Raw genomic sequence first — 40619 nt, 5'->3', positions numbered from 1 at the left:
GGGCAGCCGGCCGGCCAGCCCGGCCCCCACCCCGGCATGACGCCGGGTCCGCGCCCGGGTCCGGCGCCGAAGCCCGGCGTCCGCACCCCGCGCGTCGGCAACAACCCGTTCTCTTCCGCGCAGCCCGTCGACCGGCCGATCCCGCGCCCGGTGCCCCGCCCCGGGGCGCCCCGGCCCGGGGGCACGCGCCCCGGCGCCTCGCCCGGCAACATGCCGCCCCGTCCCGGCGGTGCCGCAGGTCAGGGCCGCCCGGCCCGGCCCGGTGCCCCGCGACCCGGCGGTGGCCGGCCCGGCGGTCCCGGCGGCCGTGACGGCGGCGGCGGCAACTACCGCGGCGGCGGCGGCGGAGTCGGCGCCCCGCCCGGGGGTGGCGGCGCGGGAGGTTTCCGCGGCCGTCCCGGTGGCGGTGGCGGCGGCGGTCGTCCCGGTCAGCGCGGCGGCGCCGCCGGCGCTTTCGGCCGTCCCGGCGGTGCGCCCCGGCGCGGCCGCAAGTCCAAGCGGGCGAAACGCGCCGAGTACGAGAACATGCAGGCGCCGGTCGTCGGCGGCGTGCGGTTGCCGCACGGCAACGGCGAGACCATCCGGCTGGCCCGCGGCGCGTCGCTCTCCGACTTCGCCGACAAGATCAACGCCAACCCGGCCTCGCTGGTGCAGGCGCTGTTCAACCTCGGCGAGATGGTGACCGCCACCCAATCCGTCGGTGACGAGACGCTCGAGCTGCTGGGCAGCGAGATGAACTATGTCGTCCAGGTGGTCAGCCCGGAGGACGAGGACCGCGAGCTGCTGGAATCCTTCGACCTGACCTATGGCGAGGACGAGGGCACCGAGGAAGACCTGCAGACCCGGCCGCCGGTGGTGACCGTGATGGGTCACGTCGACCACGGTAAAACCCGGCTGCTGGACACCATCCGGAACGCCAGTGTGCGCGAGGCCGAGGCCGGGGGCATCACCCAGCACATCGGCGCGTACCAGGTGTCCGTCGACCTCGACGGCACCGAGCGGCCGATCACCTTCATCGACACCCCGGGTCACGAGGCGTTCACCGCCATGCGTGCCCGCGGCGCGAAGGCCACCGACATCGCGATCCTGGTGGTCGCCGCCGACGACGGCGTGATGCCGCAGACGGTGGAGGCCATCAACCACGCGCAGGCGGCCGACGTGCCGATCGTCGTGGCGGTCAACAAGATCGACAAGGAGGGCGCCGACCCGGCGAAGATCCGCGGCCAGCTCACCGAATACGGCTTGGTGGCAGAAGATTTCGGCGGCGACACCATGTTCGTCGACATCTCCGCCAAGGAAGGCACCAACATCAAGGCGCTCGAAGAGGCGGTGCTGCTGACCGCCGACGCCGCCTTGGACCTGCGGGCCAACCCCGACATGGAGGCCCAGGGTGTGGCGATCGAGGCGCACCTGGACCGCGGCCGCGGCCCCGTCGCCACGGTGCTGGTGCAGCGGGGGACGCTGCGCGTCGGCGACTCGGTGGTGGCCGGCGACGCATACGGTCGCGTCCGCCGCATGGTCGACGAGCACGGCGACGACGTCGAGGAGGCGCTGCCGTCGCGGCCGGTGCAGGTCATCGGCTTCACGTCGGTGCCCGGCGCCGGTGACAACTTCCTGGTCGTCGACGAGGACCGCATCGCCCGCCAGATCGCCGACCGGCGCAGCGCGCGCAAGCGCAACGCGCTGGCGGCGCGGTCGCGCAAGCGGATCAGCCTGGAGGACCTGGACTCGGCGCTGAAGGAAACCAGCCAGCTGAACCTGATCCTCAAGGGCGACAACGCCGGTACGGTCGAGGCGCTCGAGGAGGCCCTGATGGGCATCCAGGTCGACGACGAGGTGGAGCTGCGCGTCATCGACCGCGGCGTCGGTGGCATCACCGAAACCAACGTCAACCTGGCGTCGGCGTCGGACGCGGTGATCATCGGCTTCAACGTGCGCGCCGAAGGCAAGGCGACGGAGCTGGCCAACCGCGAGGGCGTCGAGATCCGGTACTACTCGGTCATCTACCAGGCGATCGACGACATCGAGAAGGCCCTGCGCGGCATGCTCAAGCCGATCTACGAGGAGAAGGAGCTGGGTCGCGCCGAGATCCGTGCGATCTTCCGGTCCTCGAAGGTGGGCATCATCGCAGGCTGCATGATCAGCTCCGGGGTGGTGCGGCGCAACGCGAAGGCCCGCCTGTTGCGGGACAACGTCGTGGTCACCGAGAACCTCACGATCAACTCGCTGCGACGGGAGAAGGACGACGTGACCGAGGTCCGCGAGGGCTTCGAGTGCGGTATGACCCTGGGCTACTCCGACATCAAGGAAGGCGACATCATCGAGTCTTACGAGCTCGTCGAGAAGGAGCGCGCCTGATGGCCGACCCGGCCCGGGCGCGCCGATTGGCCAAACGCATCAACACGATTGTCGCCTCGGCGATCGAGTTCGAGATCAAGGATCCGGGCCTGGACGGGGTGACCATCGTCGACACGAAGGTCACCGCCGACCTGCACGACGCGACGGTGTTCTATACCGTGATGGGCCGCACCCTGGACGACGAGCCGGACTACGCCGCCGCGGCGGCCGCACTGGAACGGGCCAAAGGCGCGCTGCGCACTCTGGTGGGGGCGGGCACCGGCGTGCGCTTCACGCCCACGCTGACCTTCACCCGCGACACCACGTTGGACACCGTGGCGCGGATGGACGAGTTGCTGGCGCAGGCCCGCGCCGCGGACGCCGATCTGGCGCGGGTTCGCTCCGGGGCCAAGCCGGCCGGGGAGGCCGATCCCTACCGGGGGTCTAGTGACGAGGACGCCGGTGACGACGACCGACGCGAAGACTGAGCTGGCCCGCGCCGCGGGAGCCGGGGTGCGCATCGACGCCCGCGGCGCGGTCGAATTGCTTTCCGGCGCCGCGACTATCGCGGTGGTCGCCCATGTCCACCCCGACGCCGACACCATCGGCGCGGGCCTGGCGCTGGCTCTGGTGCTGGACAAGTGCGGCAAAAGCGTCGAGGTCGGTTTCGCCGAGCCGGCGATGCTGCCGGAGTCGCTGTCGTCGTTGCCCGGTTGTCACCTGCTGGTCGGTGCTGACGCGATGCGGCGCGACGTCGATCTGGTTGTCACCGTTGATGTTCCGAGCGTCAAGCGGCTGGGCGCGCTGAGCGACCTGGCAGGTCCCGGCCGCGAGTCGCTGGTGATCGACCACCACGCCTCCAACGAGCTGTTCGGGACCGCGAACTTCGTTGACGTGTCGGCGGATTCGACCACGATGATGATCGCCGACATCCTCGACGCGTGGGACAAGCCGATCGAACCGGACGTCGCGCACTGCATCTACGCCGGGCTGACGACCGACACCGGGTCGTTCCGCTGGGCGACCCCCCGCGCGCTCCGGCTGGCGGCCCGGCTGGTGGAGACCGGAGTCGACAACGCCGCCGTCAGCCGAACGCTGATGGACAGCCATCCCTTCACCTGGCTGCCACTGCTGTCACGCGTGCTGGGCTCGGCGCACCTGCTGCCCGAGGCGGCCGGTGGTCGTGGTCTGGTGTATGCCATTGTCGGACACCAGGATTGGGTCACTTCACGCCCCGAGGAAGTCGAAAGCATCGTCGACATCGTGCGCACCACGCAGCAGGCCGAAGTGGCCGCGGTGTTCAAGGAGGTCGACCCGCAGCAGTGGTCGGTGTCGATGCGCGCCAAAGCCGACGTGGACCTGGCGGCGGTCGCGTCCGCGTTCGGCGGCGGCGGCCACCGGCTGGCCGCCGGCTATTCGACGAGCGGGCCGATCGACGACGCGGTCGCGTCGCTGCGTGCGGCCCTGGGCTAGAACGCCCAGCTGCCCGCCCGCTGCAGCACGAACCCGTGGTCTCCACTGGTGGTGTCCAGGCAGGCGACGAGGTTGTCGGCTCCGACGGCGCACGTGACGTTCAGGTAGGTCAGCTTCTGTCCCGCTCCCAGCAACTTGCCGCCCGGCGGCAGGGCGGCCGGGTTGCCGTCGCATCCGCCGTAGGACATGCGGCTCAACTGGTAGCCCGGTCCCTTGAACTCGGCGGAACCCACCAGGCAATCGCCCGGGTGCGGGCGCCCGCCGAGAACGGGAACGTCGTCGATGCCGGGCATGTCGCCCTTGCACTTGATGTCCTGTGACGGCTGCGGCGCAGGCGCCGGGCCGCCATAGAAGTCACACACCAGGCTGTATGGGGTGGAGAAGCTGATCCGCGGCGGGGTGCTCGGGCCACTGCTGATGACGTAGCCGTCCGCCGGGACGGGCGTGAAACCGTCCAGGTTGGGAAATCCCGCCGGCGGCTGCGCGGCCGCGCGCGGCGCTATGCCCGCCACCGTGATCGCCATTGTGACCGCCGCGAGCGCCACGGCGCACGCGAGCAACCTCCCGAGGACGTCCACGACCAAACGCATCAGCTGATCGTATTGGTTGCCGTCAGTTCACCCACAAGCCAGCGGCGATGAGAAGTGAAACAACGCCGATGACCAGGCCCAACGCCGGCCATTTCCACATTCCGGCCCGACGGCGCGTGCCGGCGACCAGTGCCCCGACGCATGACACCAGCAGTGCCAGTGCAATCCCGCCCACGATGACGACGGTCCCGGCGAAGGTGCGATGGACGAAGTGCGTGACGGCTGGGCTGTCACAGTTGTCACTGCAGATCGGCAGCATCAGCCACACAGAGGACAACAACGCCAGGGCGACTGAGACGGCGCTGACCGCCAGCTCCGCGACGAAGAGCAACACCGTCGCGACGATGTCCGCGGTCGGTCGTCGCCACGGTGCGGGCGGCGGAAATTGGATCATCGACGAGGCCGCCGCGACTAGCGGACCTGCGCCCGCCCCCGCTGCAGCACCGCCTCGCGGTTCGCGGCGATGTCGTCGCCGCTGGTCCGGAACTGGCGGGCCGCCATCGCTTCCAGCCACAGCCCCGCGCTTGTCTGCGAGTCGTCGATCCGGTGATAGGACGCCAGCAGCGCGCGCACCGCGTCCTGGTTGTTGCCGACGATCGACGCCGCCACTCCGCGGGCGGCGGGCAGCAGCTGGTCGTGCGGCACCACCTCGGTCACCAGCCCGGCGCGCAGCGCGTCGGTGGCCGACAGGTAGTCCCCGGTCATGCTCATCCGGCGGGCCAGGCCGACCCCGACCTTCTGCGGCAGCCGCACGCTCAGCCCCCAGGTGGGCAGCAGGCCGACCCGGGCGTGAGTGTCGGCGAAACGGGCGTTCTCCGACGCGATCAGGATGTCGCAGTACAGGGCCAGCTCCAGCCCGCCGGTCACCGCGGCGCCGTTGACCGCACCGATGACCGGCTTGCTCAGCGGTGGCCACCGAGGCGAGATGTCCGGCAACGCCGAGGAACCGCCCAACTCCTTGAGATCCAGGCCCGCGCAGAACACCGGGTCGGCGCCGGTGACGATGACGACGTCGACGGCGTCGTCGGTTTCCGCCTCGGCCAGCGCCCCGAAGAACCGATCCCGCAGCGCCGAAGACAGCGCGTTGCGGGAGTGCGGCCGGTTGAGGGTCAGGGTGCGCACCCGCTCGTCGGTTTCGATCAGCAGGATGTCGTCGCTCATGAGATCACCGTAATAGGGTCGCCGGCCGCGCCTATCGTTGAGGCATGTGCCGGAACATCACCGAGTTGCGCGGGCTGCAGCCGTCGGCCACCGCCGAGGAAATCGCGGCGGCGGCCCGCCAGTATGTCCGCAAGGTCAGCGGGATCACCCGACCGTCGGCCTCGAACGCCGACGCCTTCGAGGCGGCGGTTACCGAGGTCACCGAGACAACGACGCGGTTGTTGGCGGCACTGCCCCCGCGGCGTCAGCCGCCCAAGACCGTCCCGCCGTTGCGCCGGCCCGACGTCGTCGCCCGGCTGGCCGGGGCGCAGTGACGCTCACCGCGACCACGCCCGCCCTCAAGGAGTGGAGCGCCGCCGTGCACGCCCTGCTGGACGGTCGCCAGCGGGTGCTGCTGCGCAAGGGCGGCATCGGGGAGAAGCGGTTCGAGCTGGCCGCTTCCGAGTTCCTGCTGTTCCCGACGATCGCGCACAGCCACGCGGAGCGCGTGCGGCCCGAGCATCGCGACCTGCTCGAGGCGGCCGCCGCCGACAGCGCCGACGATCGCCTGGTGATCCGGTCGGCAGCGAAAGTCGTTGCCGCCGTGTCGGTTAACCAACCCGACCGGCTAGGGGAAATCGAGGACCTGCACATCTGGACCGCCGAGTCGGTGCGCGCCGACCGGCTCGACTTCCGCCCCAAGCACAAGCTCGCCGTGCTGGTGGTGTCGGTGCACCCGTTGGCCGAGCCGGTGGAGATCACCCGCACGCCCGACTACGGCGGCTGCAAAAGCTGGGTGGAGCTGCCGATGCGGGCGCCGCTGGCCCCGCCGGTGCACGACGAGGCCGCGCTAGCCGAGGTCGGCGCCCGCGTCCGCCGCGCCGTTGGCTGACAGGTCGAGCGGGCCGACGGGCAGCAACAGCCGGGAGCGTCCGTAGCGCACGGTGTGGGTGGCAGGCTCGGACTGTCGGCCCGTCAGAATCGGCTCGTCGGTGCCCAGGTTGCGCGCGTAGCGGGGAAACCAGCTCCCGGCGATCAGCAGACGGATGCGGGAGCCGGCTCGGAAGCGATGGGCGATGCCGTCGAGTTCCACGCGGACGGTCCCCTTCGACGACTTCTTGGCGGTCCGCAACCGCCGGTAGCCGTCGCTGACGTTCTTCGACCGGCCTTTGGCGTCGACCTCGCTCACCCGGACGAAGAGGTCGACGTGGGGAGTGTCGGCGCCGTGCGCCAGCTCGACGGCCGGGCTCCCGTAGACGCACAGGTCGTGAGTGAGGGTGAGGCTGGTGAAGGCCAGCACGTCGTCGCGCGACGCGAGCCGGCTGTCGTCGCGGTAGCCGCCGTTCGGCGACAGCAACGGGCCGCCCGTGGTGGGTGTCGGGTCGGTGGGGTCGTAGCGGAATGACGCCGGCGCCTGCCGCGCCAGGTCCGTCGGCGCGGTCTCACCGAGGTGGCCGCCGGGCCGAAGATACAGCTCGCGCTCGGTGGTGGCGGGCGGCCAGTCGGCCACGTTGCGCCAACCCTGGCCGGTGACGTACGCGTGGACCCGGCTGGGGCGTCGCGGGGCGGGCGCGCCGCCGAGGTGGGCGCCCAGCCAGTCCAGCGACTCCCGGGTGCAGGTACTCAACCCGGTGGTGAGCAGCTGGGTGTGCGTCCAGGGGCCCATGGTCAGCGCGACGTCGACGCCCCGGCCGTGCAGCTGCTCGTACTGCTGCAGCGTCTGCCTGACGAAGATGTCCTGCCAACCGCCGATCAGCAGCACGGGCACGTCGACCCGGTCCAGCGCGTCGCCGCAGCGCAGGGCGTCCCAGAACGGATCGTTCGGGTCGGTGTGCTCGACCCACGACTCGAACCACGGCGCGCCCGCACCGAGCAGCGCCCGGGCCGTGTCGCCCACCGGCAACCCGAGGGCCGCCTGTGTCACCCTGCTGCGGTTGCGCAGCTGGCGCAGCGCCGACCGGGCGCGCACCGGGTCTTCCTGGTGCGCGACCATGTCGCTCCAGCCCAGGAAATCGTTGATCGCGAACGAGCCGGTGCCCCACACCGAGGCGTTGAAATCGTGCGGCCCCACGGTGACGACCGCCGCGGCCAGTTCCGGCGGGGGATCGGTCATCAGCGCCCACTGGGTGAACCCGAGGTAGGACAGCCCGATGGTGGCGAAGCGGCCGGTGAACCAGGGCTGCTCGCGCAGCCAGGCCACCGTGTCGGCGCCGTCGGCGGCCTCGTTGGCCATCGGTTCGAAATCCCCGCCCGACCCGAACGTTCCGCGGACGCTCTGCAGCACGACGTGGTAGCCACGGGCCGCGTACAGCGCGCCGAACACCAGGGAGAACGGGAAGGAGCGCCCATAGGGCCCCCGGGCCAGCAGGGTGCCGGCCGGGGAGTCGGTGTTCGGCGTGTAGTGATCGGCCACCAGGTCGACCCCATCACGCATGGGCACCCGGACGCGTTCGACGGTGTACTCGGTGGTCGCCGGCGGCAGGCCCAGCAGCCGGCCCACGGCCTTCCCGCCGAGGTGTCGCAGGGCGTGCAGCGGGGGCTTGGCGGGTCGCGTCGAGGTGATACTCACGGTGCCCAGGTTAAGGCCCGCGTGGACTCTAGAACTTGTAGTAAGGCGCGAGGTCGTTGGCCCGCTGCAGATTGGTGGACATGCAGTCGACCTCGGGATTGGAGTAAACGGTCGAGTAGTAGAGCGCCTGCTGCAGCACGCCGTAACTGGTCTTGAACGCGACCATGCAGGAGTAATACCAGTAGCTGTTGTGATACGTCGGCTTGAGCACCCAGTACTGCGCGGCGCGGTGGCCGGCGATGGTGGTCTCGACGGCGTCGGGAGGCAGCGTCTCCTCGTAGGTGCGCCAGATAATGGGCTCGACCGCCACCTGGTAGTTGCCCGCGTCGAAGTGGCAGCGCAGGCCGTCTTCGTGCTCGGGCGGTGTGAACGCCAGCCCGAGCCGCTGGATGACGTCGAACGGGATGTCCTCGCACGCGTCGAACGGGCGCGGGTCGGTGGTCGCCACGATCGGGCTCTTCATCGTGGTCTCCATCGGCGCCGCCGTCGAGCGCAGCTCGACGCGCCCGCCCCCGGTAGGCGCCGGCGCGGCACCCTGCCACCCGGCCGTTCCGGCGATGGCCGCCGCGACCACGGCACCGATCGCCCCGATCAGACGCACCTTGGCGAACACGACACCCCCTGACGGCTCCCTGGCTCTTGCCGGGAGTGTACAAGTCGCCTCCCGCGCGGTCACCGTTAAACGAGAACACGTTCCATTGCCGGCGAGCAAGGCGCGGCCCCAACCGGGCCCGCACCGCGGGTCATTAGGCTGGTTAATCGTGGCTGGGCAAAATGCGGGGCAGGAATCGACCAACGGGGGGCAACCCACGCTGTGGGCCGTCTCCGACCTGCACACCGGTCACCTCGGCAACAAGCCGGTCACCGAGTCGCTGCACCCGTCCTCGCCAGACGATTGGCTGATCGTCGCCGGCGACGTCGCCGAACGCACCGACGAGATTCGCTGGGCCCTCGACCTGCTGCGCCGGCGCTTCGCCAAGGTGATCTGGGTGCCCGGCAACCACGAGTTGTGGACCACGACGCGGGATCCGGTGCAGATCTTCGGGCGGGCCCGCTACGAGTACCTGGTCCACATGTGCGACGAGATGGGCATCGTGACGCCCGAGCATCCCTTCCCGGTGTGGACCGAGCGCGGCGGCCCGGCCACGATCGTGCCGATGTTCCTGCTCTACGACTACAGCTTCTTGCCCGAGGGGGCGGCGAGCAAAGCCGAGGGCCTGACCATCGCGCGGGAGCGCAACGTGGTCGCCACCGACGAATTCCTGCTGTCGTCGGAGCCGTACCCCACCCGCGAAGCGTGGTGCCAGGAGCGGCTCGCCACCACGCGGACCCGCCTCGAGCAACTCGACTGGATGACGCCGACCGTCCTGGTGAACCATTTCCCGCTGGTCCGCGAGCCCTGCGACGCGCTGTTCTACCCGGAGTTCTCGCTGTGGTGTGGGACGACCAAGACCGCCGACTGGCACACCCGCTACAACGCGGTCTGTTCGGTCTACGGTCACCTGCACATTCCGCGCACCACCTGGTACGACGACGTGCGCTTCGAGGAAGTGTCGGTGGGATATCCGCGGGAGTGGCGGCGCCGCAAGCCGCACAGCTGGCTGCGCCAGGTGTTGCCCGACCCGCAATACGCGCCGGGCTACCTCAACGACTTCGGCGGCCATTTCGAGATCACTCCCGAGATGCGGCAGCAGGCCGCGCAGTTCCGGGAACGGTTGCGGCAGCGGCAATCACGATGACGGACAAGCTGGTTTCCTCGGTACTGCCCGACATGGGCGAGCTCGCTTATTCGGAGCTGTATTCCGACCCGCCCGACCTCGTTCCCCTGCCCGAAGAGGAGCCGCTGATCGCCAAGTCGGTGGCCAAGCGGCGCAACGAGTTCGTCACCGTCCGGCACTGCGCCCGGGTCGCGCTGGGCGAGCTCGGCCTGCCGCCGGTGCCGATCCTCAAGGGCGAGAAGGGCGAACCGTGCTGGCCCGACGGCGTGGTGGGCAGCCTCACCCACTGCACCGGCTATCGCGGCGCGGTCGTGGGTCGCACCGAGGCGGTGCGCTCGGTGGGTATCGACGCCGAGCCGCACGACGTGCTGCCGGACGGCGTGCTGAACGCGATCAGCCTGCCCGAGGAGCGACACGAGATGACGACGTTGCCCGCAGGCCTGCATTGGGACCGAATCCTGTTCTGCGCCAAGGAAGCAACGTACAAGGCCTGGTTCCCGTTGACCAAGCGCTGGCTAGGTTTCGAGGACGCCCACATCGTGTTCGACCTCGACCCGCCGGACGGGGAGACCACCGGGGTGTTCGTGTCCAAGATCCTGATCGACGGGCAGACCCTCGACGGCCCACCGCTGACCGCGCTGAGGGGCCGGTGGTCGGTCGAGCGGGGACTGGTGCTGACCGCCATCGTGCTATGAGTGCGGGGCCCGGCCCGGGATTGGTCGTCGTCGACAAGCCGGCCGGGATGACCAGTCACGACGTGGTGGGGCGCTGCCGCCGTATCTTCGCCACCCGCCGGGTGGGACACGCCGGGACGCTGGACCCGATGGCCACCGGGGTGCTGGTGATCGGCGTCGACCGCGCCACCAAGATCCTCGGCCTGTTGACGGCGGCCGCCAAGTCGTACACCGCCACCATCCGGCTGGGCCAGACCACCTCCACCGAGGACGCCGAAGGGGAAGTGCTGCACAGCGTCTCGGCCGCGCACCTGACGCGCGAGGCGATCGCGGCCGCGGTCGCCGGCCTGCGCGGGGACATCCAGCAGGTGCCGTCGGCGGTCAGTGCGATCAAGGTGGACGGGCGGCGCGCCTATCGGCTGGTTCGCGAGGGCCAGACCGTCGAACTCGAGGCCCGGCCGGTGCGCATCGACCGGTTCGAGGTGCTCGATGTTCGGCCCGGATCTGACGTCGACGGCGTCATCGATGTTGATGTGGAGGTCGACTGCTCGTCGGGAACCTACGTTCGCGCGCTGGCCCGCGACGTCGGCGCCGCGCTCGGCGTGGGCGGGCACCTGACGGCGCTGCGGCGCACCCGGGTCGGCCGCTTCACCCTGCAGCAGGCCCGCTCGCTCGACGACCTGGCCGAGCGGCCCGGCCTGTCGTTGACCCTGGACGAGGCGTGCCTGCTGATCTTCCCGCGCCGCGACCTGACCGCCGGGGAGGCCGAGGCGGCGGCCAACGGGCGAGCGCTCGCGCCCGCCGGCATCGACGGGGTTTACGCCGCCTGCGACGCCGCCGGCGGGGTGATCGCGCTGCTGCGCGACGAGGGCGCACGCACCAAGTCGGTGGTCGTGATCCGCCCGGCGACGCTGTAACGGGCTTGGAGGGTCCCCACCGAGGGGCCGGCGGGGTTAAGTTGCACACTGGGGGTCTGGCCGTTGGAAAGGGACAAAGATGTCTAACAACGTGTACGTCGTCGGCGTCGGCATGACGAAATTCGAGAAACCGGGCCGCCGCGAAGGCTGGGACTACCCGGACATGGCGCGCGAGTCCGGGACCAACGCGCTGGCCGACGCGGGGGTCGACTACCGCGAGGTGCAGCAGGGCTACGTCGGCTACGTCGCCGGTGATTCGACGTCCGGGCAGCGGGCGCTCTACGAGCTGGGCATGACCGGGATCCCGATCGTCAACGTCAACAACAACTGCTCGACCGGCTCGACCGCGCTGTTCCTGGCGGCCCAGGCCATCCGCGGCGGGATCGTCGACTGCGCAATTGCGCTCGGATTCGAGAAGATGCAACCCGGCTCGCTGAGCGGCGGCGCCGAGGACCGCGAATCGCCGATGGGCAAGCACGTCAAGGCGATGGCCGCTATCGACGAGTTCGCGATGCCCGTCGCGCCCTGGATGTTCGGTGCCGCCGGTCGCGAGCACATGCGCCAATACGGCAGCACCGCAGAGCATTTCGCCAAGATCGGCTACAAGAACCACAAGCACTCAGTTAACAACCCATTCGCGCAGTTCCAGGAGTCCTACACGCTCGAGGACATCCTGGCGGCGCGGATGATCTCCGACCCGCTCACCAAGCTGCAGTGCTCGCCCACATCCGACGGCTCCGGCGCGGCGATCCTGGCCTCGGAGAGCTTCGTCGACAGCCACGGGCTGGCCGGCCAGGCCGTGGAGATCGTCGGCCAGGCCATGACGACGGACTTCGCGTCGACTTTCGACGGGAGCGCCAAGAACCTGATCGGCTATGACATGAATGTGCAAGCGGCGCAACAGGTGTACGACCAGTCCGGGCTGGGCCCGGAGGACTTCCAGGTGATCGAGCTGCACGACTGCTTCTCGGCCAACGAGCTGCTGCTCTACGAGGCGCTCGGCCTGTGCGGCCCGGGCGAGGCGCCGAAGCTGATCGACAACGGCGACACCACCTACGGCGGACGCTGGGTGGTCAACCCGTCGGGCGGCCTGATCTCGAAGGGGCATCCGCTGGGCGCGACCGGGCTGGCGCAATGCGCCGAGCTGACCTGGCAGCTGCGCGGCACCGCCGACAAGCGTCAGGTCGACAACGTCAGCGCCGCACTGCAACACAACATCGGGCTGGGCGGCGCGGCCGTCGTCACCGCGTACCAGCGCGCCGAACGCTGACCGCGCGGCGGGGCCAGCCCGCCGCTAGCCCACCACCCAGACCGCCCGGGCGGCCGGGCTGCCCAGGTCGACCGTCGTCTCCGCGCCGTCGCCGCCTTCGATCGCCACCGAGATCATGCCGGCGAATTCCCGGCGGGTCAGGACCCGCAGCCGCGAATCGAGGTTGATGCCGACGTCGGCGAAATAGCGCAGCATCTCCGGGTCGGCGTCGGAGATGCGGGCCACCGTTCCGGTGTCCCCGTCGCCGCACGCCCACAGCTGGCGGGCCGGCGGCGTGGGCACCTGCCCGTCGGAGGCCGGGATCGGGTCCCCGTGCGGGTCGCGTTGCGGGAACCCGAGCTTGGCGTCGATGCGGGCCACCAGCCGATCCGACACCGCGTGTTCGAGCACCTCGGCCTCGTCGTGCACCTCGTCCCAGCCGTAGCCGAGCTCGTTGACCAGGAAGGTCTCCAGCAGCCGATGCCGGCGCACCATCGCCAGCGCCGCCCGCCGGCCCGCCTCGGTCAGGGTCACGGCCCCGTATTTCTCGTGGTCGACCAGGCCCTGCTCGGCGAGTTTGCGGATCGACTCCGAGGCCGTGCTGGCGGAGACCCCGATCTTCTCGGCCAGCATCTTGGTGCTGACCTTCTCCCGGGACCACTCCTGGGCATTCCAGATGACCTTGAGATAGTCCTGGCCGACCGCGGTGAGACCGCCACGCTCTTCGTCAGCCCTCACACCGAGAAAGTTTAGGCAACCCAAGCCTGATCGTGTGCTCCTCGACACCCCCGCGCCGGCGGATCTCCCGGCGGACCGCGGCGGGCCGTAGGCTTGCGGTCGTGCAGCGGTGGCGCGGCCAAGACGAGATTCCCACGGACTGGGGCAGATGCGTGCTCACCATCGGGGTGTTCGATGGCGTGCACCGGGGCCACGCGGAGATAATCGCGCATGCCGTCAAGGCCGGGCGCGCCCGCAACGTGCCGACCGTGCTGATGACGTTCGATCCGCACCCGATGGAAGTCGTGTACCCGGGCAGTCATCCCGCGCAGCTGACGACGCTGACGCGCCGCGCCGAACTCGTCGAGGAGCTGGGCATCGACGTCTTCCTGGTGATGCCGTTCACCAGCGACTTCATGAAGCTCACGCCGGAGCGCTACGTCCATGAGCTCCTGGTGGAACACCTGCACGTGGTCGAGGTCGTGGTGGGGGAGAACTTCACCTTCGGCAAGAAGGCGGCCGGCAACGTCGAGACCCTGCGGCGCGCTGGCGAGCGATTCGGCTTCGCGGTCGAGTCGATGTCGCTGCTCAGCGAGCATCTGAGCAACGAGACCGTGACGTATTCGTCGACGTATATCCGGTCCTGCGTGGACGCCGGTGACGTGCTGGCGGCCATGGAGGCGCTGGGCCGTCCGCACCGCGTGGAGGGCGTCGTCGTCCGGGGCGAGGGGCGGGGCATGGAGCTGGGTTTCCCGACCGCCAACGTGGCGCCGCCGATGTATTCGGCGATCCCGGCCGACGGCGTGTATGCCGCCTGGTTCACCCTGCTCGGGCACGGACCGGTGACCGGCACCGTCGTCCCGGGCGAGCGCTACCAGGCCGCGGTGTCGGTGGGCACCAACCCGACCTTCTCCGGACGCACACGCACCGTCGAGGCCTTCGTCCTGGACACCACCGCCGACCTCTACGGCCAGTACGTGGCGCTGGACTTCGTCGCCCGCATCCGCGGTCAGCGCAGGTTCGACTCGGTGAAGGAGCTGATCGACGAGATGGGCAACGACACCGACCGGGCGCGCACGATGCTCTCGGCGCAGGACTGAACCGCCGCAGCTTCAGGAAGCAACCAGGTCGTCGATCTGGTTGATCGCCGACGTGGAGCCCTCGACGACGCCCATGTCCAGCACTCGCTGAAGATCCTCGGCGGAACCGAAGGTGCACACGTAGATCGCGCGCGTGCCGCCGCCGTGCTCGGTGAAGGTGTAGGTGTTCTCCGCGACCGGCATGTCGGGGTTCGGGTTGAAGTCCAGGTCGGCAAACCCGTCGAGAAAAGAGAAGCTGTTCGGCTCGTCGACGGCGGTGATCTCCCAGTAGCCGGCGTACTTCTCGCCGTCCGGACCCGTCATGAAGTAGGTCGTGCGGCTTCCCGGCGTGAGGCTGTGGCTCACCACGGTCGCCGGATGCGACGGTGGTCCCCACACCTTCTCCAGCTGACGCGGATCGGCGTAGATCTGCCAGATGCGCCGCACCGGGGCGGCGAAGTCGGCGGTGATGGTCAGGGTCAGGGCGTCCGGGTCATGCTTGACGTCGGTCACGGGCATGGGTCAGTCCTCCTTGGTTGGGTCGGTCGAGATGAGTTCGTCGATGCGGCCGATGCGGCCCCGCCAGAGGAGCTCCAGCTCGGTGAGCATGCCGGCGACCGACCGCACCGCCGCCACGTCACCGCTGGCCAACTGCTCGCGACCGCGTCGGCGTTTGGTGATCAGGCCGGCCTTCTCCAGCACGACCACGTGCTTCTGCACAGCCGCAAAGCTCATGTCGTATTTCAGGGCGAGCGAGGAAACCGAGTGTTCCCCGGCCAGCGTCCGGCGCATGATGTCGCGCCGGGTCCGGTCGGCGAGCGCGTGAAAGAGGGCGTCCACCCGATCCTCTTCGTCTACGGCCACCCGCCAAACCTACAACCAAATGGTTGTAGGTTGTCAAGGGCTGGGTGCTGGCCTGCGATTTCGGCGGACATCGCAGCCGCTGATAGACTCGCCCCCCACGGCGTGTGCTGCAGTCCGCGGCGGCCACGTACGAGATTTTTCGCGGTACCGATTGATGGAGATGTTTCGTGGCGCTGACCGCCGAGCAGAAAAAAGAAATCCTGGGCACCTACGGCCTGCATGACACCGACACGGGTTCCCCCGAGGCGCAGGTCGCGCTGCTGACCAAGCGGATCGCCGACCTGACCGAGCACCTGAAGGTCCACAAGCACGATCACCACTCCCGGCGGGGCCTGCTCCTGCTGGTCGGGCGGCGTCGCAGGCTGCTCAAGTACGTCGCCCAGATCGACGTCGCGCGGTACCGCTCGCTGGTCGAGCGCCTCGGTCTGCGCCGCTGACCCGGGCCTGCTTTCGGGCCAAGTCCGCCCGTGTAGAGTGGGAGCGTTCTGGGCCGGGTTCGGCCCGAGCGAACGGTGCGGCCACGCAGATCCGCGTGCGCCGTTCCAGCGCGTCATGACGGGAGCAGCCCAGTCTGTATCGGGCGGTCTTCGGTAGTGGCTGCCGGGCTTCTCTGGATCTGGGGCAGGTCGGCCGCTTCGATCGATGGCCGTAGCCGTATTCAGACTTTTCCTCTCGTAGGAAGCTCTCGGGTTACTCGCGCGTGACGACGCGAAATAGCTAAATACCCAGAGAGGCCGTACGGACACCTATGTCTGTCGCTGAAATTGAAGAAGGCGTGTTCGAGTCGACCGCCGTTATCGACAACGGGAGCTTCGGCACCCGCACCATCCGTTTTGAGACCGGCCGGCTGGCCCAGCAGGCCGCCGGCGCCGTCGTCGCCTACCTCGACGACGAGAACATGCTGTTGTCGGCGACCACCGCCAGCAAGAGCCCGAAGGAGCACTTCGACTTCTTCCCGCTGACCATCGACGTCGAGGAGCGGATGTATGCCGCCGGGCGGATCCCCGGCTCGTTCTTCCGCCGCGAGGGCCGGCCCTCCACCGACGCGATCCTGACCTGCCGCCTCATCGACCGGCCGCTGCGCCCGTCGTTCGTCTCCGGGCTGCGCAACGAGATCCAGGTCGTCGTGACGATCATGAGCCTGGACCCCAACGACCTGTACGACGTGGTGGCGATCAACGCCGCCTCGGCCTCCACCCAGATCTCCGGCCTGCCGTTCTCCGGTCCGGTCGGCGGTGTGCGCGTCGCCCTGATCGACGGCACCTGGGTCGCCTTCCCCACCGTCGAGCAGCTCGAGCGTGCGGTGTTCGACATGGTGGTGGCGGGCCGCAAGGTCGACGGTGACGTCGCCATCATGATGGTCGAGGCCGAGGCCACCGAGAAGGTCATCGAGCTCGTCGAGGGCGGCGCCCAGGCGCCGACGGAAACCGTGGTGGCCGAAGGCCTGGAGGCGGCCAAGCCGTTCATCGCCGTGCTGTGCACCGCGCAGGAGGAGCTGGCCGGAGCGGCGGCCAAGCCGACCGCCGAGTACCCGGTCTTCCCCGAGTACGGCGAGGACGTCTACTACTCGGTCGCCTCGGTGGCGACCGACGAGCTGGCCAAGGCGCTGACCATCGGCGGCAAGGCCGAGCGCGACCAGCGCACCGACGAGCTGAAGGCCGAGGTGCTGACGCGGCTCACGGGGGACTCGGGGACGTACGAGGGCCGGGAGAAGGAGGTCGGCGCCGCGTTCCGCTCGCTGACCAAGAAGCTGGTCCGGCAGCGCATCCTGACCGACCACTTCCGCATCGACGGCCGGGGCATCACCGACATCCGCGCGCTGTCGGCCGAGGTCGCCGTGGTGCCGCGGGCGCACGGCAGTGCGCTGTTCGAGCGCGGCGAAACCCAGATCCTGGGTGTGACCACGCTGGACATGGTCAAGATGGCCCAGCAGATCGACTCGCTGGGACCGGAAACCTCCAAGCGCTACATGCATCACTACAACTTCCCGCCGTTCTCCACCGGAGAGACCGGCCGGGTCGGTTCGCCCAAGCGGCGTGAGATCGGGCACGGCGCGCTCGCCGAGCGGGCCTTGATGCCGGTGCTGCCCAGTGTCGAGGAATTCCCGTACGCGATCCGTCAGGTCTCCGAGGCGCTGAGCTCCAACGGCTCGACCTCGATGGGATCGGTGTGTGCGTCCACGCTGTCGTTGCTGAACGCCGGCGTGCCGCTCAAGGCTCCGGTCGCGGGCATCGCGATGGGCCTGGTCTCCGACGACGTCGAGGTCGACGGCAAGACCGAGCGCCGATTCGTGACCCTGACCGACATCCTGGGCGCCGAGGACGCGTTCGGCGACATGGACTTCAAGTGCGCCGGCACCAAGGACATCGTCACCGCGCTGCAGCTGGACACCAAGCTCGACGGCATCCCGTCGCAGGTGCTCGCGGGGGCTCTCGCCCAGGCCAAGGACGCCCGGCTGACCATCCTCGAGGTCATGGCCGAGGCCATCGACGCGCCCGACGAGATGAGCCCCTACGCGCCGCGGGTCACCACCATCAAGGTCCCGGTGGACAAGATCGGCGAGGTCATCGGGCCCAAGGGCAAGGTCATCAACGCCATCACCGAGGAGACCGGCGCGCAGATCTCCATCGAGGACGACGGCACGGTGTTCGTCGGCGCCACCGACGGGCCCTCGGCGCAGGCCGCGATCGACCGGATCAACGCCATCGCCAACCCGCAGCTGCCGACCGTGGGCGAGCGGTTCCTCGGAACCGTGGTCAAGACAACCGATTTCGGCGCGTTCGTGTCGCTGCTGCCGGGACGCGACGGCCTGGTCCACATCTCCAAGCTGGGCCGGGGCAAGCGCATCGCCAAGGTCGAGGACGTGGTGAACGTCGGCGACAAGCTGCGGGTCGAGATCGCCGACATCGACAAGCGCGGCAAGATCTCCCTCGTCTTGGTCGAGGAGGACAGCGCTGCCCCAGCCGATGCTCCGGTGGCCGCGCCTGCCGATGCCGCGACCGCCAGCAACTGACCTACCCCGGCCGCGCCCGACTCGTGCGGGCGCCCTGCGCCGGGGTAAGCAGATCGCCGAGGCGGAGCCGGACCGCCAATCCGCACTGCGCCGCAGCACGCTTCCGGGCGGTCTGCGGGTAGTCACCGAGTACCTGCCGTCGGTGCGTTCGGCTTCGGTCGGGGTCTGGGTCGGCGTCGGATCGCGCGACGAGGGCGCCACCGTGGCGGGGGCGGCGCACTTCCTCGAGCATCTGTTGTTCAAATCGACCCCCACCCGGAGCGCCGTGGACATCGCGCAGGCGATGGACGCGGTCGGCGGGGAGCTGAACGCATTCACCGCCAAGGAGCACACCTGCTACTACGCGCACGTGCTGGACAGCGACCTGGAGCTGGCCGTCGACCTGGTGGCCGATGTGGTGCTCAACGGCCGCTGCGCGACCGAAGACGTCGAGCTGGAACGCGACGTGGTGCTCGAAGAGATCGCGATGCGCGACGACGATCCCGAGGACGCGCTGGGGGACATGTTCCTGGGCGCGATGTTCGGTGACCACCCGGTCGGCCGGCCGGTGATCGGCACCGCGCAGTCGGTGTCGTCGATGACCCGGACCCAGCTGCACTCCTTTCATGTCCGGCGCTACACCCCGGAACGCATGGTGGTCGCCGTGGCCGGCAATGTCGACCACGACGAGGTGGTGGCGCTGGTGCGTGAGCACTTCGGGCCGCACCTGGTGCGCGGGCGCCGGCCCATCGCCCCGCGCAAGGGCGCCGGACGGGTGACCGGCCGGCCCGGCTTGATGCTGGGCAATCGGGACGCCGAGCAGACCCACGTCTCGCTGGGCGTACGCACCCCGGGACGTAGCTGGCCCCATCGCTGGGCGCTGTCGGTGCTGCATACCGCGCTTGGTGGGGGGCTGAGTTCCCGCCTGTTTCAAGAGGTTCGCGAGTTGCGCGGGCTGGCCTACTCGGTCTACTCGACGGTGGACATCTTTGCCGACAGCGGCGCGCTGTCCGTCTATGCCGCCTGCCAGCCCGAGCGGTTCGCCGAGGTGATGCAGGTGACCAACGAGGTCCTCGAGTCGGTGGCCCACGACGGCATCACCGAGGCCGAGTGCCGCATCGCCAAGGGGTCGTTGCGCGGCGGCCTCGTCCTCGGCCTGGAGGATTCCAGCTCCCGGATGAGCCGGCTGGGCCGCAACGAGCTGAACTATGGCCACCACCGCAGCATCGAGCACACCCTGCGCAAGATCGACCAAGTGAGCGTCGAGGAGGTCAACGCGGTTGCCCACCGGCTGCTGAGCCAGCCCTACGGGGCCGCCGTCCTGGGTCCGTATGCCTCCAAACGGTCACTGCCCCAACAACTTCGGGCGATGGTAAATTAGCCCCGTGGTACTGGGCTTTTGGGACATCATGGTGCCCATCGTGGGTGCGCCGATGGCCGGCGGACCGGGCACGCCCGAGCTGGCCGCGGCGGTGTCCAACGCGGGTGGGCTCGGCTTCGTCCCCGGCGGCCACCGGAGTGCGGAGCGCTTCGCCGAGGACATCGCGGCCGCGCGCAAGGCCACCACCGGGCCGCTGGGCGTCAACCTGTTCGTTCCGCAACCCAGCGTCGCCGACTGGATGGCGCTGGACTACTACGCCGAAGAACTCGAGGAGATCGCCGACTACTACCAGGTCGAGGTCGGCCACCCGCATTACGGTGACGACGACGACTGGGAGCGCAAGCTCGAGGTGGTCGCCGACGTGCGGCCCGAGCTCGTGTCGTTCACCTTCGGAGTCCCGCCGCCCGACGTCATCCGGCGGCTGGGGGCGCTGGGCCTGCTGGTGATGGTCACGGTGACGTCGGCGTACGAGGCCGGGATTGCCGTCGCCGCGGGCGCGGACAGTCTCATCGTGCAGGGGCCCGACGCGGGCGGGCACCGGGGCACCTTCGCGCCCGACATGGAGCCCGGTAACGAATCGCTGCACCACCTGATCGATCGCATCCGGCACGCGCATGAGGTGCCCGTCGTCGCCGCGGGCGGACTGGGCACCGCTCGGGACGTCGCCGCCGTGTTGCACCGCGGCGCGGTGGCCGCCCAGATCGGCACCGCGCTGCTGCTCAGCGACGAAGCGGGCACCAGCACCGCGCACCGCACCGCCCTGAAGAATCCGGTCTTCGGCACCACCGTTGTCACCCGCGCCTTCTCGGGCCGGTACGCGCGCGGCCTGGAGAACAACTTCACCCGCCTGCTCGACAACGTCGCGCCGCTGGGCTACCCGGAGGTCAACCAGATGACCTCCCCGATCCGCGAGGCGGCGGCCGCCATGGAGGACCCGAACGGGATACCGCTTTGGGCCGGAACGTCGTTCAAGGAGGCCCAGCCGGGGCCGGCGGCCGACATCATCGCCGGCCTGGTGGAAGCCGACTAGGCCAGGACGCTCGCCGGATCGGTGAACGGCAGCCCCAAGTCGGTGGCCACCCGTTCGGACAGCAGCCCGCCGTCGTGCGTCGAAAGTCCCTTCGCGAGAGCGGGATCCGACCGACACGCCGCCTGCCAACCGCGGTCGGCCAGTTCGAGCACGTACGGCATCGTCGCGTTGGTCAGCGCCACGGTCGACGTCTTGGGCACCGCGCTGGGCATGTTCGCCACGCAGTAGAACTGCGTGTCGTGAACGGCGAACGTCGGGTCGTCGTGCGTGGTCGGCCGGGAATCCGCGAAGCATCCGCCCTGGTCAATGGAGATGTCCACCAGCACTGCACCCGGCTTCATCTGCGCGACAAGCGAATTCGAAACCAGTTCCGGGGCCTTGGCGCCCGGCAGCAGGACCGCCCCGATCAGCAGGTCGGCCCGCGTGATCGTGCCCTCCAGCTCGTACGTCGACGAGTAACGCGTGCGGACCTGTCCACCGAACTCCGCGTCAAGCAGTCGGAGCTTGCCGATGTTGAGGTCGAGCACCGTCACGCTCGCGCCCATGCCGTTGGCGACCCGGGCGGCGTTGTAACCGGCCGTGCCGGCACCGATCACCACGACGTCGGCGGGTTTGACGCCCGGGACCCCACCCATCAGCACACCGCGCCCGCCGTGGGACCGCATCAGGTGATAGGAGCCGACCTGCGCCGAGAGCCGACCGGCGACCTCGCTCATCGGGGCCAACAACGGAAGGCTGCCGTCGGCGGCCTGCACAGTTTCATAGGCGATTGACGTTGTGCGGGAAGCCAATAACGCATCGGTGCAGGAGCGGGAGGCGGCCAAGTGCAGATAGGTGAACAGCACCTGATGCTGCCGCAACAGGCCGTATTCGGCCGGAATCGGCTCCTTCACCTTGAGCAGCAGGGCGGCGTCGGCCCACACCTGTTCGGCCGAATCGGCCAGTTGGGCCCCCGCCGCCTTGAACTCCTCGTCGGGAATCGACGACCCCTCCCCGGCGCCGGCCTGGACGAGCACCTCGTGGCCGCGGCGGGTCAGTTCGGCGACGCCCGCGGGCGTGATTGCCACCCTGAACTCGTTGGCCTTGGTCTCGGTCGGTACGCCGACTCGCATGGTTGCCCCTTGCTTTAAAAGGTTCGCCCTTCAGTGTGGAGAAAGTTCGGATGGGCCGCAATCGAGGTGAAACCGCGCGAGCGCTGGCTATGATCGGCCCATGACTGACCCCTGCGTGTCGGATACCGTGCAGGTCGACGCCCGCCCGGACGTGGTGTACCGGCTCATCACCGACCTGCCCACGCTGGCCTCGTTCGCAGAGGAGGCGGTGGCGATGGAGTGGTGCAAGGGCGATGCGGCGCGTCCCGGCGCGGTCTTCACCGGGCACAACGAAAGCAGCAAACGGCGCTGGAGCACAAAGTGCACGGTCACCGACGCGGAACCGGGCCGCCTCTTCGCGTTCGATGTGCGGCACTCCGTGCTTCCGATCGCGCGCTGGCAATACGACATCGTCGCGGCCGATGGTGGTTGCCGGGTCACCGAAAGCACCTGGGATCGCCGGCCCGGCTGGTTTCGCAAGATCGCCGGCAAGGCCACCGGTGTGCCAGATCGCGTGGCCGCCAACACCGAACACATCCGGCTCACCTTGCAGCGCCTCAAGCAGCGCGCCGAGTCCGAGTAGCCGGCGACGATGCGACGCGATCCCGCCGTAGCCGTCGTCGGAGCGGGCATGTCGGGCATGTGCATCGCAATCGCGTTGCTGCGCAGCGGGATAACGAATGTCATCATTTATGAGAAAGCCGACGAGGTCGGCGGGACCTGGCGCGAGAACACCTACCCGGGTCTGGTGTGTGACATCCCTTCGCGGGTCTACCAGTACACGTTCGCCCGAAATCCCAACTGGTCGCACCTGTTCTCGCCCGGCCGCGAAATCCAGGCCTATTTCCGCGACGTCGCCGACCGCTTCGGGTTGCGCGACCGCATCCGGTTCGGCACCGAGATCTCCAATGCGCGCTTCGAGGGCGGCCGCTGGCGGCTGCGCACGGACGCCGGGGAGGAATCGAGCGTCGACTTCCTGATCTGCGCCACCGGCGTGCTCCATCACCCCCGCCTACCCTCGATCCCCGGCCTACAGGACTTCGGCGGGCGGGCTTTTCACTCGGCGCGGTGGGATCATTCCGTCGAGTTGCGCGGTCGCCGGATCGCGATCATCGGCAACGGGTCGACGGGCGTGCAGCTCGTCTGCGGCCTGACCGGCGTGGCGGGCCGGGTCATGCTGTTCCAGCGCACCCCGCAGTGGGTGCTTCGGCTGCCCAACCCCCGGTACAGCCGGCTCACCAACATCACCCACAACAGGTTCGGCTGGCTCGACCGGATGGCCTACCGCTGCTACAGCTTCGGCTTCGACCTGTTCGCCGCCGGTCTCACCAAGCCGGGCCTGCGCCGAAAGATCATGGGGGCGCTGTGCCGCGCCAGCCTGCGCGAGGTCCGCGACCCCGAGCTGCGCCGCGCCCTGACCCCCGACTACACGCCGATGTGCAAACGGCTGGTGATGTCCAATGGCTTCTACCGCGCCATCCAGCGCGACGACGTCGAACTGGTCACCGCCGCTATCGATCACGTGGAACCGCGCGGCATCGTGACCGGCGACGGCGTCCTGCACGAGGCGGACATCATCGTGCTCGCCACCGGATTCGACACCCACGCGTTCTTCCGGCCGATGCGGCTGATCGGCCGAGACGGCATCGCCGCCGACGACGTGTGGCGTGACGGCCCGCGGGCCTACCAGACCGTGGCGCTGCCGGGCTTCCCCAACTTCTTCATGATGCTGGGTCCGCACAGCCCGGTCGGCAACCTCGCGCTCACCACCGTCGCCGAATCGCAGGCCGACCACATCCTGCGGTGGATTCAGCGCTGGCGGCGCGGCGAATTCGACACCGTCGAGCCGACCGGGCCGGCGACCGACAACTTCAACGCCAAGCTGCGCGCCGCGATGCCGAACACCGTGTGGACCACCGGTTGCCAGAGTTGGTATCTGAACAAGGACGGGGTGCCCGAGGTGTGGCCCTTCACGCCGGGCGCACACCGCGCCATGCTGGCGAACACCGATCTCGAACAGTACGACTTGCGCCGTCACGTCACCGCCGGCTGAGCCGGTAGCCCAGATGGGCGACCTTGATGCCGGGCAAAGGCTCCCAGTCCATTGTGCGTCCGTCGGCGTGAAAGTCGTTCTTCTCGTAAAAGGTTCGCGCTTGGGTGTTGCGCTCCGCGCACCGCAGGACGACGTCAACCGACGGGCTTTCGGCCAGAGCGGTGGCGAGCAGGCGCTCGCCGACACCGCGCCGTTGGCATTCCGCCGCGATGTACAGCGAGTTGAGTTCGACCTGCTCGGGATTGGCAGGGTCCGGTCCGAAGATGGTCATTCCGATTGTCGCCGAACCTGATTCGGCGACCCACATGCTCCAGTTGCGGCGCTGCAGGATTCGCGGGTACGCCAGCACCGCCCAGCGCCGCGGCGATCCGAGGACGTCGAGGGTGGCGTCCGGCAGGATGCCGGCCCAGGACTGCCGCCAGACCGGATAGTGCATCTCGGCGACGTTCGCGAGATCGGCCGGTCCGGCTTGGCGGATCGTGATGTCGCCCACCGTCACCGGCGGGATTGCTCCAGATAGGCGGCCAGCGCGCTGGTCAGGCCCCGCCGCGCCATGTCCAGGTCGGCGTACGAGCCGAGTTGGCGCTCGGACACCAGCCCGCGCATCGCGCCGGGGATCAGGGCGGCCACCTCGCGCACCCGGTCCGGGTCGACGTCGAGACCGGCGAAGGCATTCTGGCAGGTCTCCAGCCAGCTCTTGCCCCAGGAGAACAACTCGGCGGCGGTGCGCGGGAAGAGCCGCTCGAGCTCGTCGGGGTCGCGGGGGAGCGCCGCACGGAGGTTCTCGATCGCGCGGGAATCCGGCGACGCCAACCCCGTGTAAAGGGTGTCGATGATGGCGCCGACCCGCTCGCGCAGGGGCGCGTCCGGTGAGATCGGCGTTGACAGGGTCGAGAAGGTTGCGGCGCGACGCTCGGCGGTGCGGTGCAGTACCGCCGCCCAGAACCCGTCGGTGTCGCCGAACTGGTACTGCACGGCGCCCCAGGTCGCGCCGATCTCCTTGGCGATGCGATTGGCCGACACCGAGCCCGGGTCGCCGGAGGCCAACGACTTGAGTGCGGCTTCGAGCATGCTCTCGCGCGTGGCGTTGCCACGCCGGTTGGGGCGCCGGTTCGCGGTTCCGGCCCCGCTCACCTGCCGCGTCATCTGCCGAGCGTATCGCACCACCGTAGTTTCATAGAGGGTACTTTGATTTCGTGGGGGCGCGGCCTATCATTCGTTCTCAAGGAGGGATCCCCCATGGCTAAGCCGCCGTTGTCGATGGAACCAACCGGCTGGTTCCAGGTCGCCTGGTCCGACGAGATCGGTATGGGCGACGTGCACAAGATGAAGTACTTCGGCCAGGAGATGGTCGCGTGGCGGGCCGAATCCGGGCAGCTCACCGTGATGAACGCCTACTGCGAACACCTCGGCGCGCATCTCGGTTACGGCGGCACGGTCGTCGGCGAGGTGCTGCAGTGCCCGTTCCACGGGTGGCAGTGGAGCCAGGAGGGCCGCAACGTCCGCATTCCGTACCAGGATCGCCCCAACCGCGGTCGGCGTATTCGCACCTACCCCGTGGTGGAACGCAACGAGTCGGTCTACATCTGGCACGACGTCGAGCGTCGCGAGCCGTACTTTGACGCGCCGGACGTGTTCGGCGCGTTCAGCGACGGCAGCAACCCGGACGACTACTACCCCCAGCGGCGGTTGTACCGGCCGGCCCTGGAGCTCCATCCCCAGTACGTGCTCGAAAACGGTGTCGACTTCGCACATTTCAAGTTCGTGCACAACACGCCGATCGTGCCGGTGTTCACCCGCCACGACTTCGCCGAGCCGGTGTCGTTCGTCGACTTCACCATCACTTTCGAAGGTGACGACGGGCAGAAGATCGAGGACGTCAACAGCGGCGTCGAGGCCATCAACGGCGGGCTGGGCATCGCGGTGACCAAGAGCTGGGGGATGATCGACAACCGCACCATCTCCGCGGTCACCCCGGTCGACGAGTTCACCTCCGATGTCCGCTTCATGGTCTACATCGGCCGCACCCCGGGCAAAGATCCGGCCCGCGCCGAGCTCAAGGCGATCGAGTTCGGCCGTGAAGTGATCCGGCAGTTCGAGCAGGACATCGAGATCTGGCAGCACCAGCGCTACTCCGACCCCCCGGCGCTGGCCACCGACGAGTACGAGGGCTTCACCGCAATCCGCAAGTGGGCCAGGCAGTTCTACCCCGAGGCATTCGCAACGCAGAAAGGCTCAACGGAATGAGTACAGCACCGATCCGCGTCTTCCAAGTGGCCACCGGGAATGTCGGCTCGGAGATGATCAAGCGGATCGCCACCCAGCCCGACCTCGAACTCGTTGGCGTGCACTGCTATTCGCCGGAGAAGGTCGGGCGCGATGCCGGCGAGCTCGCCGGTGTGGCGCCCAACGGGGTGAAGGCCACCGGTTCGATCGAGGAGATCATCGCCGCCAAACCGGACGTGCTCACCTTCCACGGTGTGTTTCCCGACGAGGACCTCTACTTACAGGTGCTTGAGGCCGGCATCAATATCGTCACCACCGCCGACTGGATCACCGGCTGGCACCGCGACAAGAACCATCCGCACCCGTCGGGCAAGCCGGTGAGCCGGCTGCTCGCGGAGGCCTGCGAAAAGGGCGGCGCGACGTTCTACGGGACCGGGATGAACCCGGGCCTGAACCAGATACTGGGCGTGGTGTGTTCGGCCGACGTCGCCGATATCGAGAACGTCACCACCATCGAGTCCGTGGATGTGTCGTGCCACCACTCCAAGGACACCTGGATCGAGGTGGGCTACGGCCAGCCGGTGGACGATCCGGAGATCCCGTCCAAGCTGGAGAAGTACACCCGAGTCTTCGCCGACAGCGTGCTGATGATGGCCGACTGCTTCGACCTGACCCTCGACGAGGTGAAGTTCAGCTACGAGCTGGGCGCCTGCACCAAGGACGTCGACCTGGGCTGGTATACCCTGCCCAAGGGCTCGCTGGGCGGCAACTACATCAGGTACCAGGGCATGGTGGACGGGATTCCCCGGGTCGAGACGCACCTGGAGTGGCAGATGACGCCGCACACGGATCCGAGCTGGAACATCAAGGGCTGCTACATCACCCAGATCAAGGGCGACCCGTGCATCTACAACAAGCACATGATCTTCCCCAAGTCCGGGGTGGACTTGTCGAATCCCGACAACTTCGCCTCCATCGGGATGACCGTCACCGGCATGCCCGCGCTGGCCTCGATCAAGTCGGTAGTGGCGGCGCCGCCGGGGCTCATCACCAGCGCCGACCTGCCGCTGCGCGGGTTCGCCGGGCGGTTCGCGATTTAGGTCAAGGGTCCGAGAGGCGCTCGGGGTGGTGATAGTCGTTGGTGCGCTGCCCGCGGTCGTTGTGCGGCGGTGGTATCCATTCGGTACGCCCGTTGGGTAGCTTCCTTGTGCGCCAGCCCTTTTCGATCAGCTTGTGGTGTGGAGTGCAGGCGAAGGTGAGCTTGTCGGCATCGGTCACACCGCCGGTGGACCAGTCGTCGAGATGGTGAACCTCGCACCAGTAGCCCGGCGCGTCGCAGCCTGGGTGCGTGCAGCCGCGGTCCTTCGCATACAGCACCACGCGCTGATCCGGTGTGGCGATTCGCCGCGTCCGCCCGAGATACAGTGGGCGGCCGGAGTGTTCGTCGAACACGGCCAGATAGTGGTAGGCATGGCTTGCCATCCGGATCACGTCGCGCATCGGCAGCACCGTACCGCCGCCGGTCACCGCGCGCCCGGTGCAACCCGTCAGCTCCTGCAGCGTGGTGGAGACGATGACGGCGACCGGTAGACCGTTGTGCTGGCCGAGCTTCGGATCGCCCAGCTGACCGCGGACCAGGGCGTTGATCGCGTCATGCTGGCGCTGCGCGTGGCTCCGCGCGTCACCGTTCGCGCGCTGCTCGCTGGGCTCCCCCTCGACACAGGGAGTTTCGTCGTCCGGGTTGCACATGCCGGGGGCCGCGAAACGCGCCAGCCAGGCGTCGAGGTTGGCGCGCAACTCCGGGGAAGCGACCAGCTTGCCGACGCTCATCCCGTCGAGCCGTTGCGCGCCCCAGCTGAAGCCGCGCTGCCGGGCGCGGTCGGTGTCGGAGAATTTCCCGTCGGGGTTGATCCACAGGGCGCACTGGTGCGCGACCTTTTGCAGCTGGTCGGGGCGCAGTTGCGCCGCCTGCGACGCCAGGAAACGTTCGGCCGCATCCACCGCCTCGGCGGGCGCGGCGTCCGGCAGGTCGCGCACGAACGCCTGAATCACCCGCAGGTGCTGCCCATCGAGAAGGCCGCTCCGCCACGCCGCTGCGGTGGCCGGCAGCTCCGGCGGCAGCTCCTGGCCGGTGAGGGTCAGGCGCGGCGAGAGTTGCCTGGCGTCTCGAACCCGACGGCACGCGTCGGCATAGCTGATCCGTAGCCAGTCGGCGACGACCTTATGAACCGGACCGCCGACGTCACCGGGATCCTCTTTCACCAAGCCGGCGATCACGTCGGTGCCGACCGCGATCTGGCGCCGGTGGGAGTTCTCCATGGCTTCCAGCACCCGCAGCCGGACGGCGGAGCTCAACCCAGCGAAGTCCAGGTTGCCGATCCTCGCGACGGCCGCATCCAGCGCATCGAGCGCGGCGCTCACGTCGGCCGGAAGAGGAATCGAATGCATGTTCGAATACTATTCGGCTCCGGAGCCTGCGGCCACGAAACTGCGGGCTGCTGTGGATAAACACCCGACTGTGGATGAAGCGGCCCGGTCTAGGGTGAAGCTCATGCGGGTAGGCGTCTTGGGAGCTAAGGGCAAAGTCGGTTCGGCGATGGTGGCGGGCGTGCAGGCCGCCGAGGACTTGACCCTGTCCGCGGAGGTGGACGCCGGTGATTCGCTGAGCATGTTCACCGACTCCGGCACCGAGGTGGTCATCGATTTCACCCACCCGGACGTGGTGATGGGCAACCTAGAGTTCCTGATCGGCAACGGGATTCACGCCGTCGTCGGCACCACGGGCTTCACGCAGGAGCGCCTCGACCAAGTGCGGTCGTGGTTGGCCGACAAGCCTGACACGAGCGTCCTCATCGCCCCCAACTTCGCGATCGGCGCGGTGTTGTCGATGCACTTCGCCAAGCAGGCGGCGCGCTTCTTCGAGTCGGTCGAGGTGATCGAACTGCACCACCCGCACAAGGCCGACGCCCCGTCGGGCACGGCAGCGCGCACCGCCAAGCTGATCGCCGAAGCGCGAAAGGGCTTGCCGCCCAACCCCGATGCCACCAGCACCGGCCTGCCCGGCGCCCGCGGCGCCGACGTCGACGGCATCCCGGTGCACTCGGTGCGGCTGGCCGGGCTGGTCGCCCACCAGGAGATCTTGTTCGGCACCGAGGGGGAGACGCTCACCATCCGCCACGACAGCCTGGACCGCACCTCGTTCGTGCCCGGCGTGCTGTTGGCGGTGCGGCGCGTCCGGGAACGGCCCGGCCTCACCGTGGGCCTCGAGCCCCTGCTCGACCTGCAGTGAACCTGCGATGAACACCGCCCTGCGCACCCAGTTCCTCATCGCGTTCCTCTGCGTGGCGATGCTGGTTTACTTCGTGCTGCTGGGGCGGCTGGCCGTCGCGATGATCGCCTCGGGCCGGGCGGCCGCCGTGGGCCTGGGCCTGGCGGTGCTGATCATGCCCCTGATCGGACTGTGGGCCATGGTGGCGACCCTGCGGTCCGGGTTCGCCCACCAGAAGCTGGCCCACCTGATCGCGGCCGACGGCATGGAGCTCGACACCGCCGCGCTGCCGCGACGGGCGTCGGGCCGCATCGAGCGCGAGGCCGCCGACGCACTGTTCGCCTCGGTGCGCACCGAAGTCGAGGACCACCCCGACGACTGGCGGCGCTGGTACCGGCTGGCCCGCGCCTACGACTACGCGGGGGACCGCAGGCGGGCGCGGGAGGCCATGAAGACGGCGCTGGAATTGCAGGGCCGCCAATGACCAAGACGCTGCTGATCGTCCACCACACGCCGTCCCCGCACTGCCACGAGATGTTCGAGGCGGTCGTCTCGGGTGCCACCGACCCGGAGATCGAGGGCGTCGAGGTCGTCCGGCGCCCGGCGCTGACCGTCTCGCCGGCCGAGATGCTCGAGGCCGACGGCTATGTGTTGGGCAGCCCGGCGAACCTGGGCTACATGAGCGGGGCGCTCAAGCACGCCTTCGACTGCGCCTACTACCAGCTGCTCGACTCGACGCGCGGGCGCCCGTTCGGCTTGTACCTGCACGGCAACGAGGGCACCGAGGGCGCCGAACGCGGCGTCATGTCGATCACCACCGGGCTCGGTTGGACGAAAGCCGCAGAGACCGTGCTGGTTTCGGGCAAGCCGGACAAGAGCGACCTACAGGCGTGCTGGGAACTCGGGGCTACGGTCGCTGCCCAGTTGATGGAATGAGCCGTCTAGGCGAAAGCCGGCTTGAACGCCTCGGCCGGCTGGGCCAGGGCCAGCGCCGAGGTCGTGCCGATCGGCCCGTGCCGGTCGAACAGGGTGGCCGCGCCGGTCGCGACACCGGCCGTCCCGTAGTGGCTCTGCGCCGCCAGGCCCAGGTATTCACCATCGGGCAGGCGGCTCGCGGTGACCGTGTAGTCGGCGTTGATGTAGCGCAATCCGCCGGTGCCCCAATGGGTCAGCGAACTCGTGATGTCGCCGACGAAGGCCAGGCGGGTGAACGGGGTCAGCGGGTGGCCGTGCACCATCGAGCGAAAGATCCGCGTCCAGGCGAACTTCTGGGAATGGGACTGTTCCCACTCGCCGGCCGCGATGCCCGGGCTGCCCGCGGCGGTGGCCCCGTAGCCCCAGATCAGGAACGGCATGTCGGTTCCGAAGCCCTCGGAATCGGCCGGAAGCGGCGGCATTTGAAGGGGCGCGGACCACACCGTCCCGTCGGGATGATCCCCTCGGCGCAGGAACAGCGCGCTGGCCCGCGCGACGGTGTTGCCGTTCTGCACCAGCACCCCGTCGACGAGCTTGATCCGCCGGCCTTCCCGCTGTACCGAGGTCCGAATCTGCACCGGCTCGGGCAACGCCGGACGCAACAGGTCGACCGTGAGGCGGGCCGGCTGGAAGTCGGGTTCGATGCCGGATTGCTCTATGCCCCAATCGAGCAGGCCACCGACGATCTGGCCGCCCATCGCCGCACCCCACGGCCCTCCCGTCAACCGGCCGGGCACATAGCAGTCACCGTCGACAGTGAAGAACGCCTCGGGCATGATGGCGGGATCGTCGATCGTCACCGCTATCACGATAGGACACGCCGATAGTAAGGACCGGGCATGCCTCCAGTGATCGAAATTCCGCGCGACCATAACCCGTTCCCCACGACCGGTGTGTCCCGCGACGCCGACGGCGTCCCGCATTACGACGATTTACCCGCCACGCTGCTGGACATGCTCGCCGAACAGGTCGACCGGCGCCCGGACAGCGAGGCGCTGGTCGAACTCGGTGCCGGTCGGTTGACCTATCGCCAGCTCTGGGACCGCGCCGCGCGCGTCGCCGGAGGGCTGCGCGCCGCCGGGCTGCGACCGGGTGACCGTGTCGCGGTGCGTTACCCGGCCGGCATCGACTGGGTGCTGGCGTTCTGGGGCACCATGATGGCGGGTGGCGTTGCGGTGGCGGTCAATACGCGCTCGGCGCAACCGGAAGTCGAGTTCGTCCTCTCCGACAGCGGGGCGACGGTGGACCTCGCGGCGGACACCCCGCTGCCCGACGGCCAGCCCTACGTGACCGAGCGACTCGGCGCCGCCGACGTCGCCGCGCTGTTCTACACCTCGGGCACCACCGGCCACCCCAAGGGAGTGCCGACCACTCACCAGGCCTTCCTGACCAACACCGAGAACGGGATCCGCTGTCTCGACCAGCCCCGAGACCTGGGCGAAGCAATGCGCACGCTCATCTCGGTGCCGCTGTTCCACGTGACCGGTTGCAACACACAGCTTTTGGTTGCGGCCCGACTGGGCGGGGCCTCGGTGATCATGCCCGCCCTCAACCTGGACGCCCTGATCGCCACCCTGGGCGCCGAGCGCATCTCCGTCATGGTCACCGTTCCGGCGGTCTACGCATTGATGCTGCGGCAGAACGCCTTTGCCGACGCCGACGTTTCCAGCGTCCGCTGGGTGGGTTACGGCGGCGCCCCGATCGCCCCGTCGTTGGTGCGGGCGGTCCAGGACGCCTTCCCGCAAGCCACGGTCTTCAACGGCTACGGCATGACCGAGACCGCGTCGCTGATGACGGTGCTGCCCAGCCGGGATGCCGTCGAGCACGCCGACTCGGTCGGCTACGCGGTCCCGTCCGTCGACCTCGGCCTTATTCCGTTCGGCGGCGACGACCCGGGCGTCGGTGAGTTGGTGGTGCGCGGGGCCAACGTGACCGCCGGGTACTGGAACAGGCCGGAAGCGACCGCGGCCACCATCGTGGACGGCTGGCTGCACACCGGCGACGTCGTGCGGGTCGACGAGGCGGGCCGGGTGTACATCGTCGACCGGCTCAAGGACATCATCAACCGCGGCGGTGAGAACGTCTCCAGCGTCGAGGTGGAGGCCGTGCTGCTGGCGGCACCCCAGGTGCAGGACGCGTGCGTGCTGGCGGTTCCCGACGACGTCATGGGCGAGAAGGTGGGCGCGGTGTTGGTCGGCAGTGCGGACGGGATCGACGTGCCGGCGGTGCTCGACCACTGCCGCGAGCAACTCGCCGACTTCAAGGTGCCGCAATACGTCACGGTGGTCGACGGCGCGCTGCCGCGCAACGCCGGCGGCAAGCTGCTCAAGGGCAAGCTGCGCGAACAGGTGCAGTGGGGAGAGCCGCTGCGATGAGCGCGACCCTGCTGGTCGCCAACCGCGGCGAGATCGCGCTTCGAATCATCCGCACGGCAGTCGAATTGGGCATGCGAACGGTCGCGGTCTACGCCGAAGACGATGCCGAAAGCCCGCACGTGCATGCCGCCGACGAAGCGATCGGCCTCCCCGGCACCGGTGCGCGGGCCTACTTGGACCAGCCCGCCATGCTGGCCGCGGCCAAGAGTTCCGGCGCGGAGCTGATCCACCCCGGATACGGGTTCCTCAGTGAGAACCCCGAATTCGCCCGCACCTGCGCCGGCGCGGGCTACGCATTCGTGGGACCGGACGCGGACGCGCTCGAACTGGTGGGCAACAAGTCCGCCGCCCGCGGCGCCGCCATCGCCGCCGGGGTGCCGGTATTGCCCGCGACCGACGGGCCGAGCAGCGTCGCCGAGATCGAAGCGTTCTTCGAGGCCCAGGGCGGCGCCATCATGATCAAGGCGCTCGCCGGCGGGGGTGGGCGGGGAATGCGCACCGTGCGCAGCGCCGACCAGATCGGCAGCGCCTACCAACAGTGCGCCGCGGAGGCGCAACTGGGCTTCGGCGACCCGGCGCTATTCGCCGAGGCGCTGCTCGACGGCGCGCGGCACATCGAGGTCCAGGTCGTCGCCGCGCCGGCCGGGCACCAAACCCGCGCGCTCGCGCTCGGCGACCGCGACTGCAGCATCCAGCGGCGTTACCAGAAGCTCGTCGAAATGGCTCCCGCCCAAGGGCTTTCCGATGCATTGCGGCGCGGCTTGCATCAGGCCGCGGTCGTGCTGTGCGCGCGGGTCGGGCTGCGGGGGCTGGCCACCGTCGAATTCCTGGTCGCCGGTGAGGAATTCGTCTTCCTCGAAGTGAACCCGAGAATCCAGGTGGAGCACACGGTCACCGAGGAGACGACCGGATTCGACCTGGTGGCCATCCAGTTGGCCATCGCCGGGGGTGCCTCCTACTTTCAGCTCGGGCTGCCGGCCGGGATCGCCTCCGACGGCAACGAAATCATCGGGGAGCCCGCGGCGCATCGCGGCATCGCCATCCAGGCCCGGGTCAACATGGAGACTTTCGCCCCCGACCTCTCCGTTGTGCCCGCGGCCGGCACGCTCACCGCGTTCTCGCCGCCGAGCGGGCCGGGGATCCGCGTCGACACCTACGGCAGGACCGGCCTGGTCGTCACCCCACAATACGATTCACTGCTGGCGAAGGTGGTCGCCCATGTGCACGGGTCGTCGCCGCAGACGGCGTTGCGGAAGGCCCGGACCGCGCTCGCCGAGTTCGGCATCGAGGGGGTCCGCACCAACATCGAGTTCCTCCACGCGCTGTTGGATGACCCCGCCGTTCAATCCGGTTGCGTGAGCACCGGTTTCGTCGACGAGAGGTTGCCCGAGCTGGCGGCGGCGGCCGCGTCGCACCAGCACGACGTCCGTGCGGTTTCGGTCGAGCTCTATCCCGGCGAGGACGTGCTGCGTGCCCAGCTGGCCGGCACGGTGGTCGAGGTGGTGCCCGAAGGCGCCGAACACCCGGCGGGTAGCCAGCTCGTCGTCCTCGAAGCGATGAAGATGCAGCATGTGCTCGTCGCGCCGGACGCGCTGCGGACGGTCCGCAATCTGGTGACGCCCGGGCAGGTCGTCGGAACCGGTGACCCGTTGCTGGTGTTCGCCCGCACCGCTGCCGACGCAAGGGACGACTCATCCACGGCCGCAACGGATCTCGATCGGCCGCGCGCCGACCTCGACGAGGTGCGCAGGCGGCATCTGTTCACCCTCGACGAGGGCCGCGAGGCCGCGGTCGCCAAGCGGCACAAGCAAGGCCGTCGCACCGCGCGGGAGAACATCGCCGATCTGGTCGACCCCGGCAGCTTCGTCGAATACGGCGCGCTGGCCATCGCGGCGCAGCGCAGCCGGCGTTCGGAAGACGACCTCATCGTCAACACCCCGGCCGACGGCCTGGTCGCCGGCCTAGCCACCATCGGCGCGGACCGTTTCGGGCGAGCGGCGGCCGAGGCCGTCGTGGTCTCCTACGACTACACCGTGCTGGCGGGCACGCAAGGCATGCGCAACCACGCCAAGACCGACCGCGTGTTCGACCTGGCCGCCCGCAAACGGCTGCCGGTGGTGCTGTTCGCCGAGGGCGGCGGCGGGCGGCCGGGGGACACCGACGTCGGCGGCGCCGCCGGTCTGGACGTGCCGACCTTCCGGATGCTGGCCGCGCTGAGCGGCCGGGTGCCGCTGGTATCGATCGTCTCGGGCCGGTGCTTCGCGGGAAACGCCGCGCTGGCCGGGGTGTGCGACGTGATCATCGCGACCCCGGACGCCAACATCGGGATGGGCGGACCGGCCATGATCGAGGGCGGCGGGCTGGGGGTTTACCCGCCGGAGGCGATCGGGCCGATCGGCGTGCAGCGGCGCAACGGCGTGGTCAGCCTGGTCGCCCGCGACGAGGCGCACGCGGTCTCGATGGCCAAGCAGTACCTGTCGTATCTCCAGGGCAACGTGGATGATTGGGCGGCGCCCGATCCGCGGCTGGCCCGGCATGTGGTGCCGCAGAATCGGTTACGCGCCTATGACGTGCATCGGGCCATCGAGGCGATCGTCGACACCGGGTCCGTGCTGGAACTGCGTCCCGACTACGGCGTCGGCATCGTCACCGCCCTGGTCCGGGTCGAAGGGGCGGCCTACGGGCTGATCGCCAACAGCACGCATCACCTCGGCGGCGCCATCGACGCGGAGGCGGCCGACAAAGCCGGCGATTTCCTCGCCCTGTGTGAATCGTTTGGGCTGCCGGTGGTTTCGCTCTGTGACACCCCGGGCTTCATGGTCGGCCCCGAGGCGGAGAAGGACGCGGCGGTCCGGCGGTTCGGACGGATGTTCGTTCTGGGTGCGCGCTTGACGGTGCCCGTCGGAATGATCATTTTGCGCAAGGGATACGGGCTCGGGGCGATGGCGATGGCCGGCGGTTCCTTCCGCGCCCCGCAGTTCACCATCGCCTGGCCGACCGGGGAGATCGGCGGGATGGGGCTCGAGGGCGCCGTGCGCCTCGGGTTCAGCAAGGAGCTGGCGGCCGAGGGTGACCCCATCAGGCGCCAGGCGTTGTTCGACAAGCTGGTGGCGGCGGCCTACGAGCACGGCAAGGCGCTACGCGCGGCCACCACCTTCGAACTTGACGACGTCATTGACCCCGCGGACACCCGGGCCTGGATCGCCAGGCTCCGGGAGCCGCGTTTCTCGGGCTGATCAGGCGTGGCCGGAACCGCAGCCGACGCCGGGCAGGCAGCCCTGGCCGCCGGGGATTCCGCCGGGTCCGGCGTTTTGGCCGCCGGAGCCGCAGCCGACGCCCGGGACGCAGCCCTGGCCGCCGGGACCGCCGCCCGGGCCGCTGTTCTGCCCGCCCGAACCGCAGTTGCCGTTGGCGTCACAGCCTCCGCCGCTGGGATCGTCCTTGAACACCACGTGCGTGGGCGCCGCGGACTGCGCAGGTGCGGAAGCCAGGGAATCGGTTACGGCGATCGGCGCGACCGCGATTGCTGCTGCCGCAGCCCCGCCCACCACCAGTCTTTTCGTGAGGGTTAATTTCGTGGACATGCGGTTCGCATACCACGCTGACACACGTGTAAACACATCCATATAGCGAACGGTAAACCGTTGGCTTTCGCGACGGAAGGCGCAGCTCGATGACCTCACTGGATCTGACCGGCCGAACCGCGATCGTCACCGGCGCATCCCGCGGGATCGGGCTCGCGATCGCCCAACAGCTCGCGGCCGCCGGGGCCAACGTGGTGCTCACCGCCCGCAAGCAGGAGGCCGCCGACGAGGCCGCGGCGCAGGTGGACGGCAACGCGCTGGGCGTCGGCGCGCACGCCGTCGACGAGGACGCCGCCCGGCGCTGCGTGGACCTCACATGCGAGCGTTTCGGCAGCGTGGACATCCTGATCAACAACGCCGGGACCAACCCGGCGTACGGCCCGCTGATCGACCAGGACCACGCCCGTTTCACCAAGATCTTCGACGTCAACCTCTGGGCCCCGCTGCTGTGGACCTCGCTCGTCGTCAAGTCGTGGATGGGCGAGCACGGCGGCGCGATCGTCAACACCGCCTCCATCGGCGGCCTGCACCAATCGCCGGCCATGGGCATGTACAACGCCACCAAGGCGGCGCTGATCCACGTCACCAAGCAGCTGGCGCTGGAACTGTCGCCCCGGGTCCGGGTCAACGCGATCGCCCCGGGGGTCGTCAGGACCCGGTTGGCCGAGGCGCTGTGGAAGGACCACGAGGACCCGCTCGCGTCGTCGATCGCGCTCGGCCGCATCGGTGAGCCCATCGACGTGGCCGCCGCCGTGGCCTTCCTGGTCTCCGACGCGGCGAGCTGGATCACCGGCGAGACGATGGTGATCGACGGCGGCCTGCTGCTCGGTGCGGCACAGGGCTTTCGACCGCAGGGCTAGCCATGAGCTCCGATGAATTGGCGACGGACCTGAAGGCGCGGGTGCAGGCGCTGCTGGACGAGCATGACCCGGCCGCCACCGATCCGCGCGAATTCCTTGGCGCGCAGTACGACGCGGGCCTGGCCTGGGTGCACCTGCCGCACGGCTTCGGCGGGCTGGACCTGCCGCGAAAGGCCCAGGAACTCGTCGACGCCCAGCTGGCGGCCGCCGGCGCCCCGGTGGGAGGCACCGCGAAGAACTTCATCGGGATGGGCATGGCGGCGCCCACCATCGCGGCGTTCGGGACCGACGAGCAGAAACGAAAGTTCCTGCGCCCCTTGTTCACCGGTGAGCAAGTGTATTGCCAGTTGTTCAGCGAACCCGGCGCGGGCTCTGACCTGGCCGGGTTGGCCACCCGAGCGGTCCGCGACGGTGACGACTGGATTGTCAACGGGCAGAAGGTCTGGACATCGATGGCGCAGCACGCGCAGATGGCCATCCTGGTTGCCCGCACCGACCCGACGGTGCCCAAACACTTTGGCCTGACGTACTTCCTGTGCGACATGACGCAGCCCGGTGTCGAGGTGCGCCCGCTGCGTCAGATCACCGGCGAGGCGGAGTTCAACGAGGTGTTCCTCACCGATGTTCGGGTGCCCGACGCGAACCGGCTCGGCCCGGTCGGCGGCGGCTGGCGGGTCGCGACCACCACGCTCAACAACGAGCGCGTCGCGATCGGTACGCGCGCCGGAACGCCGCGCGAGGGCGGGATCATCGGGAAGGTCACCAAGGCGTGGCGGGATGACCCCGGGCTGCGCAATCCCGCGATGCACGACGAGCTGATGAAGCTGTGGGTCGACGCGGAAGTCCTTCGCCTGGCCGGCGAGCGGCTGCGGCAGCAGGCCCAGGTGGGTCAGCCCGGACCGGAGGGCGCCGGCATGAAAATCGCCTTCGCCAAGCTGGCGCAAGCCATTTCGGGCTTCGACATCGAGCTGCACGCCGAGGCGGGGCTGCGGTACGACGACTGGACCATGCGCAGGACCGAAGTCGTCGATCTGGTCGGGCGCGAGCCCGGATACCGCTATCTGCGGGCTCGCGGCAACTCGATCGAGGGCGGCACCTCGGAGATCCTGCGCAACACCATCTCCGAGCGCATTCTCGGCCTGCCGGGCGAGCACCGCGTCGACAAAGACGTCGCCTGGAAGGACCTGGACCGGTGAGTGACCTGCTGTACTCGGACACCGAGGAGGCCTTGCGCGACAGCGTTCGGCATCTGTTCGCCGACCGCTGCCCGCCCGAATCGGTCGCCCGCGCCTATGACCCCGAACCGCAAGACTTCTCAAGCGTCTGGCGGACACTGGCCGTCGAGCTCGGGGTGGCCGGCCTGCTGGTTCCGGAGTCGCTTGGCGGGGCGGGGGCGGGTGCCCGCGAGGCCGCGGTCGTCATGGAGGAGATCGGCCGGTCCGTCGCGCCGGTGCCGTTCTTGTCCAGCGCGGTGCTGGCCACCGTTGCGCTGTTGCAGGCCGGCGATACCGAGACCGTGTCCGCGCTGGCCGAGGGCGAGCTGACCGCGGCGTTGGTGGTGCCGCTCTCGACCGCGCCCGGGGATCCGCCCGGGGCGGTGGCCGGCGGCGCAGACGGGCTGAGCGGATCGGTCACCAGCGTCGCCGGCGCCGCGCAGGCCGACGTGCTGGTGGTGTCGGTTGCCGGTCCGGACGGACACGAGCTGCATACCGTCTCGCGCACCGCGGCCGGTGTGGAGGTGTCGCCATTGCTGGCGCTGGACATGACGAGGCCCCTTGCGAATGTGCGCTTTTCGGCGGTCGCCTCGTCTCGCGTCGGGCCGGCCGCCGGGGCGGTCACCGAGGCGCTGCGTACGGGGGCGGCCCTGCTCGCGTCCGAACAGCTTGGCGTCGCCCTTTGGTGTTTCCAGACCACGCTGGAATATGCCAAGCAGCGCAAGCAGTTCGGCCGCGCGATCGGCTCGTACCAGGCGATCAAACACCGGTTGGCCGATCTGTATTTCGAAATCGGCGCCGCGACGGCGGCGGCCCGCTACGCCGCCGACACGTGTGCCCGCGGGGACGAAGACGCGGCCGTCGCGGCCGCCGTCGCGCAGGCGTATTGCAGCGGCGCCGCCGTGCATGCGGCCGAGGAGTGCGTGCAGCTGCACGGCGGCATCGGCATGACGTGGGAGTATCCGGCGCACCTTTATCTCAAGCGCGCCAAGAGCGACCAGTTGATCTTCGGCACCGCCTACCGTCACCGCGCCCGGCTGGCCGAATTGGTGGGCCTGCCCCCGACCTAGTTGGGCTCGGATTGATTTTTTCCCCGCGGCCCGCCGCGGAGGGCAAACTCCGTTATTTTGCCGCGGTATTCGCGGAGTCATCGGAATCTCCTTCCTGATCGACGCGGGCCACGGGCCGCCGTTTCATGCGAAGGTGTCGGTCCGCGGTGGGCGACGAGGCGGCCGACCGCACGCCGGAGGTGAAGAACGTCGGAATGCGGGTGTTGCTGTCCACTCACGATTCGCGCGGGGCGGTCGAACCGCTTGCGGCGCTCGGGGTTCAGTTGCGGGCGCTCGGCGCGCAGGTTCGGGTGTGCGCGCCGCCGGACCGGGAATTCGCGGAATTGTTGGCCGGCAACGGCCTGTCGCTGGTGCCATTCGGCGATTTGTGGCGTGCGATGGCGGCCGGCCTCACGCCGTCCGAAGACGACCTCCGCCGGCACCTGGACGGGCTGGTGGCCGCGCAATTCGACACGGTGGCCGCCGCGGCCGACGGATGTGACCTGCTGGTGGCCACCGGCTTCCCGCCGGTCGCGGCGGGCGCGCGGTCGGTGGCCGAGCGCCTGGGCATTCCCTACGTCTACGTGAGCTACCAACCGACCATCCTGCCGTCACCGCACCACCTGCCCCCTACGTATGCCGGCCAGTTTCCGCCCGGCTTGATCGACAACCGGGTGCTGTGGCGGAGGGACGCCCAGCAGATGAACACGCTGCTCGGCCCGACGCTCAACGACCACCGCGCGTCGCTGGGTCTGCCGCCGGTGGATGACATCCGCGACTACGCCCTCACCGAGCGTCCATGGCTGGCGGCTGATCCCACGCTGGGCCCGTGGCCGGAGCGAAGCGGGCTCGATGTGGTCCAGACCGGGGCGTGGCTGCTGCCCGACGAACGTCCCCTCCCTGCCGACGTGGCGGAGTTCCTCGACGCCGGCTCGGCGCCGGTGTACGTGGGCTTCGGCAGCATGCCGATGCGCGCCGCGACCGACCTCTCCCGGGCGGTGGTCGAGGCCGTCCGCACCCATGACCGCCGGGCGATTCTCTACCGGGGCTGGTCCGGCCTGGCCCCGGTGGACGACGGCGACGACTGCCTCGCCGTCGGTGAGCTCAACCACCGGGCGCTCTTCGCCCGCGTCGCCGCAGTCGTGCACCACGGCGGCGCGGGCACCACGACCACTGCCGCGCGGGCCGGTGTGC

The 40619-nt window shown here is 69.4% G+C and carries 41 protein-coding genes (1 of these 41 cut by a window edge); 27 read left to right on the top strand and 14 right to left on the bottom strand.

All coding sequences use genetic code 11. The features are described 5' to 3' along the window. From infB to A5750_RS10110, 3 genes are all read left to right on the top strand, one after another. Positions 1-2358: translation initiation factor IF-2 (gene infB, locus A5750_RS10120; protein WP_067262479.1), on the top strand; the 2358-nt coding region annotated here is incomplete at its 5' end. Next, positions 2358-2825 (top strand): 30S ribosome-binding factor RbfA, encoded by a 468-nt coding sequence (gene rbfA, locus A5750_RS10115; protein ID WP_066950570.1) that lies wholly within the window; start codon positions 2358-2360, stop codon positions 2823-2825. The genes infB and rbfA, both read left to right, overlap by 1 nt. Further along, entirely contained in the window at positions 2800-3810 is a 1011-nt protein-coding gene (locus A5750_RS10110) for a bifunctional oligoribonuclease/PAP phosphatase NrnA (protein WP_156659344.1), read from the top strand. Before rbfA ends, A5750_RS10110 begins: the two co-directional genes overlap by 26 nt. On the opposite strand, the gene A5750_RS10105 is transcribed toward A5750_RS10110, so the two are convergent. Genes A5750_RS10105 through A5750_RS10095 form a run of 3 tightly spaced genes read right to left on the bottom strand, consistent with a single transcriptional unit; the run spans position 3807 to position 5561 of the window. Further along, on the bottom strand, positions 3807-4400 hold the full coding sequence (locus tag A5750_RS10105; RefSeq protein ID WP_066950565.1) for a hypothetical protein: 594 nt from the start codon (positions 4398-4400) through the stop codon (positions 3807-3809). The genes A5750_RS10110 and A5750_RS10105 overlap by 4 nt on opposite strands. Before the next feature lie 22 nt (positions 4401-4422). Further along, complete coding sequence (locus tag A5750_RS10100) at positions 4423-4794, bottom strand: hypothetical protein (RefSeq protein ID WP_067262426.1); 372 nt, start codon at positions 4792-4794, stop codon at positions 4423-4425. A gap of 17 nt (positions 4795-4811) precedes the next feature. Further along, positions 4812-5561, bottom strand: coding sequence for an enoyl-CoA hydratase (locus A5750_RS10095; RefSeq protein WP_067262422.1), 750 nt, complete (start codon positions 5559-5561; stop codon positions 4812-4814). Positions 5562-5605: 44 nt separating this feature from the next. Between A5750_RS10095 and A5750_RS10090 the strand changes: the two genes are divergently transcribed. Beyond that, positions 5606-5875: a DUF2277 family protein gene (locus tag A5750_RS10090; RefSeq protein ID WP_067262419.1), complete on the top strand. Its 270-nt coding sequence runs from the start codon at positions 5606-5608 to the stop codon at positions 5873-5875. Next, positions 5872-6432, top strand: coding sequence for a DUF1802 family protein (locus tag A5750_RS10085; protein ID WP_067262416.1), 561 nt, complete (start codon positions 5872-5874; stop codon positions 6430-6432). Before A5750_RS10090 ends, A5750_RS10085 begins: the two co-directional genes overlap by 4 nt. On the opposite strand, the gene A5750_RS10080 is transcribed toward A5750_RS10085, so the two are convergent. Next, positions 6391-8109: a CocE/NonD family hydrolase gene (locus A5750_RS10080; RefSeq protein WP_067262413.1), complete on the bottom strand. Its 1719-nt coding sequence runs from the start codon at positions 8107-8109 to the stop codon at positions 6391-6393. The genes A5750_RS10085 and A5750_RS10080 overlap by 42 nt on opposite strands. Positions 8110-8137: 28 nt before the next feature. Further along, complete coding sequence (locus tag A5750_RS10075; RefSeq protein ID WP_067262410.1) at positions 8138-8722, bottom strand: DUF3558 domain-containing protein; 585 nt, start codon at positions 8720-8722, stop codon at positions 8138-8140. A 148-nt stretch (positions 8723-8870) separates the two neighbouring features. Between A5750_RS10075 and A5750_RS10070 the strand changes: the two genes are divergently transcribed. The 4 genes from A5750_RS10070 to A5750_RS10055 all read left to right on the top strand — a co-directional run bounded on the left by A5750_RS10070 (position 8871) and on the right by A5750_RS10055 (position 12688). Next, positions 8871-9848, top strand: coding sequence for a metallophosphoesterase (locus A5750_RS10070; RefSeq protein WP_066950548.1), 978 nt, complete (start codon positions 8871-8873; stop codon positions 9846-9848). Then, positions 9845-10522 carry a 4'-phosphopantetheinyl transferase gene (locus A5750_RS10065; RefSeq protein ID WP_067199535.1) on the top strand — a complete coding sequence of 226 codons (678 nt, stop codon included), beginning with the start codon at positions 9845-9847 and terminating at the stop codon, positions 10520-10522. The genes A5750_RS10070 and A5750_RS10065 overlap by 4 nt, the downstream gene beginning before the upstream one ends. Further along, the gene (truB, locus tag A5750_RS10060; protein WP_067262406.1) at positions 10519-11418 is read left to right on the top strand and encodes a tRNA pseudouridine(55) synthase TruB; all 900 of its coding nucleotides are present in this window, start codon (positions 10519-10521) and stop codon (positions 11416-11418) included. The genes A5750_RS10065 and truB overlap by 4 nt, the downstream gene beginning before the upstream one ends. Before the next feature lie 79 nt (positions 11419-11497). After that, on the top strand, positions 11498-12688 hold the full coding sequence (locus tag A5750_RS10055; RefSeq protein WP_067262402.1) for a lipid-transfer protein: 1191 nt from the start codon (positions 11498-11500) through the stop codon (positions 12686-12688). 24 nt (positions 12689-12712) lie between these two features. Here A5750_RS10055 and mntR read toward each other — a convergent pair whose 3' ends face one another. Next, on the bottom strand, positions 12713-13405 hold the full coding sequence (gene mntR, locus A5750_RS10050) for a manganese-binding transcriptional regulator MntR (RefSeq protein WP_066950535.1): 693 nt from the start codon (positions 13403-13405) through the stop codon (positions 12713-12715). A 101-nt stretch (positions 13406-13506) separates the two neighbouring features. Here mntR and A5750_RS10045 point away from each other — a divergent pair, with 101 nt between their 5' ends. Continuing rightward, positions 13507-14484, top strand: coding sequence for a bifunctional riboflavin kinase/FAD synthetase (locus A5750_RS10045; protein ID WP_067262399.1), 978 nt, complete (start codon positions 13507-13509; stop codon positions 14482-14484). 12 nt (positions 14485-14496) lie between these two features. Here the strand turns inward: A5750_RS10045 and A5750_RS10040 are convergent, their stop codons facing one another. Further along, positions 14497-14982 carry an SRPBCC domain-containing protein gene (locus A5750_RS10040; RefSeq protein WP_067262394.1) on the bottom strand — a complete coding sequence of 162 codons (486 nt, stop codon included), beginning with the start codon at positions 14980-14982 and terminating at the stop codon, positions 14497-14499. Positions 14983-14985: 3 nt separating this feature from the next. Further along, on the bottom strand, positions 14986-15327 hold the full coding sequence (locus A5750_RS10035; RefSeq protein WP_067262390.1) for a helix-turn-helix transcriptional regulator: 342 nt from the start codon (positions 15325-15327) through the stop codon (positions 14986-14988). Positions 15328-15494: 167 nt separating this feature from the next. Between A5750_RS10035 and rpsO the strand changes: the two genes are divergently transcribed. The 4 genes from rpsO (at position 15495) to A5750_RS10015 (ending at position 20730) form a co-directional block, all read left to right on the top strand. After that, complete coding sequence (gene rpsO / locus A5750_RS10030) at positions 15495-15764, top strand: 30S ribosomal protein S15 (RefSeq protein ID WP_066950523.1); 270 nt, start codon at positions 15495-15497, stop codon at positions 15762-15764. Positions 15765-16075: 311 nt separating this feature from the next. Next, the gene (locus A5750_RS10025; protein WP_197505397.1) at positions 16076-18340 is read left to right on the top strand and encodes a polyribonucleotide nucleotidyltransferase; all 2265 of its coding nucleotides are present in this window, start codon (positions 16076-16078) and stop codon (positions 18338-18340) included. After that, positions 18318-19700 carry a pitrilysin family protein gene (locus A5750_RS10020; protein WP_066950674.1) on the top strand — a complete coding sequence of 461 codons (1383 nt, stop codon included), beginning with the start codon at positions 18318-18320 and terminating at the stop codon, positions 19698-19700. The genes A5750_RS10025 and A5750_RS10020 overlap by 23 nt, the downstream gene beginning before the upstream one ends. A 4-nt stretch (positions 19701-19704) precedes the next feature. After that, positions 19705-20730, top strand: coding sequence for a nitronate monooxygenase (locus tag A5750_RS10015; protein WP_066950508.1), 1026 nt, complete (start codon positions 19705-19707; stop codon positions 20728-20730). On the opposite strand, the gene ald is transcribed toward A5750_RS10015, so the two are convergent. Beyond that, entirely contained in the window at positions 20727-21842 is a 1116-nt protein-coding gene (gene ald, locus A5750_RS10010) for an alanine dehydrogenase (RefSeq protein ID WP_067262386.1), read from the bottom strand. The genes A5750_RS10015 and ald overlap by 4 nt on opposite strands. A gap of 100 nt (positions 21843-21942) precedes the next feature. Between ald and A5750_RS10005 the strand changes: the two genes are divergently transcribed. Further along, a complete protein-coding gene (locus tag A5750_RS10005; protein ID WP_066950502.1) occupies positions 21943-22404 on the top strand; it encodes an SRPBCC family protein in 462 nt (153 codons plus the stop codon). A 9-nt stretch (positions 22405-22413) separates the two neighbouring features. Beyond that, positions 22414-23874 (top strand): NAD(P)/FAD-dependent oxidoreductase, encoded by a 1461-nt coding sequence (locus A5750_RS10000; RefSeq protein WP_067262383.1) that lies wholly within the window; start codon positions 22414-22416, stop codon positions 23872-23874. Here A5750_RS10000 and A5750_RS09995 read toward each other — a convergent pair. After that, positions 23861-24373 (bottom strand): GNAT family N-acetyltransferase, encoded by a 513-nt coding sequence (locus A5750_RS09995; protein ID WP_067262379.1) that lies wholly within the window; start codon positions 24371-24373, stop codon positions 23861-23863. The genes A5750_RS10000 and A5750_RS09995 overlap by 14 nt on opposite strands. Beyond that, on the bottom strand, positions 24370-24945 hold the full coding sequence (locus tag A5750_RS09990) for a TetR/AcrR family transcriptional regulator (protein ID WP_369817318.1): 576 nt from the start codon (positions 24943-24945) through the stop codon (positions 24370-24372). Before A5750_RS09990 ends, A5750_RS09995 begins: the two co-directional genes overlap by 4 nt. Before the next feature lie 168 nt (positions 24946-25113). Here A5750_RS09990 and A5750_RS09985 point away from each other — a divergent pair, with 168 nt between their 5' ends. Continuing rightward, positions 25114-26121: a Rieske 2Fe-2S domain-containing protein gene (locus A5750_RS09985; protein ID WP_066950495.1), complete on the top strand. Its 1008-nt coding sequence runs from the start codon at positions 25114-25116 to the stop codon at positions 26119-26121. Beyond that, a complete protein-coding gene (locus A5750_RS09980) occupies positions 26118-27200 on the top strand; it encodes a dihydrodipicolinate reductase (RefSeq protein WP_066950492.1) in 1083 nt (360 codons plus the stop codon). The genes A5750_RS09985 and A5750_RS09980 overlap by 4 nt, the downstream gene beginning before the upstream one ends. Before the next feature lies 1 nt (position 27201). Here the strand turns inward: A5750_RS09980 and A5750_RS09975 are convergent, their stop codons facing one another. Then, positions 27202-28548: an HNH endonuclease signature motif containing protein gene (locus A5750_RS09975; protein ID WP_066950489.1), complete on the bottom strand. Its 1347-nt coding sequence runs from the start codon at positions 28546-28548 to the stop codon at positions 27202-27204. Positions 28549-28651: 103 nt separating this feature from the next. On the opposite strand from A5750_RS09975, the gene dapB reads away from it, so the two are divergent. From dapB to A5750_RS09960, 3 genes are read left to right on the top strand one after another with little or no spacing between them, the layout of a single operon-like run. After that, the gene (gene dapB, locus A5750_RS09970) at positions 28652-29389 is read left to right on the top strand and encodes a 4-hydroxy-tetrahydrodipicolinate reductase (protein ID WP_066950665.1); all 738 of its coding nucleotides are present in this window, start codon (positions 28652-28654) and stop codon (positions 29387-29389) included. Between the two features lie 7 nt (positions 29390-29396). After that, a complete protein-coding gene (locus A5750_RS09965) occupies positions 29397-29852 on the top strand; it encodes a hypothetical protein (protein ID WP_066950487.1) in 456 nt (151 codons plus the stop codon). Beyond that, a complete protein-coding gene (locus tag A5750_RS09960) occupies positions 29849-30304 on the top strand; it encodes a flavodoxin family protein (protein WP_066950485.1) in 456 nt (151 codons plus the stop codon). Before A5750_RS09965 ends, A5750_RS09960 begins: the two co-directional genes overlap by 4 nt. A 5-nt stretch (positions 30305-30309) precedes the next feature. Here the strand turns inward: A5750_RS09960 and A5750_RS09955 are convergent, their stop codons facing one another. Continuing rightward, a complete protein-coding gene (locus A5750_RS09955) occupies positions 30310-31143 on the bottom strand; it encodes a thioesterase family protein (RefSeq protein ID WP_082959082.1) in 834 nt (277 codons plus the stop codon). Between the two features lie 39 nt (positions 31144-31182). On the opposite strand from A5750_RS09955, the gene A5750_RS09950 reads away from it, so the two are divergent. After that, positions 31183-32718, top strand: a complete 1536-nt coding sequence (locus A5750_RS09950) for a class I adenylate-forming enzyme family protein (RefSeq protein WP_197505396.1) — start codon at positions 31183-31185, stop codon at positions 32716-32718. Then, positions 32715-35954 carry a carboxyl transferase domain-containing protein gene (locus tag A5750_RS09945; RefSeq protein ID WP_066950478.1) on the top strand — a complete coding sequence of 1080 codons (3240 nt, stop codon included), beginning with the start codon at positions 32715-32717 and terminating at the stop codon, positions 35952-35954. The genes A5750_RS09950 and A5750_RS09945 overlap by 4 nt, the downstream gene beginning before the upstream one ends. Here A5750_RS09945 and A5750_RS09940 read toward each other — a convergent pair whose 3' ends face one another. Next, the gene (locus A5750_RS09940) at positions 35955-36302 is read right to left on the bottom strand and encodes a PE-PGRS family protein (protein WP_066950657.1); all 348 of its coding nucleotides are present in this window, start codon (positions 36300-36302) and stop codon (positions 35955-35957) included. It lies immediately after the preceding gene. 89 nt (positions 36303-36391) lie between these two features. On the opposite strand from A5750_RS09940, the gene A5750_RS09935 reads away from it, so the two are divergent. The 4 genes from A5750_RS09935 to A5750_RS09920 form a co-directional block, all read left to right on the top strand. Beyond that, the gene (locus A5750_RS09935; RefSeq protein WP_066950475.1) at positions 36392-37162 is read left to right on the top strand and encodes an SDR family oxidoreductase; all 771 of its coding nucleotides are present in this window, start codon (positions 36392-36394) and stop codon (positions 37160-37162) included. A gap of 2 nt (positions 37163-37164) precedes the next feature. Continuing rightward, positions 37165-38358, top strand: coding sequence for an acyl-CoA dehydrogenase family protein (locus A5750_RS09930; protein WP_066950472.1), 1194 nt, complete (start codon positions 37165-37167; stop codon positions 38356-38358). Continuing rightward, positions 38355-39446 carry an acyl-CoA dehydrogenase family protein gene (locus tag A5750_RS09925; protein WP_066950468.1) on the top strand — a complete coding sequence of 364 codons (1092 nt, stop codon included), beginning with the start codon at positions 38355-38357 and terminating at the stop codon, positions 39444-39446. Before A5750_RS09930 ends, A5750_RS09925 begins: the two co-directional genes overlap by 4 nt. Before the next feature lie 194 nt (positions 39447-39640). After that, positions 39641-40619 carry the 5' portion of a glycosyltransferase gene (locus A5750_RS09920; protein ID WP_066950653.1) on the top strand. 236 nt of this gene lie beyond the right edge of the window, so 979 of the gene's 1215 nt are visible here — the first part of the coding sequence; it begins with the start codon at positions 39641-39643; its stop codon lies off the right edge, out of view.

This window comes from Mycobacterium sp. 852002-51613_SCH5001154, assembly GCF_001667425.1.
Taxonomy (GTDB): Bacteria; Actinomycetota; Actinomycetes; order Mycobacteriales; family Mycobacteriaceae; genus Mycobacterium.
Note: the sequence above shows the minus strand (reverse complement) of the source record. Positions and strands in the feature narration are given on the sequence as shown.

Excerpts from the sequence above, each read along its gene's own strand:
- rbfA (WP_066950570.1), top strand. The coding sequence starts at position 2,358 with ATGGCCGACCCGGCCCGGGCGCGCCGATTGGCCAAACGCATCAACACG.
- A5750_RS10105 (WP_066950565.1), bottom strand. The coding sequence starts at position 4,400 with ATGCGTTTGGTCGTGGACGTCCTCGGGAGGTTGCTCGCGTGCGCCGTG.
- A5750_RS10100 (WP_067262426.1), bottom strand. The coding sequence starts at position 4,794 with ATGATCCAATTTCCGCCGCCCGCACCGTGGCGACGACCGACCGCGGAC.
- A5750_RS10095 (WP_067262422.1), bottom strand. The coding sequence starts at position 5,561 with ATGAGCGACGACATCCTGCTGATCGAAACCGACGAGCGGGTGCGCACC.
- A5750_RS10090 (WP_067262419.1), top strand. The coding sequence starts at position 5,606 with ATGTGCCGGAACATCACCGAGTTGCGCGGGCTGCAGCCGTCGGCCACC.
- A5750_RS10065 (WP_067199535.1), top strand. The coding sequence starts at position 9,845 with ATGACGGACAAGCTGGTTTCCTCGGTACTGCCCGACATGGGCGAGCTC.
- truB (WP_067262406.1), top strand. The coding sequence starts at position 10,519 with ATGAGTGCGGGGCCCGGCCCGGGATTGGTCGTCGTCGACAAGCCGGCC.
- A5750_RS10055 (WP_067262402.1), top strand. The coding sequence starts at position 11,498 with ATGTCTAACAACGTGTACGTCGTCGGCGTCGGCATGACGAAATTCGAG.
- A5750_RS10040 (WP_067262394.1), bottom strand. The coding sequence starts at position 14,982 with ATGCCCGTGACCGACGTCAAGCATGACCCGGACGCCCTGACCCTGACC.
- A5750_RS10025 (WP_197505397.1), top strand. The coding sequence starts at position 16,076 with ATGTCTGTCGCTGAAATTGAAGAAGGCGTGTTCGAGTCGACCGCCGTT.
- A5750_RS10020 (WP_066950674.1), top strand. The coding sequence starts at position 18,318 with ATGCCGCGACCGCCAGCAACTGACCTACCCCGGCCGCGCCCGACTCGT.
- ald (WP_067262386.1), bottom strand. The coding sequence starts at position 21,842 with ATGCGAGTCGGCGTACCGACCGAGACCAAGGCCAACGAGTTCAGGGTG.
- A5750_RS10005 (WP_066950502.1), top strand. The coding sequence starts at position 21,943 with ATGACTGACCCCTGCGTGTCGGATACCGTGCAGGTCGACGCCCGCCCG.
- A5750_RS10000 (WP_067262383.1), top strand. The coding sequence starts at position 22,414 with ATGCGACGCGATCCCGCCGTAGCCGTCGTCGGAGCGGGCATGTCGGGC.
- A5750_RS09990 (WP_369817318.1), bottom strand. The coding sequence starts at position 24,945 with ATGCTCGAAGCCGCACTCAAGTCGTTGGCCTCCGGCGACCCGGGCTCG.
- A5750_RS09985 (WP_066950495.1), top strand. The coding sequence starts at position 25,114 with ATGGCTAAGCCGCCGTTGTCGATGGAACCAACCGGCTGGTTCCAGGTC.
- A5750_RS09980 (WP_066950492.1), top strand. The coding sequence starts at position 26,118 with ATGAGTACAGCACCGATCCGCGTCTTCCAAGTGGCCACCGGGAATGTC.
- A5750_RS09975 (WP_066950489.1), bottom strand. The coding sequence starts at position 28,548 with ATGCATTCGATTCCTCTTCCGGCCGACGTGAGCGCCGCGCTCGATGCG.
- dapB (WP_066950665.1), top strand. The coding sequence starts at position 28,652 with ATGCGGGTAGGCGTCTTGGGAGCTAAGGGCAAAGTCGGTTCGGCGATG.
- A5750_RS09965 (WP_066950487.1), top strand. The coding sequence starts at position 29,397 with ATGAACACCGCCCTGCGCACCCAGTTCCTCATCGCGTTCCTCTGCGTG.
- A5750_RS09960 (WP_066950485.1), top strand. The coding sequence starts at position 29,849 with ATGACCAAGACGCTGCTGATCGTCCACCACACGCCGTCCCCGCACTGC.
- A5750_RS09950 (WP_197505396.1), top strand. The coding sequence starts at position 31,183 with ATGCCTCCAGTGATCGAAATTCCGCGCGACCATAACCCGTTCCCCACG.
- A5750_RS09945 (WP_066950478.1), top strand. The coding sequence starts at position 32,715 with ATGAGCGCGACCCTGCTGGTCGCCAACCGCGGCGAGATCGCGCTTCGA.
- A5750_RS09940 (WP_066950657.1), bottom strand. The coding sequence starts at position 36,302 with ATGTCCACGAAATTAACCCTCACGAAAAGACTGGTGGTGGGCGGGGCT.
- A5750_RS09935 (WP_066950475.1), top strand. The coding sequence starts at position 36,392 with ATGACCTCACTGGATCTGACCGGCCGAACCGCGATCGTCACCGGCGCA.
- A5750_RS09930 (WP_066950472.1), top strand. The coding sequence starts at position 37,165 with ATGAGCTCCGATGAATTGGCGACGGACCTGAAGGCGCGGGTGCAGGCG.